We start from the raw sequence: 55,771 nt of genomic DNA on the forward strand, positions 1-55,771 counted from the left end.
AAGAGCACCACGTCGGCGTCCTGCTCGATGGAGCCGGATTCACGCAGGTCCGAGAGCTGCGGCCGCTTGTCGTCGCGGCTTTCGACGGCACGCGAGAGCTGGGAGAGCGCGATGATCGGAACATTCAGCTCCTTGCCGAGCGCCTTCAGGCCGGTGGTGATCTGGGTGATTTCCTGGACGCGGTTCTCGTTCGATTTGCCGGAGCCGGTCATGAGCTGAACGTAGTCCACCACCAGAACGTCGAGGCCGCGCTGGCGCTTCAGGCGCCGCGCACGCGCGGAAAGCTGAGCAATGGAGATGCCGCCGGTCTGGTCGATATAGAGCGGCACCTTCTGCATCATCATCGAGCAGGCAACCAGCTTTTCGAAATCGGCATCGTTGATGTCGCCGCGGCGGATCTTCGATGAGGAGACTTCCGTCTGCTCGGAAATGATACGGGTGGCGAGCTGTTCGGACGACATTTCCAGCGAATAGAAGCCGACGACGCCGCCGTTCTTCGCCTTTGTGGAGCCGTCCGACTGCACTTCGCCTTCATAGGCGGCGGCGATATTATAGGCGATATTGGTGGCGAGCGAGGTCTTGCCCATGCCGGGACGGCCGGCGAGGATGATCAAGTCCGAGCGCTGCAGGCCGCCCATCTTGCTGTCGAGCGAGTGAATGCCGGTGGAAATGCCGGATAGACCGCCGTCGCGCTCCTTTGCGACGGCCGCCATGTCGATCGCCAGCGCCACGGCGTCGTTGAAGGCCTGGAAGCCGCCGTCGTAGCGGCCGTTTTCCGCAAGTTCGAACAGCCGGCGCTCCGTATCCTCGATCTGCGTCTGCGGCGGCATGTCGAGCGGTGCGTCAAAGGCGATGTTGACCATGTCCTCGCCGATGGTGATCAGCGCGCGGCGCAGCGCCAGATCGTAGATGGCGCGGCCGTAGTCTTCGGCGTTGATGATCGAAACGGCTTCGGTCGCGAGACGGGCGAGATATTGCGCCACCGTCATGTCGCCGACTTTCTCTTCGGCCGGCAGGAAAGTCTTGATCGTCACCGGATTGGCTGTCTTGCCCATGCGAATGATATCGCCCGCCACCTCGAAGATTTTCCGGTGCAGCGGCTCGTAGAGATGAATGGGTTTCAGAAAATCGGAGACACGGTAGTAGGCGTCATTGTTGACGAGGATAGCGCCGAGCAGGGCCTGTTCGGCCTCGATATTATTGGGCGCTTCGCGGTAGTGCGCGTCGGCGGGAGCAATGGCGGCGATCTTTCGCGCAGCTTCGTTCATTTTCCGTCTCTTCGTATTCTTGAGTGCCGATTGGTTTGCGACGATCCCGTGTCACGGTCAATTGCCGAAGGGTCGTGGCGTGCCGCAGGGCGCTGGTTCGTTCGAGCTATTCACGTTGTTCCACTCGTCCACAGGGACAAACGCTCCGAAGGAAAAAAAGCCTTTGTCGCCACTTTGCAACGCAATGTCCGACACGCGAATCACATACAAAAACCTCTATGGATGATTTTAGCCCGATCTGTCCCGGTTGAAACCCGGCGGGGCGGCAATCGCGCTTGAAAAGATGTGAGAACCCCGCTATCTCCTTGAAATAGGGTAGGATACTAATAGTATAAAGCAGCAATAATGTCTGGTGCGCCATCACGCCGAGAACTGTTCGACGAGCTTTCCGCTTTTAATCGGAAGCTGAGGGCGGCGTTCGACGGTCTGGTGCGTGAGCACGGTATGACATTGGCCAGAGCCCGGGTTTTCCATAAGCTTTCCAAGCGCGATGGCATCAATCAGCGCGAACTCGCCGACGAGCTGGAGCTTGAGACTCCGACCCTGGTGCGTATCCTCGACGCCATGGAAGCACAGAGCTTCATCGAGCGCCGCGCGGTGCTGTCGGACCGGCGCGCCAAGCAGATATTCATGACCGAATCCGGAAAAGTGGTGGCGGCCGAAGTTGAGGCTCTTGCCACCGGCGTGCGTGCGGATATCCTGCAGGGGATTTCGGACGAGGATGTCGGCATGGCCCTCAAGGTCATCCGCGCCATGACCGCCAATCTACAGAACGTGGGCAAGTCATGAGGTAGCGTATGAGCGGCGAGCCGGCCCCGATCAATGCGGAAGCCAATGTCGCCGCGCCTGCCGCCCCGCCGCCCGTGCCGCGATGGAAGGTCCCGCTTTATATCGGCGCCTCCGTCATGTTCTTCTTGACACAGGGCCTTGGTCTTAATCTCGCCTTCGCCAATCTCACGCAGATCCAGGGAAGCATCGCCGCCACGACCACCGAATCCGTGTGGCTGTCGGCAGCCTATATGGCGCCGAATGTCAGCCTCGCCATTGCGCTGGTGAAGATCCGCCTGCAATACGGCGTGCGCAATTTTGCCGAAGTCAGCATTCTCGGCTTCGTCGTCGCCTCGCTGCTCAATCTCTTCGTCTCCGACCTGCATTCGGCCATCGTCGTCCGCTTTTTGAGCGGCATCGCGGCGGCACCGCTGTCGACGCTTGGTTTCCTCTACATGCTGGAAGCTTTCGAACCGGCCAAGAAGCTGACGATCGGCGTCAGCCTGGCGATGATGAATACGCTACTGGCCGCGCCCATCACTCGCCTCGTCTCGCCATCGCTTCTCGATTACGGCGAGTGGCGCGGGCTCTATACCTTGGAAATGGCACTGGCGCTGCTGGTGATGCCGATCATCTATCTGCTGCCTCTGACGCCGCCGCCGAGAGTGAAGGTGATCGTCTTCGGAGATATCATCAGCTACCTGCTGGTCGCCGTCGGTTTCGGCTGTCTTGCAATCGTTCTTTCCGTCGGGCGACTGTATTGGTGGCTGGAAGTGCCATGGCTCGGCGTGCTGCTGGCCGTCAGCATCGCCACTTTGACGCTTGCCGCCGTCATCGAACTGCGGCGGCCGACGCCACTGATCGATGTCCGCTGGCTGCTCAGCTCCGAGATATTGCACCTGACGGGCATTCTCCTGGTCTTCCGCATGATTGCCGGCGAGCAGACCTCGGTCATCATGACCTTCTATCAGAATGCCGTTGGTCTGCTCTACGATCAGCTCGCGATGCTCTACTGGATCATCCTTGCTTTCTCCATCATCGGCGGTCTGATCTGCACGGTGCTGATGAGCTACGGCTTGAGTTGGCAGATCCAGTTCGTCGCTCTCGTCATGATGGCGGCTGGCTCCTTCATGGATGCCCAGGTTACGACGCTGACCCGGCCCGAACAGATGTATCTTAGCCAGGCACTGGTGGCGGCCGGCGCAGCCCTTTTCCTGCCGCCGTCCATGTCCGCGGGCTTCAAGGCGGCCTTTGCGAGAGGTGCACCGTATCTGGTGACCTTCTTCGTGGTCTTCACCTTCACGCAAAGCATCGGCGGCCTGATCGGCTCTGCCTTCTACGGCACGCTGATCACCATCCGCGAAAAATTCCATTCCGCCGTGCTGACCGAACATGTGTTGCTGACTCACCCTGTCGTCGCCCAGCGCGTCAGCCAGCTTTCTGCGTCTTATGGCAAGGTGATCGGCGACAGCGCTTTGCTGAAGGGCGAGGGGTTGGCGCTACTCGGCGTGCAGGTCACCCGCGAGGCCAATACGCTCGCCTATAGCGATGCCTTCTTTGTTGCCGGTGTCATCGCGGTCGTGTCGCTTGCTGCTCTTTCGCTGCATGTATTCTACCGTTTCATCAAAGCGCGGCTCGCCGACGATCGGCCGCAGACCGCGGCTTCCAACCCGTGAGGATATGAAATAGCTCCATGTCGAGGCTCGTTCGCTCCCCCATCGAAGTTATCGCCGTCCTCGCCGGTGTCGGCGGCGTCATGCTGGTGCTCTATGCCTGGCACCTGCCACCTTTCCAAAGTTCCGTCGAGACGACCGATGATGCCTATGTCAGAGGCTACGTCACGACGATCAGCCCGCAGGTTAGCGGTTATATTACGGATGTTCCGATCAGGGATTACAAGCTCGTCAAACAGGGCGACGTGCTGACGAAGATCGACGATCGCATCTATCGGCAGAAGGTGGCGCAGGCGCGCGCGACGCTGGACGGCCAGAAGGCGGCGCTTGCCAATTCGCAGCAGCAGGAGCAGGCGGCACGCGCCGGCATCGCCTCCAGCCAGGCTCAGGTCGATAGTGCCAACGCGGCCATGAAGCGCGCCCAGCTTGCCTGGGATCGCGTGGCGACGCTGGTGGCCAAGGGCGTGTCGACGACCAGCGATTCGGAGCAGGCACAGGCGACGCTGGAACAGGCTAAGGCGGCCGTCAATCAGGCGAAGGCCGGCCTTGACGTATCGCAGCAGAATCTGACGACGATCATCGTCAACCGTGCCTCGCTGGAGGCCGGCGTCAGTGGCGCGGAGGCCGCCGTGCAGCTCGCGGAGATCGATCTTCAGAATGCGACGATCGTCGCGCCACGCGACGGCCGCGTCGGCGAAGTCGGCGTACGCCTCGGCCAATACGTGACGCCGGGCACGCAGCTTATGGGACTGGTTCCGAAAGATGTCTGGGTCATCGCCAATTTCAAGGAAACCCAGCTCGACGGCATGAAGGTCGGCCAACCCGTAACAATCTCGGTCGATGCGCTCGGTCATCGCGAGCTCAAGGGCCATATCCAGCGCTTTTCGCCGGCGGCGGGCTCGGAATTCGCCGTTATCAGACCCGACAACGCAACGGGCAATTTCACCAAAGTGGCGCAGCGCGTCGGCGTCCGCGTTAAGATCGACGAAAATCAGCCCGAGGCGCAAGATCTGGCGCCCGGCATGTCGGTGGTCGTCTCCGTCGACAAGAATTCGGCGCCGGTGCAGGATACGGCGGAGAATTGAGACGCGGACGGGCAAGCGTCGGTAAACCCTTGCAGTCAAACAAAAAGCCTGGGTCGCGAGACCCAGGCTTTCTCATGTTCGCAGCCGATGCGAAGGCTTGAATCAAGCTTCGTCTTCGGCGTTGCCGTCAGCTTCCGGATCGAAGAAGTCTTCCGGACGCAGGGCGTCTTCGTCAACGCCGTAGATGGCGTCAGCGGAGGTGAGCGTTTCGCCCTTGGCCTGACGCTCGGCTTCTTCAGCGGAACGGGCAACGTTCAGCTCGACGTGGATTTCGACTTCGGCGTGAAGCGCGATTACAACGTTGTGCAGGCCAATCGCCTTGATCGGCGTGTTCAGGTGAACCTGGTTGCGGCCGATGTTGAAGCCTTCCGCTGCGAGGATTTCAACGACGTCGCGAGCGGCGACCGAACCGTACAACTGGCCGGTTTCGCCAGCCGAGCGAACGACGATGAAGGACTTGCCACCGAGAACGTCGGCAACCTTCTGAGCTTCGCTGCGGCGCTCGAGGTTACGGGCTTCCAGCGTTGCACGTTCGGCTTCGAAGCGAGCCTTGTTAGCGGGGTTGGCGCGCAGTGCCTTGCCGAGCGGCAGCAGGTAGTTACGGGCAAAGCCGTCGCGAACCTTAACCACTTCGCCCATCTGGCCGAGCTTGGAGATGCGCTCGAGGAGAATGACTTCCATTTTGTTGTTCCTTTCTGATGTCAGATTTTCGTGTCTGGTTGTTTGGAATTATCGGTATTCTTGTTCGGGGTCAGGGCGATCGCTTTGCGTGTATCGGCAAGACCGAGAATGAGGACGATGAAGGCGGGCAACGTCAGTATGAGCGACGTCAGGTAGCAGAGGACCAGAACGGGCACCCGCCAGTCCTTGCCACGGGTGCGGTAGTGGAGCGCCGCAAAGCCGGAGACGAGAAAGCCTGCGCCGAACGCGCCAACGGCCGCCGCGCCGATCAATGCCGGGGTGCCCCCGAAAAAGAGGGCGACGATGGCGGCGAGAAAGACGAAGATTGCGTTCCGGTTCATGCGCAGCGCCGACGGAATATCTTCGCGCGGACGCAGATTGCGGCTCGATGCCGCAACGATGCGGGTGGCGATATAGTAGGCGGCCAGCAGCATCAGAACCCAGACGATACCCCAGACGACCGGCACGGCGTAGAGCATGAAGGATTTCGTCTTGGCGATCGCTACTGGATCGAGCGGCATCGTAGGCTGCTGATCCTGCATGACGGTGACATAGAGATCGACGACTTGGCCGATCAGGTCCGAGCCATATCCCATGACCGCGCCGGCGACGACGATGACGACGGCCGCCAGGCCGCAGAGATGCAGCATGATATCAGACAGCGGATACCAGGCCATCAGATGGTCGGGACCGCCGAGTTCGGAGGCTGGGCGCGCCAGATTGGCAAGATGGCTGAGCCAGGCCGGAATCAGCGCCAGCAGCACGACAAAAAGCCCGAATGGCAACGAATAGCCGACGGCGCCGACAAGGCCAGCCGTCACGACGGCGGTGACAACAGCGATATTGCCCCAGCCGAGGCCGACGATGAGGATCGGAAGAGCGGAAAGCGCGCCGAACAGGATGAACAGCCATGGCTGCACCGTCGCGCCATACACGAGTAGGGCGGCGGTTAGACCGGCGAGCGCGCCGATGCCAAGCTCTTTTGCGTTCAACTTTTTCACGTCGCTGTCCTGCTTCGTATCGAGCAGTTAGAGGATGCCTTCGCCACTCGGGCCTGAAAGCCGTCCCCAACATGGGGTTTCAAGGTTCCGATCCGCGCCCATCGCGAAAGGGAGAAGGGAAGGCATTGCTGCCTTCCCTCTAATTCATTCTGCGTCGGCCGCTATTAAGCGACGACGTAGGGCAGCAGGCCGAGGAAACGGGCGCGCTTGATCGCCTGAGCGAGCTCGCGCTGCTTCTTCTGGGAAACGGCCGTGATGCGGGACGGAACGATCTTGCCGCGCTCGGAAATGTAACGCTGCAGGAGACGGACGTCCTTGTAGTCGATGCGCGGCGCATTGGCGCCCGAGAACGGGCAGGTCTTGCGGCGGCGATGGAACGGACGGCGGACCGGTGCGGAGGAAACTTCAGACATTCTCAAATCTCCTTATACGCGGTCTTCGCGCGGACGGCGCGGACGATCTTCGCGGTCACCACGATCCGGGCGCGGACCACGATCGCCGAAGCTGCGCTCCGGACGGTCGCCATCACGGCGCGGACGGTCGTCACGGTCGCGCTTCTGCATCATGGCAGACGGGCCTTCTTCGTGCTTTTCAACAGCGATCGTCATGTAACGCAGGACGTCTTCGCTGATGCGCATCTGGCGTTCCATTTCCTGGATCGCAGCGGCCGGTGCATCAATGTCCATCAGGGCGTAATGAGCCTTGCGGTTCTTCTTGATGCGGTAGGTGAGGGACTTGAGGCCCCAGTTTTCGATACGCCCGACTTTACCGCCGTTAGCTTCGATAACACCCTTGTACTGTTCTACGAGGGCGTCGACCTGCTGAGCGGAAATATCCTGTCGGGCAAGGAATACATGTTCGTAAAGAGCCATGGATAGCTTTGCCTTTCTTGCGTTGGTCTGAACCCGATATTCGGCGGCTAAGCCTCAACGACTGCTCCTGAGAGGGGTGACCCTAAGCAAGAAAAGCGTTTCCGAGACGGTCGAGAGCGGAGACACGGGAGGCTGGAACGCTTCCGTTCCGAACGATTTTCTGAGAAGAAAACCGGCCCTCCGTTCAGCCACCAGCCAGAAGACCGGGTTGCGAACAGGGCGGCTTATACGGATTTTTGCGCGAAAGGCAAGGGGCGAATTGCGCAGTCCGACAGCGGACACTCCTGCCTGGACCAAGGCAGGCGGCCTCAATTCTCCGGCAAGGTGAAGACCGCGCAGGGGTCGGCGATGCCGCGCAACGGATGCTCGCCCAAGGGGATCAAGGGGGTTGTCGTCTGCGCCGCAACGGCGCCGGAGATGAGCACGCTGCGGCCAAGCGGCTTGCACAGGCCTTCGAGCCGGCTCACCAGATTGACCGCCGGGCCGATCGCGGTAAAGTCCAGCCGGTCGGCCGCGCCGATATTGCCCCACAACATCTCGCCGAAATGCAATGCCGCGCCAAAGGGCAGCGGCGGCAGCCCCTGCGCTTGCCGCACCGTATCGAGATGAACCATGCCGGCGCGGGCGGCGGCGACCGCGCGCAGCGCCGCCTCACAGGCTTCGCCCGGTGTGCTTGTGACCGGGAAAATCGCCAACGCGCCGTCGCCGATGAATTTCAGCACCTCGCCTCCGAAAGCGTGCACCGCTCCGGCAACGCGGTCGAACCAGGCGTCGAGGGAAGCGATCATCGCCGCCGGCTCCGTCGCCTCGGACAAAGCGGTGAAATCGCGCAGATCGGCGCAGAGCAATGCGGCTCGGATGGTTTCCCCCGTGCCGCGGCGCAGCGCGCCGGCTTGGACCCGCGCCGCACTGCGCCGGCCGAGATAGGCCTCGAGTAGCGCTGCCAACGCCGCCCGCGAAGCCAGGGCGCTCAAGGGGGCTGCGGCGAAGCGCGCCGTCTCCCGCAGCCGACCGGCCTCGCTAGGGTCGAATGGCCGGAGCCCCGCCCAACCCAGCACCGGGCTGTCCGCGGCCGAACCCACCGTGTCTTCATGCATGGGGCCAAGCCCGGCCAGCCAATCGTGGCCGGCTTGACTGGGTGGGCCGCCGACGAAACCCAGCGCCTCGATCACTGCCCCGGTTTCCGCCCGCCACAGCCAGATGCGCCGGGCGATGATCGGATGCGGCACCGCGAGCGACAGGGCTCCTCCGGCAAGTGGCAGGCCGTCGGCCAGCAGCCGGCGGCCGAGCTCGGCCAGGAACCGTTCAGGGCCAGGAGAGGCATCGGCCTCATCAACCAGCCAGGCAAGGGGGAGGGGCAAATCCATGTCTGATCATGCCATGGCAGCCGCAGGCTGTCATCCGCCGTTGCGATGGTGCTTCTGCGTGTGATGACAGTCCCCGGCAGTGCTCAGGACCGACGCATTCAGGAACGGAAGGCTGTCACATTCTGCCAGCCATAGGGTCGGGACCCGGATCACGCCCGGCTGCGGCTTCGGACAGCCGGCCGAGGTAGTGAGCCCAGCCTTCAGAATGGCCAGCGCATTGTTCGGCATTGGGCAGGCCGGTGTGGGTCAGACGTAGCAGCGTTCCGTCCGGCTGCTCGATGAGGTCTATCTCGACCAGGCTCGATCCCGGGGGGACCACCTCGCTGCCATCCCAGCCGAAGCTGTAGGCCAGGCGGTGTACCGGCACCACCTCGCGGAACGAACCGCGGGCGAAGCGAGCGCCAGTGACGTTGACGAGATAGAGTCCTTCGGGCTGAGGCTCGATCTGTGCCTCCGTACCCATCCAGCGCAGAATCTTTTCCGGATCGGTCAGGAGGGCGAACACGGCTGCGGGCGGTGCCGGGATGCGCCTTTCCTGGCGGACGACGAGGGGCTCTTGCATCGGTCTCTCCTTTGGTTGCATGGCCTGCCTCACCGGAGGCGGAGATTGAGCAGGCGCATCCTATCGCGGAACGTCCTCATGCAACAGCATGTAGGGGGCAGGCTCGCTCACAACAAGGGCGGTGCAGACGCTTGAAGACGAATGGATTTGCTAGTGATCCTTGGGAAATATCGGCATCGGCGCACCCTTCATCATGTCGGCATAGAGATGTTCGGTCTGCTGATCCGTCGGGAACATGCATTCGAGCCTGAGCTCCTGCGACGCGATGGTCATCGGGGTGCCGACTGTCGTTACCAATGAAAAGAAGTTGAGGCTCTGGCCATCCTTCACAAAGGTCAATGGAACGACGGGTGTGCTGCCGGGTGCGGTGAGCGCTTTCCGGTCGAAATCGACGTCGGGATAAGCGAGCAGCGTTTTCAGCAGTTCCCGAGTTTTGTCATCGACGACCCGGCCGATGGACTCACGATGAACGCGCGCCAGCAAGCTTCTCGATGTCTCCGCCCAGTTATCAATGAAGGGGCGCATCCCAGCGGGATCGAACATCAAATGCAGCAGGTTGCGTGGCGATTTGCGCGCCGCCATATCGACGAAGCAATTGAAGAAACGGAGCGTGGCCGTATTGGACATCAGAACGTTCCAATAGCGATCCATGACGATTGCGGGGAAAGGTTCGTGCTGACGCAGCATGCGCCGCAGAGCATCCGCGACGGGCTGCATTTCCGGCGCGTCCCAGGAATCCTCCGAATAGATCGGGGCGTAGCCAGCGGCGAGCAACAGAGTGTTGCGCTCGCGGAACGGCACATCGAGCGCTTCCGCAACGGTCAGCAGCCTCTGGCGGCTGGGAACGCTGCGGCCGCTTTCAACGAAGCTGATGTGACGTTGCGAAACACCCGTATCCATTGAAAGGTCGAGCTGGCTTTTGCCGCGCACCTCCCGCCAGTGGCGCAGCAACGGGCTGAGCTGTTTCGAGACCGATAGGGCTGTGTTGCTGTTCGTCATGGAGGGTCTCCGTGTGAACTGTGCCGTGGCGACTTCCTCTAAAAAGGCGGCCGCGCACGGCATCTTATGTCTGGCATGCGAAGGTTAGAATTGCACTGGCCCCACCGAACCGAACCAATGACGCACCTTGGTGTGATCAGCCTCGTCCATGTAGAAGAAGTGCGTCATGACGGGCTTGACGACGGGGTGGTTAGGATCGTTCGGTGTCATGGTAACGAAGCCACGGAAGATCTTGAGGAGCCCGCCGTCCCAATATTCCGTCACATCATGGAGGGCGGTAAATCCGGTGTCGATGAACGCGCGCAGGCTTTCGCGGATAGTCTCGCGGCCCTTCCATTCGGCGACGCCCAAATTTGCGGTGGCGTCTTCCGTAAAGCAGTCGAAGCCACTGCCGAAGGTCTTGTCGTCAATCTCCTTCCAGAAGGCCAGCAGCCAGCCTGGGGTTTCACGTTTGCTGAAAATCATCTCATTCATCGTCTGTCTCCGGACGTGTGCTTAGGGCAATAAGAGGCTGCAGCGCCCCGGGGTCAAACCGAAGGCGCTTGATGTCTATTCCTCTGCGGCACCGGTTCGGTGCCTATCTCTCGTGGAGATGCCCCAAAGTTACGCGCCGGTCGGACGTGTCTCAATTACATCAGAGGTCATATTTCGCCGGTCGTCGCGCCCTGCCACCGAGGCAAGGCGCTTTCACGAGGCATTACATCGGCATCGGATACAGCCGGTGTACCTTTTCAATCTCGGCAATTGCCTCTTCCGGCAGCGTGACATAGGCGGAAGCGATGTCGGTTTCGAGCTGGGCCATCGATGTCGCGCCGATGATGACGGAGGTCATGAAGGGCTTGGTCAGGCAATAGGCGAGCGCCAGCTTGGCAGGGTCGAGATTATATTTGGCGGCGATCTCCAGATAGGCCTTGACCGGCGGCTCCTGCAGCGGCTGCAGACGGCCGCCGATGTCGGGATTGATCGAGCCACGCGAGCCGGCAGGGCGTGCGCCGCCGACATATTTGCCGCTGAGAATACCACCGGCGAGCGGCGAATAGGCGAGCAGGCCAACATCTTCGTGGTGCGACAGTTCGGCGAGATCGAGATCGAAGTGGCGGTAGAGCAGATTATATTCGTTCTGCGTCGAGACGACGCGCGGCAGGCCCTTCTGTTCGGCGATCGTCAGGTATTTCTGGATGCCCCAGGTCGTCTCGTTGGAGAGGCCGATGGCGCGGATCTTGCCGGCCTTCACCAGCTCACCCATCGTCTCCAGGATTTCGGCGATATTGGCGACCGTTTTCTCGCGATCCTGGGTGAAGGGGTTGTAGCGCCAGTTCTGACGGAAGTGGAAATGACCGCGGTTCGGCCAATGCACCTGATAAAGATCGATATAGTCGGTTTTCAGCCGCTTCAGGCTGCTGTCGATTGCCGCGCGGATATTGGCGGCATCCGCGCCCTGGCCGCCGCGCAGATAGTCACGACCAGGCCCGGCGACCTTGGTGGCAAGCACGACGTCCCCGCGCTTGCCGGTCTTTTCGAACCAGGTGCCGATACATTCCTCGGTGCGGCCCTGAGTCTCCGGGCCGACCGGCGTCGTCGGATACATTTCAGCCGTGTCGAAGAAATTGACGCCCTTGTGAAGCGCATAATCCATCTGCTCGTGCGCCTCGGCTTCGCTGTTCTGTGTGCCCCAGGTCATCGTCCCCAGGCAAATCTGTGAAACGGAAATATCGGTGCGGCCTAAATTCTTATACTGCATGGGAAAACCTTGATGCTTGCGGAAAAGGTGGTGGGGGAAGGATGCTCCAAATCTAGGTCGGAAATGAGCAAGCGCAAGAAGAAAATCGAGATGTTTCGCACACGCAAAAGGCAGGGACTGCAGGGGCTGCGCTATTGACTCCACCGCAAACAATGTCATTGGGAAGCGAAACGACCCCCGAAGGAAGCTTGATATAATGACTGTTGCTTTCACATTTCCCGGTCAGGGTAGCCAGGCCGTCGGCATGGGCAAGGATCTGGCCGACAACTTCGCCGAAGCGCGCGCCGTCTTCGAGGAAGTCGACGAAGCGCTCGGTGAAAAGCTTTCCGACATCATCTTCAACGGCCCGGACGATAGGCTGACGCTGACGGCGAATGCGCAGCCGGCGTTGATGGCCGTGTCGATCGCCGTCATGCGCGTTCTCCAAGCGCGCGGCCTCGATCTGAAGAGCAAGGTTGCCTATGTCGCCGGTCATTCGCTCGGCGAATATTCGGCGCTTTGCGCTGCGGGCACTTTCTCGCTCGCCGATACGGCGCGGCTGCTGCGCATTCGCGGCAATGCCATGCAGGCGGCGGTTCCGGTGGGCGTTGGCGCCATGGCGGCCATCATCGGCCTGGAACATGCCGACGTCGTCGCGGTTTGCACCGAGGCTTCGGCGATCGGCGCATGTCAGATCGCCAATGACAATGGCGGCGGTCAGATCGTCATTTCCGGTGAAAAGGCCCCGGTCGAAAAGGCTGCCGAGCTTGCGACCGCCAAGGGTGCCAAGCGCGCCATCCTCCTGCCTGTTTCCGCACCCTTCCATTCGTCGCTGATGGCGCCCGCCGCCGAGGCGATGCGCGCGGCTCTGGCAGAGGTTGCAAAATCCGATCCCGTCGTGCCTGTCGTCGCCAATGTCCGCGCGGCGCCGGTGAAGGACGCCGGTGAGATCGCCGATCTGCTGGTTGCGCAGGTGACGGGCCAGGTCCGTTGGCGCGAGACCGTGGAATGGTTTGCCGCCAACAATGTGACAACATTGTATGAAATCGGCGCTGGCAAGGTGCTGACAGGCCTTGCCCGGCGCATCGACAAATCGGTGAACGGTATCGCCGTCAACACGGCGGCCGATATCGACACCACTCTCGCCGGCCTGCTTGGCTGATACAGAAATTAAGGAACGAGGGACATCAAATGCTCGATTTGACTGGCCGCAAGGCCCTGGTAACCGGCTCTTCCGGTGGTATCGGCGAAGAGATCGCAAGACTGCTGCATAAGCAGGGCGCCATCGTCGGCCTGCACGGCACGCGCGTTGAGAAGCTCGAGGCTCTGGCCGCCGAACTTGGCGACCGCGTCAAGATCTTTCCGGCTAACCTGTCCGATCGCGATGAGGTCAAGGCGCTCGGTGCCAAGGCCGAAGAAGAACTCGGCGGCGTCGACATCCTCGTCAACAATGCCGGCATCACCAAGGACGGTCTGTTTGTGCGCATGAGCGACGAGGACTGGGATGCGGTTCTGGAAGTCAATCTGACGGCGGTCTTCCGCCTGACGCGCGAGTTGACCCATCCGATGATGCGCCGCCGCTATGGCCGCATCATCAACATCACCTCCGTCGTCGGCATCACCGGCAATCCCGGCCAGGCCAATTACTGCGCCTCCAAGGCCGGCATGATCGGCTTCACCAAGTCGCTGGCGCAAGAGATCGCGACCCGCAACGTGACTGTCAACTGCGTCGCTCCCGGCTTCATCGAGAGCGCCATGACCGGCAAGCTGAACGACAAGCAGAAAGAGGCGATCATGGGCGCTATTCCCATGAAGCGCATGGGCAACGGTGCCGAAGTTGCATCCGCCGTCGCCTATCTCGCCTCCTCCGAAGCAAGCTACGTCACCGGCCAGACGATCCACGTCAACGGTGGCATGGCAATGATCTAAAAAAGGAAAAGTCTATTGGGGGGAACTTTCCCCTCCAATAGCATGTTGAGCAACCTGGAAGCGGCGATTTTCTGGCTTTGCGACAGACTTAAACCGTGTTAAGCGGGCCATGACTGTGATCAGTCGTCCCGAAAATGCAGACGGACCGGGCCGCGTGTATGGCGGCCGGACCAGATGTGAAGGCCGGGTTGAACGGGTTTGCCAGCCGCGCCATGCAGGCGTTGCAGGCTTGAACAGGGTAGGGATGTCACACGGCATTCTGATCAGGACATAAATAAGGTCGAGGAAACCGACATGAGCGATATCGCAGAACGCGTAAAGAAAATTGTTATTGATCATCTTGGCGTCGACGCCGACAAGGTTGTTGAAAGCGCAAGCTTCATCGACGACCTGGGCGCGGACTCGCTCGACACCGTCGAACTGGTCATGGCCTTCGAAGAAGAATTCGGCGTTGAAATTCCTGACGACGCTGCCGACTCGATCCTGACGGTCGGCGATGCGGTAAAGTTCATTGAGAAGGCTCAGGCCTAATCCTTTGCACTTTGTGACGGGCGGGCTCTCTGAGTCCGCCCTATTTCGTCCGGCCGGGTCGGACGGATCATATTCATACGCATGGCATTATAAAAAGACGGGGGTCTGCGGGCGATGAGACGTGTCGTTATCACGGGTACCGGCATGGTATCACCTTTGGGCTGTGGCACTGAGGTGTCCTGGTCGCGCTTGATCGCCGGGCACAACGGCGCTCGTCTTGTGACGGAATTCGAAGTCGAGGATCTCGCCGCGAAAATCGCGTGCCGCGTTCCGGTCGGCGATGGCAGCGACGGCACGTTCAATGCCGACGACTGGATGGAGCCGAAGGAACAGCGAAAGGTCGATCCTTTCATCATCTACGGCATGGCAGCAGCCGATATGGCGCTGAAGGATGCCGGTTGGCATCCGACCTCCGATGAAGACCAGATCGCAACCGGCGTCATGATCGGCTCCGGCATCGGCGGCCTCGAAGGCATCGTTGAAGCCGGTTATACGCTGCGTGATAAGGGTCCGCGCCGCATCTCGCCTTTCTTCATTCCCGGACGCCTCATCAATCTCGTTTCCGGCCAGGTCTCGATCCGCCACAAGCTGCGCGGTCCGAACCACGCCGTCGTCACGGCCTGCTCGACCGGCGCACATGCGATCGGCGATGCTGCCCGTTTGATCATGCTCGGCGATGCCGACGTCATGGTCGCCGGCGGCGCCGAGGCTCCGGTCTGCCGTATCTCGCTCGCCGGCTTTGCCGCCTGCAAGGCGCTGTCGACCGATTACAACGACAACCCGCAGAAGGCTTCGCGCCCCTACGATCGTGACCGTGACGGCTTCGTCATGGGCGAGGGCGCCGGCATCGTCGTTCTCGAAGAGCTGGAACATGCCAAGGCACGCGGCGCCAAGATTTACGCCGAAGTGGTCGGGTACGGCCTTTCCGGCGACGCCCATCACATTACTGCCCCGTCCGAGGATGGCGAGGGCGCGTTCCGCTGCATGACTTCGGCCCTGAAGCGTGCCGGTTTGACGCCGGCGGATGTGGACTACATCAATGCGCATGGCACCTCGACCATGGCCGATACGATCGAGCTTGGCGCTGTCGAGCGGCTGGTTGGCAATGCCGCTTCCAAGATTTCGATGTCGTCGACCAAGTCGGCGACCGGCCATCTCCTGGGGGCGGCTGGCGCGATTGAGGCTATCTTCTCGACGCTTGCCATTCGCGACAATATCGCGCCGCCGACGCTGAACCTCGATAATCCGGAGCGCGAGACAGCCATCGATCTCGTTCCGCATAAGGCCCGCAAGCGGGACATCAATGTTGCACTGTCGAACTCCTTTGGATTCGGCGGTACGAACGCATCACTTGTCCTGCGTCGCTATGAGGCATAATAAAAGCGCGTAATTCCGGAAAGCGGGAGTGCTTTCCGGCGAGACTATGCGCCATCCTTGAATGTTGCTGCGCGTCTTGCGTATCCCATGGATGCGCCGCAGCAATGTCTGATCGGTCGAAAGCGGATCTTCACAAGGCTCCGCTTTATCTTCTGAACCTGTTTTTTGCCGCATTGCTTGGTCAAAGAGCAGGCAATGACAAATGAAGGGACTGCCGGTGAGCGATACGAACCAGAACAATGGAACTCCGAACGGGCAGAAGGGGCCGATTATCCCGAAATCGGCCAATGAAGCTCTGCGTCCGGAGCGTGTTCCGGATCCGCCGAAGCGTTCCCGCAAAGCCCGCAGCCAGATGGTGATTTTCCTGAACTTTCTGATGACGCTGGTCGTCTTCGTGATCGTTCTCGCGCTCGTCGGCACCTATTACGCCATCTCCGCCTATCAGAGCCCCGGGCCGCTGGCGACCAACTCCAATTTCATCGTGCGCAACGGCGCGGGCCTGGCCGAGATTTCGAGCCGGCTGGAAGCCAGCAACATTATCTCCGATGCCCGTATCTTCCGCTATCTGACGGCAACCTATCTGCACAATGGCGAGACGTTGCGATCCGGCGAATATGAGATCAAGGCCGGCGCCTCCATGAAGGACATCATGGAGCTGTTGAAATCCGGCAAATCGATCCTCTATTCGGTTACCTTGCCGGAAGGCCTGACCGTGCGGCAAATATTCAACAAGCTGCAGGCGGACCCGGTGCTGGAAGGCGATCTGCCGTCGGCCTTGCCGCCAGAGGGCAGCTTGGAACCCAATACCTATAAATTCACGCGCGGCGCCAAGCGTACGGAAATCATCGATCAGATGAAGGCCGCGCAGGAAAAGCTGGTCGATGAGATTTGGGACAAGCGCGATCAGTCGCTGCCGCTGACGAACAAGCAGGAACTGATCACCCTGGCGTCGATCGTTGAAAAGGAGACCGGGCTTGCCGATGAGCGCGCTCATGTGGCGTCCGTCTTCCTCAACCGCCTCGGCAAGGGCATGCGCCTGCAATCCGATCCGACGGTCATCTATGGCCTCTTTGGTGGCGACGGCAAGCCGGCGGATCGCCCGATCTTCCAATCGGACCTCAAAAAAGAAACGGCCTACAATACCTACATCATCAAGGGCCTGCCGCCGACGCCGATCGCCAATCCGGGCAAGGATGCGCTCGATGCAGTTGCCAATCCTTGGAAGACACAGGATCTCTATTTCGTTGCTGATGGCTCGGGCGGCCACGTCTTCGCCGCGACGCTGGAAGATCACAACGCCAACGTCAAACGCTGGCGCAAGCTCGTCGCGGAAAAGGGCGAGGACCCCAGCGCGATCGCCGTTGACGGTCAGCCGGAAGATAGCGGCACCACGGCCGGTACGCCCCCCTCCGGCACACAGCAGAAAAAGAAGACGAACTGATCTCTGCTGCGCCGTGCTTCCTATGGGACGCGCGGCGTAGTCTCATTTGCATTGATGGTCCATGATCGTTGAGCGATTGTGGACGAGAACTATCGGAGGCTTGCATGGCATTGCAGTCCATGACCGGTTTCGCCCGGCGTGAGGGAACGAGTGGGCGCTCTCGCTGGGCATGGGAATTGCGATCGGTCAACGGCAAGGGCCTCGATTTCCGCCTGCGCCTGCCGCAGGGGTTGGAGCGTCTGGAAACCGATGTGCGCAAGCTCATCACTGACCGGTTTTCGCGCGGCAATCTGCAGGTCGGTCTTTCTCTATCCGTCGATGAAAGCCGCGTCGAGGCGGTGGTCAATCAGGACGCACTGGCAACGGTGCTGGCACTGCGCGGTCAGCTCTCCGGCGTCATCGATCCCGCGCCGTTGCGGCTGGACACGCTGCTGGCCATCCGCGGCATAGTCGAGTTCAAGGAAGCCGAGGAGAGCGAAGAAGCGCTTGCCGCGCGCGACGGAGAGGTCATGGCGGGTCTGGAAGCCGCGCTCGGCGATCTCAGCGACATGCGCCGTCGGGAAGGACAGGCGCTTGGGCAAATCCTGCTCGGTCATGTCGGCGTCATCGAGACGCTGACGGCGACGGTTGAGAGCGATCCATCGCGATCGCCGCAGGAAATCGCCGCCAGGCTGGCAGCACAGGTTGCCATGCTGCTGGACGGCACTTCCGGTCTGGATCGCGATCGGCTGCATGCCGAGGCCGCTCTCATCGCCACCAGAGCCGATCTGCGCGAAGAAATCGACCGGCTAAAGGCGCATGTAACGGCCGCCCGCGACCTTATCGCCAAGGGCGGACCGATCGGACGCAAGCTTGATTTCCTTGCACAGGAATTTAACCGGGAATCGAATACTATCTGTTCGAAGTCGAATGCCGCAGCGGTCACCGCCGCCGGCATCGAACTGAAGGTGGTCATTGACCAGTTCCGCGAACAGGTCCAGAATTTGGAGTAGGCCATGAAGCCGGCGACATCCACATCCATTCCGATTGCCCGCCGGGGGCTGATGCTCGCCATTTCCTCGCCGTCAGGCGCGGGGAAATCGACGATCGCGCGCACGCTGCTGGAAACCGATAAGCAGATCGGTCTTTCCGTCAGTGTGACGACGCGGCAACGGCGGCCGAGCGAGATTGCCGGCGTGCACTATCATTTTGTCTCGCTGCGGGAATTCGAGCGGCTACGCGATTCCGACTCCCTGCTGGAATGGGCTGAGGTGCACGGTAATTTCTACGGCACGCCGCGCGAGCCGGTGGAAACGGCGATGTCCGAGGGCCGCGATATGCTCTTCGATATCGACTGGCAGGGCGCGCAGCAACTGCAGGAAAAGATGCCCGCCGATGTCGTCTCGATCTTCGTGCTGCCGCCCACCATGACGGAGCTGCAATCGCGTCTGCACCGCCGCGCCGAGGATTCCGAAGAGGTGATCGCCACGCGGCTTGCCAATTCCAGGGCCGAGATCGCCCATTGGCGCGAGTATGACTATGTCATCATCAACGATGATCTGAACGCCGCTTTCGACGCGGTTCAGTCGATCGTCAAGGCAGAGCGCCTGCGCCGCGACCGCCGCCACGGCATGTTCGACTTCGTTCGCGGCCTGTTGGAAGAAACGCCGAAGCTGTAAATGGCAATCAGAGAGAGTTCGCCAGCCGGCAGAACTCTTCGACGGAGAGCGTTTCAGCGCGTCGCTGAGGGTCGATATCGGCTTTCAGCAGCAGTACTTCGCCCCCGAGCGGCTTAAGGCTTTGGCGCAGCATCTTGCGCCGTTGGCCGAAGGCGGCGTGCGTTATCTTTTCCAGCTTGTCGACGGAACAGGGGATCGGGTTTTCCTTGGGCGTTAGATGGACGACCGTCGAGGTGACTTTCGGCGGCGGCGTGAAGGCCTGCGGCGGTACGTCGAAAGCCATGTGTGCGTTCGTGCGCCAGCCGCAGAGAACGCCGAGACGGCCGTAGTGATCGTCATCCTCGTCGGCAACGATCCGCTGGCCGACCTCTTTCTGGAACATCAGCGTCAAGGACTGCCAGAAGGGTGGCCAATGGCCAGGGAGTAGCCAGTTCACCAGCAACTGTGTGCCGACATTGTAGGGCAGGTTTGCAATGATCTTGACCGGCCCTTCGGGCGCCAGCGCCGCAAAATCCGTCTTCAGCGCATCGCCCTCGATGACATCCAGCCGGCCGGGATAGTGATCGGCGATCTCGGCGAGCGCCGGCAGGCAGCGCGCGTCGCGCTCCACGGCGATGACCTTGGCGGCGCCGAGCGCAAGGATGGCACGCGTCAGCCCACCAGGTCCCGGGCCGACTTCGAAGACGGTGACGCCCTCCAGTGATCCGGCGGTGCGGGCAACCTTTTGTGTCAGATTAAGATCGAGCAGAAAGTTTTGGCCGAGCGCCTTGCGCGCGTCGAGGCCATGGCGCTGGATTACATCGCGAAGCGGCGGCAGACCATCGAGTGCGGCCATCAGTGACTGCTTCCCGTCGCGCGGCTGATCTGGCTCGCGAGCTTGAGCGCTGCCACGAGACTGTCTTCCTTGGCGATACCCTTGCCGGCAATGCCGAAGGCCGTGCCGTGGTCCGGCGAGGTGCGGACAAAGGGAAGGCCTAGCGTGACATTGACGGAATCGTCGAAGCCGAGCGCCTTGGCCGGAATCAAAGCCTGATCGTGATACATGCAGATGGCGACATCGTAGCGACGGCGCGCATCGTCGTGGAACATCGTGTCGGCGGGGAGGGGGCCAAAGGCATCGATGCCTTCATTGCGCAGCACGTCGATCGCCGGACGGATGATCTCCTCATCTTCCTTGCCGATCGCGCCGCTCTCGCCAGCATGGGGGTTGAGGCCGGCAACGGCCAGCCGCGGCTTCGCGATGCCGAAACGCGTCTTGAGGTCGTGGTTGGTGATCCGGCAGGTCTCGATGATGAGATCCGAGGTCAGCGCCTGCGGGACATCCTTCAGCGGAATGTGGATGGTGACGGGTATCGCCCGCAATTTGGGCCCGGCCAGCAGCATTACCGGCATCACCGGTTTGCCGGTCGCGTGTGTCGCGAGATCGGCGAGGAACTCGGTATGGCCGGGAAAGCCGAAGCCGGCGTCATAAAGGACCGACTTGGCGATTGGGTTGGTCACGACCGCGGCGGTCTCTCCCTTCATGCTGAGCGAAACCGCCATCTCAATGGCGGCAATCGTCGCCTTAGCTGTCGCGACATGCGGTTCACCGGCAACCACATCCATGCCGGCGGCGATCGGCAGCACCGGCAAGGCATCGGCAAAGGCATCGAGGGCAGTCGACGCATCAGTTTCCCGAAGCGGCACGGTCAGATTCAACTGAAGCGCTCGTGCCGAAAGAACGTTGGGATCGCCGAGAAACAGAAAGGGGGGCAAACCAAACTCGCCGCGGCGCAGCCAGGCGGCGAGCGTGATGTCGGGTCCGATACCTGCGGGATCCCCTTGCGTGAGTGCAAGGGGGTGGGAAGGGCGCGAGGGCATCGGGACGATCAGCGATAGAGGATCTGCGCCTTGGAGCGCAGTTCGTCGATGTACTTCTTGTCGTTGGCGCTAACGCCCTGGGCATTCGACTTGCCGAGATCTTCTGCGCGGAAAACGGCTGCTGCGGCAATGTCGTCGTTCACCTGGCGCTGCGAGCAGATGGCAACATATTCAACGCCACGATCGGTCACGATCGCATCGGTCGTGTTACCCTTTGCCTTCTCCAGCAGCGGCTTCCAAGCTTCCGGAAGGTCGGGGGCGAGCACGCGGCCGAGATCCTGAACGGAGACGTCATGCATGGTCGCGGCAAAGACCTTGGCTTGGTCGCAACCGGGGAACTTCGCTCGCGAGGCTTCCGCTTCGGCCTTGCGTTTGCCGAGAATGGCGTTGCGCTTTGCACTCGGAACGACGAAGACCATCTGCTTCAGGAAATATTCCGTCGTGACCGGCTTCGTCTTGTTTTCCGTCATGCGCGTCACGAGGTCGTCATTCGACATGCGGCCGCCGCTCGAGCCGAAGCGGGCATTGACGACGCGCGGCCAGCTCATGGAAATGGCGATATAGGATTTGAAGTGGTCGACGGTGACGCCCATCTTGTCCAGGATCTGTCCAAGCTGCTGCGGCGACATTTTGTTGCTGGCGGCAAAGCGGGCGAAGGCGTTGTCGACATCTGTCGTCGATACCGACATGCGGACGCGGGAGATTTCCGCGCGCTTGAGCGTCTCATCGACGAGCTGCTGCTGCGCCAGCTTGTTGAGGTCACCTTTCGCGTGCTGCAATTTCAGGAAGTTGACGCGCTTGGCGATATCGCCCGATGTGATCACCGTGTTGTTGACGACGACCTTCACCTCACTTGCCGCGAAGGCAACATCGCTGCTTGGTATTGCGAAAGAGGCCATAACCAACGCTACGGCGCCGAATAGCGCAGCGCGCATCGGTGTCTTTCCAGAGAACATCAATTACCCCTTCCCAAAGGTCTTTGTCCGCATCGCGTCACATTGGGACGCCCTTGGCGCAATACGGCAATTTCGCGCCAATATCTACAACAAGCACGACGAATTGCAAAATCCTTGCGGCGAAACAATGACGCGGAGGGAAATGCGATCCATTCAAAGCAAAAGGGCCGGCTTCAGAGCCGGCCCTTTTGGATTTGAGTGATCAGAACGTAGCGTCCTGAACGTTGCCAAGATTGACGTCGCCGAGCGTACGGAACGTTATGCGGGCGCCGATAGACCAGTCGCTGCCCGATTGGTTCGTCGAATCCTTCTTATCCAGGAAGGAGACGCTGAAGATCGTGCATTCATCCTCATAGGACAGACCGATGCCCTGGCGGGTGATCTCGCTGTCATTGAGATCATAGCTGACCGTACCGAAGACGGACCAATAGTTCTTGAACTTGATCTGTGCGCGGGTCTGGATTTCGTCCTGATCCGAGGTGAAGCCATATTGCGGCTGAGCGGCGATATGGGTGTAGGTCACCGACGTCTGGAAGGCGTCGTTCGCATAGCCGACCTGGGTATCGCCGCGACGGAATGCAAAATCCTTTTCGTCGAAGCGGTAGGACTGCGAAAGCGAGATGCCCTGCGGCGTGGTGAGGCCGAACATCGTCACATAGTCGGAGCGGGTGGTTTCAAGCCCCGAATCCGAACCGGCACCGACCAGATCGTCGGTTGCGAAGGAGTTTCGTCCGGCAAGCTGGTAAGATTGGCCGAAGATGTGCTGCAACTTATAGCCACTGTCGAAGCTGCCCGTATAGCGCCAGCCCACGTTGGCACGAGTGCCGCCTTCTACACGGTCGAAGCCGGAGAATTTGTCGCGATCGAACAGGTTGGTCGCATCGAAAACAAAGCTCTGCGCATCTTCGTTCGGCAGACGCCCCGCAAGTTGCTCATCAGGGCGCACATAGACTTGCGCGATCGGCTCGAACACATGCGTGCTGTTGCTCGTGGTGATGAGGAACGGGTACTTGGCTTCGAGGCCAGCCGTCACCATACCGCGTGTCGCATAGTCGCTGGTGTCGTAGTTGCCGGAATAGTCGCCGTTAGGCGGATCCATATCTAGGCCAAAAACGTCGCCACGAGCTGCGGCAAGCGGAGTCAAGACCAAACCCTGATCGGTCGTGAAGGTACGTTGCCACTGTAGCTCGGTCGTAAGACGCGTATAGCTTCCGGAAAGACCAAGGAAACGGTCGTTCAGGCTTGCGTCGCCGAGACTGGCGACGTTGTCGAGCGTTGACGCCTTGTCACGCGACAAATGCGTGAAGTTCATGGTCGCGGACAATTCGCCGCCATACACCGAGTTCGGATCGACATAGTGATAATCGAGGCTCGGATAGACCACGGCTTGCTGCTTTTCAGCAGTGCTGTTGTTATCGGCATCCTGAATGTCATAGTAGAAGGCGCGCATATCGAAATAATTGCGCTTGCCGAGACCCGTCAAATAGATGTCGTTCGTGTGCGTGCTCTGGCTGAGGCCTTGCAAGCCGTAGGTGCGCGAAAAGTTATTGTCGCTTTGCGCCATGACATCCCAGCCGAATGTCCAGCGAGGATTGATTTTGAAATCAGCCTTCGACGCGATCACGCCGCGAGTCTTGTGCTCAGCATCACTGGTATTGGCGGTGAACTGATCGGGGCTCATCTGGTTGATACCGGCAACGCGCAGAATATGCGTACCGTTTTCAAACCGTTGCCGGAATTCGCCTTCGAGCAGCAGGCCTTGGCTTGTATAGCCGGTAGCGCTGATCGTCGCGTCCATGCTCGGCGAGATGACGTAGTAGTAAGGAACCTTCAGGCCAAAGCCGAGGTTCTCCGAGATGCTCATCGACGGAAACAGGAAGCCCGACTTGCGCTTCACCGTATTGTCTGGAACTTCGATCCACGGAACGTAGGCGATCGGCTGGCCGAACAGTTCGAAGCGGGCATGCTCGAGACGGACGGTATGCGTCACGCCGTTCTGCACCACGCGCTGAGCCTTGACCTGCCACAGCGGCGCGCGGCCCTGCTCGGAGCACGGCAGACAGGCGGTGTAGACACCCTTCGTCAGGATCAACTGATTACCGCCGACACGTTCGCCCTTTTCGGCGGCCATGCGGGTATTGTCAGGCATTTCGATGCGCAGAGCGTTGACGAAACCGTCGGAGAAACTGTCGGTGACATCCATTTTGTCACCGTACATACGGTTGCCGTCCGGGCTGATCAGCTCGACATTGCCGATCGCCGTCATGCGCCCGCTTTTTTGATTATATTCAACCTTTTGCGCGACCATCTTGTAGCCGCCATAGTTGATCTGAACCGCACCGCTGGCGGTAACGATTTGCGTATCCTTATTATAGACCAATTCGTTCGACGAAAGGATCAGCTTGGAGCCTTCCGGTACTTTGACCTTGACGGGAGAGGTCGCAGCGCCGGCGCCGCCGTTATTATTGTTGTCCTGGGCGTAAGCTACGACCGGGCTCATGACAAATGCATACGCAGCCGCGCCCATGACGAGGGCAGCGACAAATTCCCTGATACTCTTGCGGTTGCCTGCCGCCACTTAGCCGTCCTCCTGATGAAGCAGGATCGTTGCTCCGAATGCCAAAGCGACGATCACGGGTATCCATGTCGCCACGAAAGGAGGAACCACTCCGCTGCTCCCGAATGCCTTTACCAGCACGGTGACAACATAAAGCACGAAGCCTGAGAGGATTCCACCCAGAATCACGGAGCGCGATTGGTTGAATCTACTGAATTTTAACGAGACGGTGGCTGCGATCAGAGTCATCGCCACCAAAAGGAATGGCTGCGACAGCAGGGAGTGAAATTGGGTCTCAAGAGCTTTGGTTGAGATGCCAAAAGACTTTGCTATCTGTATTCGATTAGAAAGATCATAAAAAGCAATGGTTTCAGGCTGCGCCAAACGCTCTGAAACGAAATCCTGTTTCAGATTCGTACGAACCTGTGTCGTGTTTTTATGAACGGGAATTTCGCCCGGGCTGCGCTCGACAACACCGTTAAGAAGCCAGTAACCATTTTCCAACTTTGCCGACTGGGCGTCCTGCCTGAGAACGATATTCCCCTGTGAATCAAAGTGGATAAAGACAACGTTCATCAGCGTCGTGCCGTTGTCGAGAACGGCCTTGGCGCCAATGATGATGTCGTCTTTGCCATTCGATTGGCGCAGCCACGGGATGGAAAGTGTGTTGTGATAGGACGGGTCGCCGCGCAGGTCGGCTTCCATCGTTTCCGCCTGCTTTTGTCCCCATGCCGCAACCGGATTGAGGGCAAACATGGTCAGGAGGCCGACAAAGAAGGCGCCGACCACGAAGGGCGTCATGAATTGCCAAACGGAGATGCCGGCGGCACGCGCAATCACGAGTTCACGACGCCGGTTGAGCGCGATCAGCACCGTCATGCCGACGAAGAGGGCAATGAACGGCACTGTCTGCTGCAGGATGAACGGCAGTCTGACGGCCGTCATCAGCAAACCTACCCTGACCGTGTATCCGGGAAGGCCCGCAAGCCTTCCGGCGGTCTCGCTGAAGTCGACGAGATAAACGATCGAGATCACGCCGAGGAAAAACCAGAAGGTCGTCACGACGTAACGCATGAAGAAGTAGCGGCCGAGCGTATTGAAGATCATGCGCTGCCCCCATTGGAGCCGCCGGGCGCCGGCATGCGATCTTGAATCTTCTGCCGCCAGCTACTGAAGCGGTTGCGGATCGACGTCGGCATCGACATCTTCCGGTTCCTGAACAGCAGGGCGATTGCAATCAGGGCCGCGCCGATGTTGGCCGCGTAGAGGACGCCGATGAAATAGGGGGCATTCTCAATCTGGTTTGCCGCATAGAAATCCGCCCAGCGCAAGGCAAAAGCAATCGTAAGCGCCGACACCATCGGATGCAGCCGGGCCTCGCGATGGGATCGCGCATCGCCGGCGATGACCAGGGATATCAGGGCAAAGATTGCGGGCAATGCCCAGTCGGTAAGACGCCGGTGTAGTTCCGAGCGATAGCCGCCTGGTTTTGCTTTATAATCCGCATCGTTCGGGTCCGGATTGAGCAGGAAGCCGAGACCACGGTCGCCGGCGCGCAGCGTTGCTTGGCCGCGGCTCTGCGTCATGTCGGAAAGATCGAAGGAATAGGAGTCGAATTTGATGACGGAGACGTTGCCGTCAGGCGTCTTGCGGTGAACTTCACCGTCCTTCATCAGCAGCGACGTGCCGCTCGCATCGACGGCGCCTTCCTTGGCGTAATAGATGAGATCGAAGCCAGGATCGCGCGAATCCACCACGAACAGGCCCTTCAGGATTCGTCCCGACATGCGCTGGGTGATCTGCACATAAAGCCCGTCTTCGATACGCCGGAAATTCTTCTCTTCGATAACGGTCGAGAGCAGGTCGGCATAGGCTTCGGCGACCATCTCGCGGGCGGCGACGCGCGCCTTCGGCTCGACCATATTGTCGACGACGAATGAGAAAACGCTGATAGCTATCGCGAGAATCATGATCGGGCGGATGATGATGCTGCGTCGTGCGCCTGCCGCCTCCATGACGGTCAGCTCCGAATCGCTGTTCATCGCCGTCAGCGTCTGCGTAATGCCGATCACCAGAGCAAAAGGCAGGACCACGGGGATGATCGTCGGCAGGATGAGCGTCGCGAGCTTGGCAAATGAGCCAATCGACTGGCCGCTATCGGTCACGAGATTGATGCGCTGCAACACCTGGGTCGTCCAGATGATGGCGAGCACCGGCAGCAGCGCTACCAGGAACATCATGCCGACACGCCGTACGATATATGTTTCGAATAACTTCATGCCGGCCCTTAAACGCAACACTCCGCGGTGTGAGCCGGCAGAGATTCATCCTCCTCTACGCCGTTTGCGTTTTTTTGGCGACAGCCCACTCGCAAAAAATTCGTTAATTTTCTGAATTTCTTCTGCTGTGTGTCGTTTGGGATAACGCCATGAGAGCGGAGAATATGACAAGCGAGGAAAGCCAGCCCAAAACGGCATCCGAGAGGTAGTGACCGCCGAAAGCCACTCTTAAAGCCGGAATAAGAATCGAGATGGCTGCGATCGGCAGGGCAAGGGCCGTCCGCGCAGGCTGCGGTATGATGAAGATCAGGCAAAACAGCCAGCCGGCAGCGGCCGCTTCGCCGGAAATGAAGGAGCAGTTGCTGGCGCATTTTCCGGCAAAGGAACCGGCGTGAACGAAATCGAGCAGGCCGCCGAAGAGGTCGGTCTGTCGTGGCCGAGGGCGGCCGGAAAAGGCCTTGAGCCAGAGATTGACGATCAGCACTGGGCCGAGAAGCAGTGAGCCAAGCGCGATTTTCAGATTGCGGGCACGCAGCGTCTTGAAGGTTGCGCCATGCTGCTGCCAGCACAGGACCAGCATCCAACAGAGAGCAATCGCGACGACATAGGGAACCTGAAAGAAAATCTCCCTGAGCAGGCGCATGTGCGGATCGTCATTATAAGGAAAAATACCACAGACCTGGCCGGGCCTGATGGGAAGGACGCATTGCTCCGGCAGGAAAAACACATTGGCGACGGCAAGATCGATCTGCGGAAGAATTGAAAACAGCCCAAGCAGTATCCACCAGAGGCAAAAGAGAAAGACGAAAGCATCGCCTGCCGTGCGCGGTCGCAGGATTTCGGGGAAACGATCCCGGCGATCGAAGCTGGTGAAGTCTATGATCAAGGCGATGTTCCGATAGATGATCGCGCCGCGCAGGCGGCGATACCCAATACATGCGTCGGCAAACTAGCGGCGATCGATGACAGGGATTTGAAGGCCTCAGAGGTGTTTCTTCGGGGAATGCTTCGCCAAAAGCTTGTATTTGATAGGGAAACCTTGAATGATCGGGAGTGTATAATTCTATTTTGCACTACGCGTTTATCGGAGCAGAAATGTCTGTGAAATTCGAGATTTCCTTTGCTAAATCGGTCCGGCTGAATGGCGGTTTGGCCATTCTCCTGAAAGACACGGATAGCGAGTTGCCGGCAGGGGCCGAAAGCGCCGATCCGGCGAATGTTTTCGCCAAGGCCGCACGGATCGCCCGGTTCACAGCCAAAGGCTTGAGCAGCCTCGATATCGTCGCGCCCGAAGGCGCGCCGGTCGACCGGATCATCGTTATCGGCACCGGTAAGGCGAAGGAACTGAGTGCGCATGACTGGCTGAAGCTCGGCGGCGGCGCGGCTGCGAAAATTCGCAATGTCGACAAGGCTGCGATCTTCATCGATGTGCCTGGCGCTGAGGCCAAGGCGGCCGCCGATTTCGCCCTCGGCATGCTATTGCGCGCCTACAGCTTCGATACCTACAAGACCAAGAAGAACGACGACGAGGACAAGAACGGCACGCCGAAGTCCGTCAAGGTGACCATCGTCACCTCGAATGCCGTTGCCGCCAAGAAGCTCTTCGCCGCATCGGAAGCGATTGCCGACGGCGTGATTCTGGCTCGCGATCTCGTCAACGAGCCGCCGAATGTTCTCGGCCCGGTCGAGTTTGCCGCCAAAGCCAAGGGGCTGGAAAAGCTCGGCGTCGAAGTGGAGATCCTGACGGAGCGGGAAATGCGCCGGCTCGGCATGGGTGCACTGCTTGGCGTAGCGCAGGGTTCCGTGCGTCCGCCGCGCCTGGTGATCATGCAGTGGAAGGGCGGCAAACCGAAGGACAAGCCGGTTGCCTTCATCGGCAAGGGCGTGGTGTTCGACACTGGCGGCATTTCCATCAAGCCGGCTGCCGGCATGGAGGATATGAAGGGCGATATGGGCGGGGCTGCCGCCGTGACAGGCCTGATGCATGCGCTCGCCGCGCGCGAAGCCAAGGTCAATGCCATCGGCGTCATCGGCCTAGTCGAAAACATGCCCGACGGCAATGCCCAGCGTCCTGGCGATATCGTCACCTCCATGTCCGGTCAGACGATCGAAGTGATCAATACGGATGCCGAAGGCCGGCTCGTACTCTGCGATGCGCTCTGGTACACCAATGACCGCTTCAAGCCGCAGTTCATGATCAACCTCGCGACGTTGACCGGAGCCATTCTCGTGGCGCTCGGCAATCTACATGCAGGCCTGTTCAGCAATGATGAAAAGTTGGCAAACGAACTGACCGCCGCCGGCCTTGCCACCAACGAGCGCCTGTGGCGCCTGCCGCTTGGCAAGGACTATGACAAGATGATCGACAGCAAGTTCGCCGACATGAAAAACACCGGCGGGCGCCATGCCGGCTCGATCACTGCCGCGCAGTTCCTCAAGCGTTTCGTTCAGGAAACGCCCTGGGCACATCTCGACATTGCTGGCACGGCCATGGGCTCGATCCAGGATGAGATCAATCAGTCCTGGGGCTCGGGTTTCGGCGTACGCCTGCTCGATGAGCTGGTTCGCCAGAACTACGAATCGTGACCTTCGAAAGCGTTTGAGATAGAAGGAACGGCATGACCGACGTTCTCTTCTATCACCTGACCGAATCGAAGCTGGAAGATGCCCTGCCGCCGCTGATCGACAAAAGCGTCGAGCGCGGGTGGCAGGTCGCCATCCAGGCGCGCGAAGCGGCGCGGCGGGATGCTCTCGACGCACATCTCTGGACCTATCGCGAAGACAGTTTTCTGCCGCATGGCACGGATGATGGAGAAATGCCGGATAAGCAGCCGGTGCTGCTGACTGTCTCGCCTGACAACGCCAACAACGCCACGGTCCGCTTCTTCGTCGATGGCGCCGAAGCCTCGGATATCGAGAATTACCAGCGCGTTGTTTTCATGTTCGACGGCTACGACCAGGAGCAGTTGGAAGGTGCCCGCGCGCAGTGGAAGAAGCTGAAGGGCGAGGGGCATAACCTCACCTATTGGCAGCAGACGCAGGATGGACGCTGGGAAAAGAAGGCGTGATGGAGTTTGATTACGGCTCTAGTGACGGAATCGTCTAGGGCGAGATTGTCGCTATCCGCCCTTGCCCCTTGAGGCTCGCCTGCAACCTCCGCACCTCGGGGCGAGGTGACCACGGAGCCAGTTGTGCGAAGAGGCGCGCTCACGGTAGGCGCGCCTCCTGCCTATCTCAATCGTGGAAAGCCTCGACGAACTTGCGCTTGCCGAGCATGAAGGCGTCGGCGACGTGGCGAAGCGGGGCCAGGTCGACATCCGACGTGCCGGCTTTGACGATCTCGGCGAAGCGGCGATAGAGCGAAGGATACTCAGCCTCGGGGGCGGTGAACGTCAAAGCGCCGTTCACGGAAAGCTTCGAGCCGCCCTCGGAGAGCACCATCTGGCCGGCTTCGGTTTCTGCGACGATATCCCAGCTCTGCTTACCGGTCTGGCGCCAGTCGAATTCCGCATGGACAGGAAGTCCCTGGCCACTCTTGAACTGCAGGTCGGCCGCAATTGGTGAATCGCGGTTTTCGGGGAATTCCAGCACTGCGCCCGTCAGGAACAGCGGCGGCAGGATGTGGGTGACGATCGACAGCGCATTGATGCCGGGATCGAAGACGCCGAGGCCGCCGGCCTGCCAGATCCATTCCTGATTCGGATGCCAATGGCGCACGTCTTCCTTCCAGATGACATGGGCGCTCTTGATCGTCGTGCCGGCGAGGAAAGCCTTTGCAGCCTCGACGGCCGGCGCATAACGCGAATGCCAGCTTGCGAAGAGAGAAACGCCCTTTGCCTTTGCGAGCGCTTCGAGATCGGCAACTTCGCTCAGCGTGGCGCCCGGCGGCTTTTCCAGGAAGACATGCTTGCCGGCTTCGAGAGCCTTATAGGCTGCCTCGTAGCGATATTGCGGCGGCATGCAGAGCGAGACGGCATCGATCCCCGGAACGGCATCCAGCATAGCCTCGATGCTGGTGAAGGCCGGGATGCCGTCCACCGTGCCGTGACGGCTCGCCGTGGCGATCAGTTTGAAATCTGAATTGTTCGCGATGGAAGGAAGATGCTGATCGCGGACAATTTTGCCGACGCCGACGATGGCGAGGTTGATGGGGGACATGGGGTGTCTCTCGATTAGTATGATTATTGCGTGATCTTTTATCAGAATGCAGCGGGTGGGCAAGACCGGCAAGCGTAAATGCGAGCGATCCACCGGATGCCTGAAGCGCTGAACTCAATTCTCGCGCGGCTTCATGATCGTCTCCCGAAGGAAACTGTAGCCCAGCGCGATGCGCGCCGCGAGCTGCGTCGACGCGCCGTCGCCCCCATGGCCGCCCGAGTGGAATTCGTGGAACAGCGGATGATGGCCGAGTTCCTCCATGCGTGCCGCAAAGCGCCGCGCATGCGAGGGATGAACCCGGTCGTCATTGCTGGAGCTCTCGATATAGATGGGCGGATAGGTGATCTCCGAAGCCGGCTTGAGATTGTGCAGCGGCGAATAGGAAAGCAGATAGTCCCGATCCGCCTGGTCGTCGGGATCGCCATATTCGTCGATCCAGGCCTTGCCGGCCGGGAAGACATGAAAGCGGCTCATGTCGAGCACCGGCACCTGACACCAGATCGCGCCGAAGTCTCGCGGATAGCGCGTTAGCATCACGCCGGTCAGCAGCCCGCCATTGCTGCCGCCATTGGCAGCTATGCGCGACGGCTTGGTATAACCGCGAGCGACGAGATCGCGGGCGACGGCAACAAAATCGGCAAAAGCCCGGTGGCGGCCATGGCCCTTGGCGGAACGATGCCAGTTGGGGCCGAGTTCGCCGCCGCCGCGGATATAGGCTTGCACATAGGCGCCGCCCTGTTCCAGCCAGCGGCCGGTGACGCCGGAATATTGCGGACGGACCGAGAAATAGAAGCCGCCATAGCCGTACATCAGCACCGGCAGTTCGCCTTGGGTCCATGTCTTCGGCAATACCAGACGGTACGGCACCTTCGTGCCGTCTTCGGAAGTCGCCTCGAGCAATTCCGAGGTCATGCCGTCGCTATCGAAATAGGCCGGGGAGCTCGCCGTGTGAATAAGTTCGAGCAGCTTTCTGCGGTCAGCCAGTTCCAGACGGTAGCAGGAGGGCGGCTGCAGGAAGCCTTCGCCATAGACCTGCAGCGTGTCGTCGCCGAGATGGAGATCGGAATAAAGCGGCCAGACCGTTACCGTCTGGACATCTGCCGGCAGCGCGATTTCCTGGATCTCGGCATCCGCCCTGGTCAAGTCGAAGACGAAAAGGCGGGGCTGCAAGTTGTCGGAGACGACGAAGACGCACCATTCGCGCATCAGCAGGAATTGCGACACCGACTGCCGCTCGCCGGGTGAAAACAATATGCGCATCGCCTCGGCGCCGGGATCGCCGGCCTGCCGCGGCAAGGGTTGCAGCGCAAGGCTGCCGGCGGGTATGCGCTCGTCGGTCTTGGCGAGCCAGAGACAATAGGAATAGCTGAGCTGGACGTCGATGTCCCTCGGCAGATCGATCCGCCGCAGCGAAAAATCCTCCTCCTTGATGAAGACGCTGGAGTTGCCGATTTCGTGGCCGGAGATGAACAGGCGGATCGGCTTGGCCGTACCTTTCTTTGCTGTGCCGGCGAGCACGGGATCGAAGACCAGGCAGGAGCCGTAGACGTCGGTGTCAGCGGTGGCGTAGAGCAGGGGGGCCTTTGCTGGTGGCTGGCCGCGTTTCAGACGACGGCCGACGCGAGGCCAGCCGGAGCGCGTCGAGGAGAGGCGGTCGATCGAGCCGAAATAGGCGATTTCGTCGCGGCTGAGCCAGGTGGCGTGGCAACGCGTCGGCGGCGTGTCGAAGCCGCCTTCGACGATGCTCTTGGTTTCGCAATCGAACTCTAGCAGGCGTCCAAGATCGGAGCCGCCGTCGGAGAGGCAAAGCAAGACCCGCGTCGGTTCCCAAGGACAGGTGATTGCGCCGCGCCAAAGCCAAAGCTTGTTTTCTGATGCGCAGAAAGCGTCGAGATCGAAGATCGGCTCCCAGGGCGCGTCGGGCGAAGGGGCGACATTGGCGGGCAATCGGAACCACATGCCGAGGGGATGATCCGCGCTGCGGTGGAAGTCGAACAGCCACTTGCCGCGGCGCACCACCTGGATCAGCCGGTCTTTCCGCTCGATCAGAGCCTTGATTGCCGCGCTATCCACCTCGAACTCAGGCGTCATCAGAGTCTGTTCAGACTGTGCATCCCTTTCAGCGACGAATTGCAGTGTCAGTGGATCGTCGTCATGCTCGAGATGGAGGTTCATAAGGGGCCTGATATGCGATTGATGATGTGACTCAAATATAATCAAATCAAAATACATTCGGGGAAGCAACAGTGCTTCCCCGAATGTGTTCCATTATGCAGTTTTCTGGCGTTTATCCCGCCTCAGCGCACAACCCTGGCGCTGGCCTGGGCGATCAGGTTAGTTGCAGGCGCGGAGGTGCCCTTGTACTTCAGCGTCACGACCTTGTAGCCCTCTCTTTCGAGGCGCGTCAGAAGGGTCGGCAGCATGGTGGCCGTGCGCTGATGGATGTCGTGCATCAGGATGATGCCGCGGCCGCGCTGGTGCAACTGGTTCATGGTGCGGGTTACAACGGCTGACGGCGACGAGTTGAAATAGTCCTTGCTGTCGATATCCACATCCATGATGACGAGATCACGCATGGCGACGGCGGTACGCAGGCGCTTGGAATCGGCGAGGTAGGGGAAGCGGAAGAAGGAAACATCCGTACCGATGACCTTGGCGACAGCATGTTCGCCGCGGGTGATCTCGGCCATCGCCATGTCGAAGCTCATCTTGTCGAGATCGGGATGGCGGAAGGTATGGCTGCCGATCGTGTCTCCGTCGGCTAAGACCTTGCGGGCGGTGGCCGGGTGCGCTTCCGCCATCTCGCCAACCATCATGAACGTCGCCTTGACGCCGAATTTGTCGAGCGTGGAGAGGATGCGCTCCGTCTTGCCCGGCGCCGGACCGTCGTCGAAGCTAAGAATGACTTCCCTGTCATCCAGCTTGAGATCGTGCAGCGAGGACACTTCCAAGGTCCGCCCGACCAGGTGATGCGGGCCGCCGGTATCGCCCGTTTCTCGAGTTTCAAGCTCGGCGCCAGCCCATTTCGTTGGCTCCATGTCGACGGGGTCGCTTGCCTTCAACGGCTTACGGTGCGGCTCTTCCGCAGCAAAACTCGTCTTCAGCGACGCGTCGCCGCCCGGTTTGGTTGCGCAGCCGGCAAGAGATAAGGACACGGCAAAGCCGGCCAGGAGAAGACGGAAGGTCATCGGAATCGCTCAACAATACATTAATGAATGTTGGGCGCATTTTTTCCGATTATGGTTAATGATCGGTTAGTTTTGACGCACGGATGCCACAGGAATTAACCGTTTTTAGAGCGCCACGCGTTCATTCGAACGAGCAAGGATTTCTATAACGCTTTGAAATATAGGCATATTATCCGTTTTCGGGTGCTTTCACTCGAAAACGGGATGTTTTAACCAGCCATCCCGGTTTCATATTCAGACGAAAGCTCCAGCCATTGCTCTTCGGCGACGGCTAGCTTTTCCGCCGCGTCGGAGCGCTGTTTGGCTTTCTCGGCGGCCTTGGCGGGTGCCTTCTCATAGAGGGCAGGATCTGCAAGTTCCGCATCAAGCGCCTGAATCAGTTTCTCCAGCTTGCCGGTCAAGGATTCGATTTCGTTGATCTTTTTCTTGAGCGGCGCGAGCGAGGCGCGGCGGTCGGCATTGAGTTTTCGTTGATCCGCCTTGGAGACGGAATCGTCGGCGCCGTTGATCTTGCCCTTGTCGTCCCTCGGCTTCGGGCTGGCGACGACGAGGCTGCGATAATCTTCCAGGTCGCCGTCGAAGGTGGAAACCGTGCCGTCGCCCACCAGCCACAGCCGGTCGACCGTCGCCTCGATGAGATGGCGGTCGTGCGAGATCAGGATGACCGCGCCGGAATAGTCATTCAGCGCCTGGATCAGCGCATTGCGACTGTCGATGTCGAGATGGTTGGTCGGTTCGTCGAGGATCAGAAGGTTCGGTGCATCGAAAGCGGCAAGCCCCATCAGCAGCCGCGCCTTTTCGCCACCGGAGAGGTCCTTCACCTGCGTGTCCATCTTCTCGGTCGCAAGGCCCATCTGGGCGACACGGGCGCGTACCTTTGCCTCCGGCGCGTCGGGCATGCGGCGGCGCACATGCTCGACGGCGGTCTGGTTGGGCACGAGGTCGTCGAGCTGATGCTGGGCAAAGAAGCCGATCTTCAGGTTCGGCGCCAGCTTCACATCGCCGCTTTCGGCATCGAGGCGGCCGGAGACGAATTTCGCGAAGGTGGATTTGCCGTTGCCGTTGGAGCCGAGCAGGGCGATGCGGTCATCGGCGTCGATGCGCAGATTGAGGCGCTTCAGGATCGGCTTGCTGGGCTCGTAGCCGACCGCGCCGCCGGTGACGGCGATGATCGGCGATGCCGCCTGCTTTTCCGGCTCGGGAAAGCTGAAGCCCATCACATGATCTTCGATGACGGCGGCAACCGTGCCCATGCGCTCCAGCGCCTTGACGCGCGATTGTGCCTGACGGGCCTTCGTCGCCTTGGCCTTGAAGCGGTCGATGAAACTCTGCAGGTGCTTGCGCGCCGCCTCGTTCTTCGCCTTCGCCTTCATCTGCAACTCGTTGGCCTCCGCCTTCTGCCGCTCGAACTGGTCGTAGGAGCCGCGATAGAAGGTGAGCTTCTTCTGGTCGAGATGGACGATCGAATTGACAGCCGTGTTCAACAGGTCGCGGTCATGCGAGATGATGATGACCGTGTGCGGATAGCGGCGGATATAATCTTCCAGCCAGAGCGTGCCTTCGAGGTCGAGATAGTTGGTCGGCTCGTCGAGCAGCAGCAGGTCCGGCTCGGAGAACAGCACTGCCGCGAGCGCCACGCGCATACGCCAGCCGCCGGAAAAGGAGGAGGCGGGGCGATGCTGGGCTTCATGGTCGAAACCGAGGCCGGCGAGAATACTGGCGGCGCGCGCTTCGGCCGAATGGGCGCCGATATCGGCAAGGCGCGTCTGGATGTCGGCGATGCGATGTGGATCGGTCGCCGTTTCGGCTTCCGCAAGCAGAGCGGAGCGTTCCTTATCGGCCTTCAGAACGATCTCGATCAGCGGCTCCTCGGTCCCTGGCGCTTCCTGCGCCACCTGGCCGATGCGAGCATTGCGCGGAATGGAGACCGAGCCGCTTTCGGCGGCGAGATCGCCGGTGATCACGCGGAATAGCGTCGACTTGCCGGCGCCGTTCTTGCCAACAAGCCCCGCTTTGGTGCCCGCCGGAAGCGTCACGCTGGCATGGTCGATGAGGAGGCGGCCGGCAATGCGGGCGGAAAGTTCGGAAATCGAAATCATGGCGCGGTTTTGGCCGAACTCCGCGCCGAAGGCAAGAGCCGGAGAGCTTAGACGCGGGTGCCGCGCGCTTGCGGCGGCAGGCCCGCGCAGTCCCTCAGCCTCTCCGTCAGTTCTGTTTCGTAGAGCAGCAGATTGCTCAGCGACGCATTGAGGCTGTCCATGGCGGCGGCGACATGCGGCGTCGTTTCGATCTCGCGGGCAAAGCTCTGTTTCCTCATCAGCCCCTCGGCCAGTTGCTCGGCCACTTCGCGCAGCATCTCGGCCGCATCGGCCTCGGATTTCCGGGCGACCAGGCTGCAATGGCTGACGAGGCGATGTTTCAAGCCGATATCGTCGAGACTGGCTTGCGAAGGGGAGGGGCCGAGCGCTGCGATCTCGTTGGCGATCCGGCGATCCGAGCCGTGGAGCGCTTCATGGAAGAGCTGGTAGTTGCGCGGCAGCGCCTTCACCTTCAGCTTGGCCATATGGCGACCGATCATCTCGAGGTCGGTGGCCGCCTCGCTGTCGTCATTGCCGATGGGATATGCCGAAACACGTGCCTGCGAACTCTTCATGCCTACTCTCTGCTCACCCGCGAACTGATATATTTGCTGAATTTGCAGGGGCGCAGGTTAAGGCAACATGAACGGACCGTTCATACCGACGTTATCTTGCAACAAAATTAGACAGTCGAACAACGCCAAACTGTATTGGGGAAAGGTCGGCTCGCGCCACGCTTCACATCCAACGCGTCCCATCCGTGCGCAGGAAATAAATCAGATCGAGACCCAGCGATGGTTTGCCCATCACTGTCAGTATCATATGGCATTGGCCACGATGGTGGGTCTGGTGGTTGAAGAAGTGCGCGACGGCTGGCCCCAACGGATGGGTAATGGTGGTCCCCGGCTGGATGATAGGGGTGTAGATGATGTCTGCAGCAAGTACGTCACTATCGAGCGTATCTCCCCAATCGATGATGCGCTGGTCTTCAACCACCCGAGCGGCACGAAGATCCTCGAGAGTGTCGTGCAATATGATGTCCAAGGCCGTCGGCATGTCTCCTGTGCCGGTGAAACGATGCATCCAAGCGCGATCGCCGACCAGGATATGATTGAGCGTGCCATGCAGCGAGCCGAAAAATGCGCCGCGGTTCTCGCGATATTCGGCGTCGCTGAGTTGGGCGGCGGCATCGTAAAGCAGGGCGTTGGCCCAGCGGTTGTAGTCGGCGAGCATTCTGTAATGCCTCTGCATCCTCATCTTCCTCCAGGAACAATGAAGCAAGCCTAGAATAGAAAGGCGTAAATGGGGCTGATGGCGCCCACAAAATTTGCTGATGGGATTGCCCAACTGGCCTTCGGCCTCGCTCCGAATCGGGCATCCGGACTGTGACAGCCGCGTGAAATTGGCGCGTCCCCCTTGTTTTCAGGCTGTGGGGCGGGTAAAGACCGCCCACTTTTCTCTGACGACAAGGAATTGACCCATGGCGATTGAACGCACTTTTTCGATGATCAAGCCGGACGCAACCAAGCGTAACCTGACCGGCGCCATCACCAAGATTTTTGAGGACAATGGCCTGCGCGTCATCGCTTCCAAGCGCGTTTGGATGAGCAAGCGCGAAGCCGAAGGCTTCTACGCTGTTCACAAGGACCGTCCCTTCTTCGGCGAACTCGTCGAAGGCATGATCTCCGGCCCGACCGTCGTTCAGGTTCTGGAAGGCGAAGGCGCCATCCTGAAGAACCGCGAAATCATGGGGGCGACCAACCCGGCCAACGCTGCCGAAGGCACGATCCGCAAGATCCACGCTCTGTCGATCGGCGAAAACTCCGTTCACGGCTCGGACGCTCCGGAAACCGCTGCGATTGAAATCGCCTACTGGTTCTCCGAAACCGAAATCGTCGGCTGAATCAATCACCCAGCCTTCGCGCTGAAGAGATTGAATTGATAGAAGAAAGCCGGGGTCTTGTGCCTCGGCTTTTTTCATGCCGGACAGGCTTCGTCGTGCCCATAGTCGATGCTGCCGTCGGCTTTGAAGACATCCGGGTTCTTCGTGTAACTCGGGCCGACCACAAGCGGCCTCGTCGGCAGCACGGTCTGGTCGAGATCGGATTTCACCTCGGTCTTGATGCTCTGGATGGTCTTGTCGCTGGCATCGACCAGCTTGATCGAGACGGAATAGGGGCGGTCCTTGCGCACGCAGTGCAGATCCGGGCTTTCGAGCGTGATCTTGTCCCAGAACGTGTAGATCTTCTCCCGCACCACCAGGGGATCGCCACCCATCGGATTTTCGAACTCCGCGACTGCCGTCGTGCCTTCCGGGATCGGCGCGATCTTCTTCAGCGTGATCATGTAGCTCGCAGTCGCGACGCGATAGTTGAAGACGAAGAGCCGGCCGCTGAGTTCGGTCGGACCGTTTTCCGCCTGCCGCTGGCAGCCGGCAAGTGCAAGGCCCGCAAGTGCGGCCATCAAAACGATCGCCTGGGTTCTCATGGTGCACTCTCCTCCTTCTTGCGGCGATAGTGCCGGTTTGCCTTGGCGCGGTTGCCGCAGACCGCCATGTCGCACCAGGCCCGGCTTTTGTTCTTGCTGCGGTCGATAAACAGCCAGCCGCAGTTGCGGCAGATTTTCATGCGGTCCGGATCGGGCATGGCAAGGAGCCGCAGCGTCGAATGCACCGTTGCGGCATCGAGCCCATCGGGCGAGGCGGCCCGCCGCAGCACCTTCGACTGCGCCTCCAATAGATCGGCGAGCAGCGCGTCAGCATCACGGTCGAGAACGCGGGCGCGAAAATAGCCGTCGATCGCCTCACGCAGATCGATGAAGCCGGACTTATTCTCTTGCTGCACCGGCAAGATATCGCCGAACAAAGTACGTTCGGCGCAGAAGTTGACCGCCGCTTTCGGAAAACTTTCCATCTGCCCCAGCGCCTCGAAACGATCGATGCGCCGCTCGTCGTCGTGGCGCATTATAACGCTGTTGGCGACGTCCAGCGCCAGTGCGCCGCCGGAAAACCGATGTGGGGTCCAGGAAAAACTCATGCTCAAAATTATAACTGGTAAAATGGATTTTACTAGTTACTATTCATCGACATCCGGAGGTTCTATGGCCTATCTCCTGCAGCAATTGGCGAATGCCGTTCCGCTCGCAGCACTCTATGCGGCGCTGGCTTTCGGCTATGCCGTTGCCTTCGGTGTGATGAAGCGGGCGGATATCACCTATGGCGCGCTTTTCGCCTTCTCCGGTCAGATGCTGGTCCTGTTCACGGACGTCGGCTACACGAGGATGTTTCTCATTCTGCCGGCCGCACTCGCCTTCGGTGGTGCCGTCGCGCTTGTCTATACGTTGGGGACGAGCCTTCTCATCGGCCGCTCGGTCATGCTGCCGCTGTCGCGCAAATCGCCCAATACGATCATCGTCGCAGCGCTTGGCATGATGATCATATTGATGGAGACGGCGCGGCTGGCCTCCAATACGCGCGGCATCTGGCTGCCGCCTTTCCTGAATGACATGATCGTCTTCTGGGATAGCGGCGATTTCCGCGTCACGTTGACCGAGATCCAACTCCTCAATACGGCGCTGATGGTTCTGGTCATCCTCGGAGGAACCTATGTGCTGAGATATACCGGATGGGGCCGCATCTGGCGGGCGGTGACGGATGATGCACTGGCTGCCGAGCTCTGCGGCACAAGCGCCAATCGGGTCTTCCTCCTGGCCTATGTCGCCTCGGCATTGGTCGCAACGGCCTGCGGCCTGCTGGCGACCTGCTATTACGGCACGATGGATTTCGGTGCCGGTCTGATGTTCGGCCTGAAAGTGCTGATGATTGCCGCTGTCGGCGGCTATTCCGATCCGCTGAAATCAGCCGGCGGAGCGGCGTTGCTCGGCCTGTTCGAAACCATGTGGGGCGCCTACGGGCCATTCCTGTGGCGCGATTTCGTGATCTTCTCGCTGCTCGTCCTGCTGCTGGTGTTGAGCCGGCGAGAGCGCGTGGTTCCGTAAGGATCAGTTTTCGTCGGTCCATTTGGCCCACGCGGCATCGTCCGCATCCTTGGCCGAAACCCAATCGCCTTCCTTGCCGTCTTTCGCATGTTCCTTCTTCCAGAACGGCGCCGAAGTCTTCAGGAAATCCATGAGGAAATTGGCGCCGTCGAAGGCGGCTTGCCGATGCGAGGCGGCGGCGATGACGAGAACGATGTTCTCTCCAGGCGCAATTTTGCCGTAGCGATGAATGGCGGTCAGGCCGCGAAGCTCGAAGCGTTCGATGGCGACCGTCGCGATGCGGGTGATCTCCGCTTCCGCCATGCCGGGATAATGTTCGAGTTCCAGTGCACCGAGCGCTCCGCCCTCGTCGCGGCAGAGGCCGGAAAAGGTGACGACCGCGCCGATATCATGACGCCCTCCTGTCAGGCGGTCGATTTCGGCCTGAAGGTCGAAATCCTCCCGCTGGACTTTGACGAATGGTGCAATCATTGGCAATTTCCTATCGCCCTCTGAAAGAGTTTGCCGAGACTCCCAGCCCTTCGCTAGGGCGTCCTGAGCCTGCCGAAGGAGCGTTCGTCGCTGCAATCGATTCACTGGATGGATCGATTGCTCGGGCTTTGCCCGACCGCTCCTCACCCACCCGTCATCGGCGGAAAGAGCCCGATCTCGCGGGCTCCAGCGATCGGCTCGTCATGGTCGGCATGCTCCATATTGATGGCGACGCGGATCGTCTCCGGAAACTGAAGTGCCGTCTCGTATTCCTCGCCCAAGCTCTTCAAATGATTCAGGAGATCGCCGACGGTGATCACTTCGGCGGGGAGCGAAATCTCTTCCTCACCCTTGCCGATCCGTTCGCGTACCCAGGCGAAATAAACGAGCTTCGTCATCATTCCTCATCCACGACATGCTTCAAACCGGCGCGGAAATAGTCGTAGCCGGTGTAGATGGTCAGCAGCGCTGCGACCCAGAGCAGGACGATGCCGATCTCCGTTGTATAGGGTAACACCTTGTCGCCTGCCGGCCCAGCCAGCAGGAAGGCGATGGCGACGAGCTGCGCGGTCGTCTTCCATTTGGCGATGCGCGTTACCGGCACGCTGACCTTCAGTGCCGCCAGATACTCACGCAGGCCCGAGACGAGGATTTCGCGGCAAAGGATGATGATGGCCGCCCAGAGCGACCAGCCGGCGATCGTGCCGTCGGCGGCGACCAGCAGCAGGATCGCGGAGACCAGCAGCTTGTCGGCGATCGGGTCCAGCATGCGGCCGATATTCGAGGTCTGATTCCAGATGCGCGCGAGATAGCCATCCAGAAAGTCGGTGATCGAGGCGATGATGAAGATCCAGAGCGCGACCCAGCGCGCGAAATCGGACCCTTCCAGTTTGCCTTCGATGAAGAAGCACAGGACGATCAATGGCACGCAGAGAATGCGGCCATAGGTGAGCAGATTGGGAATGCTATATGCGCGCGAAGCCATGGAAATCGTTTCGTTTCAGTTGTTTCGCTGGACCAAAATGGCCTTCCCCAAGGCGTCATCTCGTTCCAGCTATTTGATTTAGCATGATCTTATCCAAAAACCGTCCCGCACCTCTTGGGATCATGCCTTAGATGGCGGTTTGAGGAGCTTGCCGTCAATATTGTTTCTGTTTTTTCACCGCCATTACGTGGAATTTGCGACCAGCTTTTCCTATTTCGCGGCGTCCTCGTGAAAATGGTTATAGACCTGCCGCGCCACGGCTTCGGAAATGCCTTCGACGGCCATCAGGTCGGACAGCGCCGCGCGCGACACGGCCTTGGCGGTGCCGAAATGCTGTAGCAGCGCCCGCTTGCGCGAAGGGCCGATGCCGCCGATTTCGTCCAGCGGGTTTTTCACCATCTCCTTCTTGCGTCGTGCCCGGTGCGAGCCGATGGCGAAACGATGCGCCTCGTCGCGCATGCGCTGAATAAAGTAGAGCACGGGATCGCGCGGCGGCAGGGTGAAGCTCTCGCGGGCGGGCGGAAAGAAGCGCTCGCGCCCGGCGTCGCGGTCGACACCCTTGGCGACACCGATGGCGATGACGCTGTCGGTAATTCCGAGCTCTTCGAGAATGGCGCGCACCGCCGTCATTTGCCCCTGACCGCCATCGATAAGGATCACATCCGGCCAGGCGGGAAAGGGCTGATCCGCAGCATCGACGGCCGTGGTTTCCGCAGTGGGGCTGCGATCGGGTTTGCCCTCTTCCTTCAGTAGGCGAGAGAAACGCCGGGTCATGACTTCGCGCATCATGCCGAAGTCATCGCCAGGCGTGATATCGGTCGATTTGATGTTGAACTTCCGGTACTGGCCTTTAACGAACCCTTCCGGCCCGGCCACGACCATGCCGCCGACTGCATTCGTGCCCATGATGTGCGAGTTATCATAGATCTCGATGCGTTGCGGCACGTAGGAAAGCTGGAATGTTTCCCTGAAGCCTTCGAGCAGCCGCGATTGCGAGGCGGTCTCGGCAAGCTTGCGGCCATGCGCCTCGCGGGCATTGGCGACGACATGATCGACCAGATCGCGCTTCTCGCCACGCTGCGGAACAAGGATCGTCACCTTGTGACCTGCTTTTTCGCCAAGCGCGGCCGCCAGCAGCTCGATCTCCTCGACCGTCTCCGACAACAGGATCTGCCTCGGCACGGGCTTGTCGTCGTAGAATTGCGCCAGAAACGCATTCAGCACCTCGGCACCGGAAAGCGATGGGTCGGCTTTCGGGAAATAGGCGCGGTTACCCCAGTTCTGGCCGGTACGGAAGAAGAAGACCTGGATGCAGGAGATGCCGCCTTCGTGATGGATGGCGAAGACATCGGCCTCCTCGACGCCGGCGGGATTGATACCCTGATGGCTCTGCACATGCGACAGCGCCGCCAGCCGGTCGCGATAGACGGCGGCACGTTCGAAATCGAGGTCTTCGGCAGCAGCATTCATCGCTTCCGCCATGTGCGCCTTGACGTTCTGACTCTTGCCGGAGAGGAAGTCCTTCGCCTCCTGAACCAGCTCCGCATAGCCTTGATCGCTGATCTCGTAGGTGCAGGGGCCAGAACAGCGCTTGATCTGATAGAGCAGGCAGGGCCTCGTGCGTGTCTCGAAAACGCTATCGGTGCAGGTGCGGATCAGGAAGGCGCGTTGCAGCGAATTGATAGTGCGGCCAACGGCGCCCGCCGAGGCGAAGGGGCCGAAATATTCTCCCTTGCGGGCACGCGCGCCGCGATGCTTGAAGATCGCCGGTGCCCGATGATCGCCGGTGATGAGAATATAAGGAAAGGACTTGTCGTCCCGCAGCAATACATTGAAACGTGGCCGTAAGCGCTTGATCAGATTCGCTTCCAGCAGCAGCGCTTCGGTCTCGGTGCGGGTGGTGACGAACTCCATATTGGCGGTTTCGCGCACCATGCGGGCGATGCGATTGGAATGCACCCGGCCCATCGCATAATTGGCGACACGCTTCTTCAGGCTACGCGCCTTGCCGACATAGAGCACGTCGCCATTTTCATTGAACATGCGATAGACGCCGGGATTGTTCGGCAGCCGCTTGACGAATTCGGCAATCAGCTCCGCGCCCCGAAGGCCGGTCTCGTTCTTGCCGCCTTCGTTCCAGTCGACCGGCACAGCGGGGGAGGGGCCAGCATCGCCTTCCACCTCGACGTCGTCTTCAATGTCCTCTGATTCGTCATAGAGAATGCCGCCGTCGGGCAGCTTTCGTCCGTTCATTCCATGCTCTCCGACACGTCAGGCGTTTCCCAGGCAAGATGCTGGCCGCCATCGAGCGCTATCATTTGGCCCGTGATCGAAGGCGTGTCAAAAAGAAAGCGGACGGTGCGACCGAATTCGTCGAGCCCGGGCGCTGCCTTCAATATGAGACCATCGATCTGCGCCTGGAAGTCCTCTTCCGTCTGGCGGACGCTGCGCACCGTCGGACCCGGGCCGATGGCATTGACGCGGATATCAGGCGCAAAGCTCTGCGCCATCGTCTGGGTCGCCGTCCACAGGGCGGCCTTCGACAGCGTATAGGAATAGAAGCGCGGGTTCAGCGCCCAGACGCGCTGGTCGATAATATTGACGACCAGCCCCGGGATACCCTTCGGAAGCTGCCGTGCGAAATCCGCAGCAAGGATCGAGGGCGCACGGACATGCACGGCAAAATGCGCGTCGAAAGCCTCGGCGTCGAAACGATCGGCAGAATCACCCCGGAAAACCGAGGCGTTGTTGACGAGAAGATCCAGCGGTCCAAGCTCTGCAACAGCCCTTTCGATCAGCGTCGATGTCTCCGCCGAATTTTGCAGGTCGGCCTTGATCGCAATCGCCTTTCTGCCCCGTTGCCGCAATTTCGCCACGACTTCGGCTGCCTCGTCCAGCGATTGATTGGCATGCAGCGCGACTGCAAAGCCGTTAGCCGACAAATCCTCAGCGATCGCCCGGCCTATTCTTTTTGATGCACCCGTTATCAGCGCGGTGCGTAGTTTTTCCTGGCTCAAGATGTTGCCTTTTCGTCGCCATTACCCAACTCGCACTCATATAGGGCGCCGATACACCATATGAAAAGGTGTGTCCTGCACGACAGTCGGTAGCAATGACTTATGTAAAGCTTCAGTTATATTTCGATAAAAATAAGTATACATGCTTTAACCACTCATTATGGTTAACAATTCCTCTGTTGCGCTGAAGCAACATCGAAATTCAGCCACCTCTGTGCCACAATGATATCATATTTTAGCTCTTCGAATTCCTCAATTGCATTCCAATTTCAGTCCCGATCCGGGAGGGACATCTTGTAATTGCTCGTGGTGCTTCGAGGTCATCAGTAGACGAAGAACACGGGACTGAAAGGAGAAAAGTATGCGTACTCTCATCACGACCCTCATGGTCTCTGGTTTTGCTCTCGGCGGCTTCACGGCGGCTCATGCAGCCGACGCTGTGGAGCAGGTTCCGCAGCCGCCCGTCGCTCAGGAAGCTCCGCCGGTTGTCAACAACTGGTCCGGTTTCTACATCGGTGGCGCTGGCGACTGGAATGCCGGTCACTTCAACCACAACGGCAACTCCTACGCCTTTGGCGGTGACGCTTTCACCGGCTACAACTGGCAGCAGGGTCAGATCGTATACGGCGTTGAAGGTGACCTCGGCTATGCCGACTCCGACTCGACCCGCAATGGTCTCACTGCCAAAAACGGCGTAAACGGCTCCGTTCGCGGCCGTATCGGTTACGACTTCAACCCGTTCATGCTGTACGGCACGGCCGGTCTGGCAATCGGCCAGAACAAGCTTGAAGACGCTACCTCGTCTGAAAGCAAGACGGCTGTTGGCTACACGGTCGGTGCAGGTGCTGAAACCTTCATCACCAACAACATCACGGCTCGTCTCGAATACCGTTACACCGACTACGGCAAGAAGGACTTCAACCTCGACTCCGGCAGCTTCTCGCGCGGCTACGACGAGCAGAGCGTTAAGGTCGGTATCGGCGTCAAGTTCTAATAATTTGATGGCATAATCTGACGAAAGCCGGGGTTCGCGCCCCGGCTTTTTCCGTTTCATGGTTCTGAATATTTAGGCAGCGTCCTTCGGGAAGTCCGTCGAGGCGGCCAGTTCACGCCAGCCGGCCAGTTCCTTGGCGACATACTCATTCTTCGTCTCGATCGCGCCGATCGTGTCGGTGCCGAATGGCATGCGCAGCGGCGGGTTGGCCGAATGTGCAAGCGTGATCATCGACTTTGCAAGCCGTGCGGGATCGCCGGGCTGGCCGTGATTGTGACCGGCTGCGAAATCGCGCATCGCGCCGACTGGCGTGTCCTTATAGTCGGCAATCGAGCTCGGGCTGACGGCGAGTGAGCTTTCGTCGAGGAAGTCGGTCCGGAAGAAACCGGGTTCGACGACGGTGACCTTGATGCCGAGCGGCTGCAATTCCGCCGCCATTGCCTCGGAGAGCCCTTCGACCGCGAACTTCGTCGAGCAATAGATACCCCAACCCGCAAAGCTCTGATAGCCGCCGACCGAGGACATGTTGATCACTTGACCCGAACGCTGCCGGCGCATATGCGGCAGCACGGCGCGCGTGACCTTCAAGAGACCGAAGACGTTCGTGGCATAGAGCTTCTCGATCTCTTCGGCGGTTGCCTCTTCCACCGCACCCAGCAGCCCGTAGCCGGCATTGTTGAGAAGGATGTCGATCCTGCCGAAGCGCTTGACGGCTTCCGCTGCAGCCTCATGGGCCTGGGCTTCATTCGAAACGTCGAGGGCGACGGGCAGCAGGTTCGGATGATTGCCGAACTTCTCGGCCAGGCCGGCGGGGTTGCGGGCCGTGGCAACGACGGCGTCGCCAGCGGTGAGGGCTTCCTGAGCAATGAGGGCGCCGAAGCCGCGGGATGCGCCCGTAATGAACCAAACGCGCATGACTTTCTCCTTTGTGGGTTTGCAATTCCGTGGGTGGAATTGGCTTGCAGGAGAAAGGTAGCTTGATGGCGTCGTTGAGATAATCTACTTTCTCCTCCATGAAGTGCTGAGAAAATCTCATCAATGCGACGTGTCCGTTCGACCGATCTGGCAATCTTCCTGGCGATCGCCCAACATCGCAGCTTTCGCAAAGCCGCGGTGGAACTCGGCGTGACGCCTTCCGCGCTCAGCCATTCGCTGCGGTCGATCGAGGAGCGGCTGGATGTGCGGCTGGTCAATCGCACCACCCGCGGCGTCGGGTTGACGGAGGCCGGCGAGCGCCTGTTCGACCGCATTCGCCCGGCTTTCCTCGATATCGACGATGCACTGGAGGATCTCGATAAATTCCGCGGGCAGCCCTACGGCAAGCTGCGCATCAACACGCCGCGCCCCGCCGCCAAGATGGTGCTGTTGCCGATCGTGTCACGATTCTTGAGGGCCTATCCGGCCGTCGAAATGGAGATCGTGGTGGACGATGCGCTCGTGGACACGGTCTCCGGCGGTTTCGACGCCGGCATACGGTTCGGCGAAAGCGTTGCCGCCGACATGATCGCCATCGCTATTGGCCCGCGCCAGCGAACGGCGATCGTCGGCTCGCCGGAACATTTTCAGCGTTTCCCCAAACCGGTCACGCCGCATGATCTGAAAGATCACCCCTGCATCCGCTACCGTTTCCCGAGCGGCACCTATTATCGCTGGGAGTTCGAACGTGGCGGCATCGAGCTGGAGATCGAGGTGCAGGGACCGCTGACACTCGGCGATCTCGACATAATGTTAGACGCCGCCGTCAACGGCTCCGGACTTGCGTTCTTGTTTGAAGATCACGCGCTGCCGGCTTTGCAGGATGGCCGGCTGATCCGCGTGCTGGAGGACTGGTGCCCGTATTATCCCGGCTTCTTCCTCTATTATCCGAGTCGCCGGCAGTCGCCGACGGCCCTCCGCGCTTTCGTCGATTTCGTGAAGACCGACGCTGTCCGTCAGAGCTAAAGCATGTCGCGCAAAAGTGCGCAGCGGTTTTGCGATAACGACATGCGCAAAATCAAAGACCTAAAGCGCAAGGAGCGAATCCTAGAGATTGCGATGCGCTTTAGGCCTGCCGAGGCTTCATCGTCTGATAGGCCGGAAAATGCTTTTCGAATTTGCGCGCCCAATCGATCAGGTCGGCGTGGTCCGCTTCCCACTGTCCCTCAAAGCGCAGTTGCAGATAGCCGAGCAGGGACGCGAGTGCGAAATGCCCGCCATGCAGCTTCTTACCGATCTTCGGCGGTTCGGCGTTGAGATGGGCGAGCGTGCGGCTCGCCTTCGTCCACTGCCGGTCGATCCAAGGTTGGTGCTGCTTGTCCTGATCGCGCAGGCGCCGCTCGTAAACGATCGACAAGAGGCATTCGTTGGTGCCGTCGCAAAGCGCTTCCAGCACCTCGGCCTCCGTGCGCTTGCCATCCTTGGCGGGATAAAGCCTCTTGCCCTTCTGCCGATCGAAATGATGCATGATCGCGCGGCTGTCGAAGATCGATACGCCGTCTTTCGTCAGCAGCGTCGGGATCTTACCGAGCGGATTATTGTCGACCAGCACTGCCGGGCCGGCATTGGTGTCGACGTGGATTTCGGTGAGTTCAATGCCGAGATAGCGGGCTGCCATCCGCACCTTGCTGGAAAAGGGGGAAGGGGGCGAGCAGAGAAGCTTCATGGGATCACCTGTGCGATGTGCGAAAGAAAGATCAATGTTCGCCCCGCAGCCAGAAGGCACGTTGCGAGGCGAAGCGGTCCTGCGCCAGCATATCCTTCAGAGCGGGCAGCAATGCATGCAGCTCGTCCTTCAGCGTAAATGGCGGGTTGACGATAATGAGACCGGAGCCCGTCAGTCCGGTGAAGCCGCGATCGCTTTTGACCGTCAGTTCGGCGCAGAGCATCTTGGGGATCTCCAATGCCTGCAGCGCCTCGTGAAAAGCCTTGATCGGCGCATCCTTCTTGAGCGGATACCAGAGGCAATAGGTGCCGCCGGGAAAGCGGCGCCAGGCCTTCGCAAGGCCATCCACCAGCCGCTCATATTCGCCGTCCTCTTCGAAAGGCGGATCGACGAGCACGATGCCGCGCTTCTCCTTCGGCGGCAGATGCGCACCCAGCGCCAGCCAGCCGTCGAGTTCGGTGATGCGTGCGTGGTGATCGCCCTCGAACAAACGATGCAGCCGCTGGAAATCTTCCGGATGCAGCTCCATCGCCGACAGCCGGTCCTGTGGACGGAAGAGCATGCGGGCAAGCTTCGGCGAGCCGGGATAGAGCCGGATGCCGCCTTCGGGATTGAGTTCTCGGACCGCGGTCAGATAGGGCTCCAGCAGATCGGCCACTTGCGGCACGAGCTCGGCCTCCAGCAGCCGGCCGATCCCGTCTAGCCATTCGCCGGTTTTCTGCGCTTCTTCCGAGGAGAGGTCGTAGAGGCCGATGCCGGCGTGAGTATCGAGGACGCGGAAGGCCTTGTCCTTGTTCTGCAGATAGCGGACGAGACGGGCAAGCACCGCGTGCTTCAGCACATCGGCGAAATTGCCCGCGTGATAGATATGCCGATAGTTCATTGTCGGTGAAGTCCGCATGAATTGTTGCGATGGGCCAGATTATGCCTTTTGGCCGGACAAGGCATGAAATATACAAACGCTATGAACATTGCGACCCCTATTCACGCCAAATCGCGGATCGGACACACAGCCTGTCCGCATGACTGTCCCTCCACCTGCGCGCTGGAGATCGATCTGACGGAGGATGGCCGGATCGGCCGCGTGCGCGGCGCGGGTGACCATTCCTACACGTCGGGCGTCATCTGCGCCAAGGTCGCCCGCTACGCCGAGCGGCTTTACCATCCGGATCGCCTGATGAAGCCGCTGCGCCGCGCCGGCGCCAAGGGAGAGGGCCGCTGGCAGGAAATCTCCTGGGACGACGCGCTGGATGAAATCGCCAATGCTTTCGTCAAGGCTGAGGCAAAAGATGGTAGCGAGTCGGTCTGGCCCTATTACTACGCCGGCACCATGGGCTGGGTTCAGCGCGATTCCATCAATCGCCTGCGCCATGCCAAGCGCTATTCCGGCTTCTTTTCCTCGATCTGCACGAACCCCGCCTGGACGGGCTTCACCATGGCGACGGGTACGCTGCGCGGTCCCGATCCGCGCGAGATGGGCCGTACCGATTGCGTGGTCATATGGGGCACCAACGCGGTCGCGACCCAGGTCAACGTGATGACCCATGCGGTGAAGTCGCGCAAAGAGCGCGGCGCCAAGATCGTCGTCATCGATATCTACGACAATCCGACGATGAAGCAGGCCGATATGGCGCTGATCGTCAAGCCGGGTACGGATGCCGCGCTCGCCTGCGCCGTCATGCATATCGCCTTCCGCGACGGTTATGCCGATCGCGCCTATATGGCGAAATATGCCGATGACCCGGCCGGTCTTGAAGCGCATCTCAAGGCCAAGACGCCGGAATGGGCGGCTGTAATCACCGGCCTGTCCGTCGATGAGATCGAAGCCTTCGCCAAACTCGTCGGGACGACAAAGAAGACCTATTTCCGTCTCGGCTACGGCTTCACCCGTCAGCGCAACGGTGCGGTGGCGATGCACGCGGCAGCTTCCATCGCCACCGTGCTCGGCTCCTGGCAATATGAAGGCGGCGGCGCTTTCCATTCTAACAGCGATATCTTCCGCATGGATTCGAGCGAGCTGACAGGCCGCTCGATGCTGGACGCTGATATCCGCATGATCGACCAGTCGCAGATCGGCCGGGCGCTGACCGGCGACGCCGTCGCTTTGCGCCATCGTGGGCCTGTGACGGCCATGCTGATCCAGAACACCAATCCGGTAAACATCGCGCCGGAACAGCGGCTGGTGAAGCGCGGCTTTGCCCGTAACGATCTCTTCGTCGCCGTGCACGAACAGTTCATGACCGATACCGCTGAAATGGCCGATATCGTCATCCCCGCCACCATGTTCGTCGAGCATAACGACATCTACCGCGCCGGCGGGCAGAACCACATCCTGCTTGGCCCCAAGCTGGTCGAGCCGCCATCGACGGTCCGCAGCAATCTCTTCGTCATCGAGGAACTGGCCAAGCGCCTCGGCGTCGCCGATCGTCCCGGCTTCGGATTTTCGGCCCGCGAGATGATCGATCGTATTCTGGAGCGAAGCGCCCTGCCGGATTACGATCATTTTCTCGAGTATAAATGGTTCGATCGGCAGCCAGCTTTCGAGGACGCGCATTTCCTCAACGGTTTTGCCCATCCCGACGGCAAGTTCCGCTTCCGTCCCGACTGGAGCAACCAGCCGGCCCCGAACCGGCCGCCGGAGGCCGTCGGCCTGCTTGGGCCGCATGTCGAGCTGCCGCAATTTCCGGATCAGGTCGACGTCATCGAAGTTGCCGATTCCGATCATCCGTTCCGGCTTGCCACATCGCCCTCGCGCAATTTCTTGAATTCGAGCTTTGCGGAAACGAAGACCTCCCGCCAGAAGGAAGGCCGCCCGGAAGTGATGATCAATCCGGCGGATGCGGCGGCGTTGGACATCGCCCATGGCGACCTCGTTCAGCTCGGCAATCTCAGAGGCGATATCCGCATTCATGCGCGCATCACGACCGAAGTGAAGCCCGGCGTGCTGATCGCCGAAGGTCTGTGGCCGAACAAGGCGCATGTCGATGGCGAAGGGATCAATGTTCTGACCGGCGCCGATCCCGTCGCCCCCTATGGCGGCGCTGCCGTCCACGATAACAAGGTTTGGTTGCGCAGGGATAGAGCATGAACAAGTTCGACAAGGCGAAGGTCGAGATCGTCAGCGAGAAGACGCTTTCCGACCAATGGACGCGGCTCAGCACCTTCGACATCGACTACACGGATTCGGCGGGCGAGACGCATCGGGTGAAGCGGGAAATCTATCACCGCACGCCGGCCGCCTGCATCCTGCTCTACGACCCCAAGCGCGAAAAGGTCATCCTTGTGCGGCAGTTCCGTCTGCCTGCCCATCTCACCGGCTTTCCCGCCTGGATGATCGAAGTACCGGCCGGCTTGCTCGATGGCGATCACCCGGAAGAGGCGATCCGCCGCGAGGCAATGGAGGAAACCGGCTTCCGTGTTCGTGAGGTCCGTTTTCTGTTCAAGGCATTCACCTCGCCGGGCGCTGTCACCGAGATCATCCATTTCTTTGCCGCTGTGGTCGATACGGCGGACCGCATCGGTGACGGCGGCGGGCTTGCCCATGAACATGAGGATATCGAGGTTCTCGAAGTACCGCTCACCGAAACCATGGCGATGATCGAAGCCGGCGAGATCTACGACGCCAAGACGATCATGCTGTTGCAGTGGGCGATCTTGAACAGGGCAAGCCTGAAATAGGCCGTTCGGAAGCGCGCAAGCGCTGCCAAAATCAATGCCGTAGCTTTCATTATGATGTCACGAATCGCGACTACCGAGGAGCGCTTGCCGGAATAGGTCCGGACTACCATACCTCCAAAACGATTGACGCTATTTGAGGAGAAAGCCGATGTGGCTCAGCAATTTCACGCTTGTTCTTCCCGATGAAGTCGTCGATCAAGGCTCTGTTCGTATTGAGGATGGCGTGATCGCCGAGATCCGGCCCGAGTTGGTGGAGGCTCCGACATTCGATGGCGGCGGACGGCTGATGATGCCGGGCTTCGTCGATCTGCACGGCGACATGATCGAGCGCGAAATCGCGCCGCGGCCGAATGCGACGATGCCGATCGATTTCGGTATTCATGAACTCGACAAGAAGCTCGCCGCAGCCGGTGTCACCACCGCCTATGCCGCCGTTTCCTTCGCCACCGAAAGTGTCTATGGCCACGTGCGCTCGCTGGAAACCACCTCGGCGGTGATCAAGGGCATCAACAGCCTGCGCGACCATCTGCTGATCGACCACCGCGTTCACGCGCGCTACGAGATCACCAACATCGGCGCGGCACCGACGCTGGAGCGGCTGCTGGAAGATGGTTTCGTCGATATGGTGTCGCTGACGGACCATACGCCGGGGCAGGGGCAATACAACGATATCGAAAGTTATATCCTCAGCATGTCCGAGCGTCGCGGCATCACCCGCGAAGCTGCCGAGGAAGTGCTGGCGCGACGCATCGCGATGCGGCAGGACCCGGATATCGAACACAAGCTCCGCGATATCGTCGGCCTGTCCTTGAAGCACAAGCTGTCGCTCGCCTCTCATGACGATGACAGCGCGGAAAAAGTAGCCGAAATGTTCGATCTCGGTGTCACGATCAGCGAGTTCCCGGTGACGCTGCCGGCTGCCGAAGAGGCCCGCCGTCGCGGCCTCTGGACGCTGATGGGCGCGCCGAATGCCTTGCGCGGCCAGTCCATGTCCGGAAATTTGAGCGCGCTCGAAGCCGCCGGCGCCAGCCTGCTTGGCATCATCGCCGCCGATTATCACCCGGCCGCCTTCGTGCCGGCGATCTTCAAGATCGCTGACGTAGCCAGTGGCGGTCTCCCGGCAGCCGTGGCCATGGCGACCGCTGGTGCCGCGCGTGCTGCGGGTCTCACGGATCGCGGCGAGATCGCCGTCGGCCAGAAGGCCGATCTGGTGGCCGTCGAGCATGGCGCCGTTCACCGCATCCGCGCAACCTTCCGCAACGGACGCGTCGTCTACAGCGACGGCACGCTTCATCCCTTGATGGCGATGGCTGCGTAAAGGAAACGCGGTTAGATCTGGCTGATATCACCGAGTAGTGACATGATCTGGGCCCCGCGGGCGACGGGTGTCTTGGCGGCAGCAATTGCCTTGCCACCCTCCATGCGCACCTTGCCTTGCGCCAGCAATCGGAGCGACTGCGGATAGAGCTGATGCTCGATCGTCAGCACGCGGGCGGCAAGCGTTTCGGCCGTATCGTCGGTCAGCACCGGCACGGCAGCCTGGCCGATCGCTGGGCCTTCGTCCATGCCTTCGGTGACGAAATGCACGGTGCAGCCGGCGATCCGCTGGCCTGCATCGATGGCACGCTGGTGTGTATGCAGGCCGGGAAAAAGCGGCAGCAGCGAGGGGTGGATATTGATGATCCGGCCTTCGTAGCGCTGGATGAAGCGGCCGGAGAGCAGGCGCATATAGCCGGCAAGGCAGATGATGTCGGGCGATAGTGCATTGAGCTGCGCGAGGATCGCCTCCTCATGTGCGTCCTTGCTGGCAAAATCCTTGCGCACGAAGGCGAAGGTGGCGATGCCCTCTGCAGCGGCTTTCGCCAAACCGCCGGCATCCGCTTTGTCGGAGATCACACCGACGATCTCGGCCGGATAATCCGACGCCGCAGCAGCCTTGACCAGCGCCATCATGTTGGAGCCGCTGCCCGAGATGAAGACGACGACGCGTTTGCGGGCCGAACTCATATCGCCAGCGTGCCCTTGTAGACGGTGCCGGCAGCGCCTTCGTCGCGGGCGATCATACGGCCCAGCGTAACGATGCTTTCGCCTTCTGCCTCAAGCGCTGCCTTGACGGCCTCGACATTCTCGGCCGCGACGACGGCGATCATGCCGATGCCGCAGTTGAAGGTGCGCAGCATTTCCTTGGCCTCGACGCCGCCCGTTTTGGCAAGCCAGGAGAAGACCGGCGGAACCTTGACGGCCGCCAAGTCGATCTCTGCCGCAAGATGCTTCGGCAGTACCCGCGGAATATTCTCCGGGAAGCCGCCGCCGGTGATGTGGGCGAGTGCCTTGATGGCCCGGGTCTCGCGGATCGCCTTCAAAAGCGGCTTCACATAGATGCGCGTCGGCGTCAGCAGGGCTTCGCCGAGCGCCTTGCCATCGGCGAAGGGGGCTGGCGCATCCCAACCAAGGCCGGAGAGGCTGACGATCTTGCGCACCAGTGAGAAACCGTTGGAATGCACGCCGGAGGAGGCGAGGCCGAGAATGACGTCACCCTCGGCAATGTCGCCGGAGGGCAGAAGCTGCCCGCGCTCGGCCGCGCCCACGGCGAAGCCGGCCAAATCGTAGTCACCATCGGAATACATGCCCGGCATTTCCGCCGTCTCGCCGCCGATCAGCGCGCAGCCCGCCTCGCGGCAGCCGGCCGCAATGCCGCCGACGATCGCAGCACCCTGATCGGGATCGAGCTTGCCGGTCGCAAAGTAGTCGAGGAAGAACAGTGGCTCGGCGCCTTGTACCACGAGATCGTTGACGCACATGGCAACGAGATCGATGCCGACGGTGTCGTGATAATTCGCGTCGATGGCGATCTTCAGCTTCGTGCCGACGCCGTCATTGGCGGCCACCAGCACCGGATCGGTGAAGCCCGCCGCCTTCAGGTCGAAGAGGCCGCCGAAGCCGCCGATTTCGCCGTCGGCGCCGGGGCGGCGGGTCGAACGAACCGCCGGCTTGATCTTTTCGACCAGCAGATTGCCGGCATCGATATCGACGCCCGCGTCGCTATAGGTCAGACCGTTTTTTCCAGACTGGCTCATGCTTTCGCCTCCGGTGGCCATCGTTCCAATTGGAACAATTTTAATCGGGTCGCCATTGCATGACAGGAACCTTTATGCAAGGCGCTAGCGCAGGCAAACCCTCGATTTTCCCCGCTTCACAGCGCTCCAAGGCCGATTTCCGGCCGTAGGCTTGACCATAATTGCGGCGTCATCCTATGTCCTAAGCGGGCGGCAACAGGCGGCGAAGAATGGGGAAGTCGATGGAGCAACAAGTCAGCGGAGCGAGCCTCAAGCGCCAGGTCATCTTCTGGGTGCTCGTGCTCGTCGCCTTCATCGTTTTTCTCTATCTCTTCAGCTCGATTCTCTTGCCCTTCATCGCCGGCATGTCGGTTGCCTATTTCCTTGATCCGGTCGCCGATCGGCTGGAAAGGATCGGTCTCAGCCGCTTCATGGCGACGGTGGTGATCCTCGTTGCCTTCGTGCTGGTCTTTGCATTGGCGCTGACGATCTTCATTCCGATCATCATCAACCAGTTCAATGATTTCATTCAACATATACCGGGCTATGTGCAGCAATTCCAGAAGTTCATCGCCCATACCCAGACGACGATGCTGCCGGTTTGGATTCGCGATCAGCTCGGCGCCATCAAGGATAATTTCTCCAACATTTTGTCTGACGGCCTGAGCTTCGTCGGCGGCCTGTTTGCGCAGATCTGGAGTTCCGGCAAGACGCTGGTCAACATCATTTCGCTGATGATCGTCACTCCCGTCGTCGCCTTCTATATATTGCTCGACTGGGACCGCATGATCGCCAAGGTCGATGCCTGGATTCCGCGCGATCATGTCTCGACCGTGCGCCAGATCGCCCGGGAGGTGGATCAGGCGATCGCCGGCTTCATCCGCGGCCAGGGCTCGCTCTGCATCATCTTGGGCGTCTATTACGG

Annotated in this window: 55 protein-coding genes (2 of these 55 cut by a window edge); 20 read left to right on the forward strand and 35 right to left on the reverse strand. The window is 60.2% G+C overall.

What is annotated here, in order from left to right; all coding sequences use genetic code 11:
- Positions 1 to 1,268, reverse strand: the 5' portion of a protein-coding gene (locus C9E91_RS06825; protein WP_028753385.1) for a replicative DNA helicase. Its footprint begins 229 nt before the window's first position; only the first 1,268 of its 1,497 coding nucleotides appear in the window; the start codon lies at positions 1,266 to 1,268; the stop codon falls past the left edge of the window.
- 345 nt (positions 1,269 to 1,613) lie between these two features.
- On the opposite strand from C9E91_RS06825, the gene C9E91_RS06830 reads away from it, so the two are divergent.
- From C9E91_RS06830 to C9E91_RS06840, 3 genes are read left to right on the forward strand one after another with little or no spacing between them, the layout of a single operon-like run.
- Positions 1,614 to 2,057 (forward strand): MarR family winged helix-turn-helix transcriptional regulator, encoded by a 444-nt coding sequence (locus tag C9E91_RS06830; RefSeq protein ID WP_107107609.1) that lies wholly within the window; start codon positions 1,614 to 1,616, stop codon positions 2,055 to 2,057.
- Between the two features lie 8 nt (positions 2,058 to 2,065).
- The gene (locus C9E91_RS06835) at positions 2,066 to 3,712 is read left to right on the forward strand and encodes an MFS transporter (protein ID WP_107107610.1); all 1,647 of its coding nucleotides are present in this window, start codon (positions 2,066 to 2,068) and stop codon (positions 3,710 to 3,712) included.
- 17 nt (positions 3,713 to 3,729) lie between these two features.
- Positions 3,730 to 4,794, forward strand: a complete 1,065-nt coding sequence (locus tag C9E91_RS06840; protein ID WP_107107611.1) for an HlyD family secretion protein — start codon at positions 3,730 to 3,732, stop codon at positions 4,792 to 4,794.
- A 102-nt stretch (positions 4,795 to 4,896) separates the two neighbouring features.
- Here the strand turns inward: C9E91_RS06840 and rplI are convergent, their stop codons facing one another.
- The 9 genes from rplI to C9E91_RS06885 form a co-directional block, all read right to left on the reverse strand.
- Entirely contained in the window at positions 4,897 to 5,475 is a 579-nt protein-coding gene (gene rplI / locus C9E91_RS06845) for a 50S ribosomal protein L9 (RefSeq protein ID WP_107107612.1), read from the reverse strand.
- A 20-nt stretch (positions 5,476 to 5,495) separates the two neighbouring features.
- Positions 5,496 to 6,476, reverse strand: coding sequence for a DUF2232 domain-containing protein (locus C9E91_RS06850; RefSeq protein WP_107107613.1), 981 nt, complete (start codon positions 6,474 to 6,476; stop codon positions 5,496 to 5,498).
- Between the two features lie 164 nt (positions 6,477 to 6,640).
- Entirely contained in the window at positions 6,641 to 6,889 is a 249-nt protein-coding gene (gene rpsR, locus C9E91_RS06855; protein WP_004122103.1) for a 30S ribosomal protein S18, read from the reverse strand.
- A 12-nt stretch (positions 6,890 to 6,901) separates the two neighbouring features.
- Positions 6,902 to 7,348: a 30S ribosomal protein S6 gene (gene rpsF, locus C9E91_RS06860; RefSeq protein WP_028753379.1), complete on the reverse strand. Its 447-nt coding sequence runs from the start codon at positions 7,346 to 7,348 to the stop codon at positions 6,902 to 6,904.
- Between the two features lie 308 nt (positions 7,349 to 7,656).
- Positions 7,657 to 8,715, reverse strand: a complete 1,059-nt coding sequence (locus tag C9E91_RS06865; protein ID WP_107107614.1) for an adenylate/guanylate cyclase domain-containing protein — start codon at positions 8,713 to 8,715, stop codon at positions 7,657 to 7,659.
- Between the two features lie 115 nt (positions 8,716 to 8,830).
- On the reverse strand, positions 8,831 to 9,277 hold the full coding sequence (locus C9E91_RS06870; RefSeq protein ID WP_107107615.1) for an SRPBCC family protein: 447 nt from the start codon (positions 9,275 to 9,277) through the stop codon (positions 8,831 to 8,833).
- A 150-nt stretch (positions 9,278 to 9,427) separates the two neighbouring features.
- The gene (locus C9E91_RS06875; protein ID WP_107107616.1) at positions 9,428 to 10,276 is read right to left on the reverse strand and encodes a helix-turn-helix domain-containing protein; all 849 of its coding nucleotides are present in this window, start codon (positions 10,274 to 10,276) and stop codon (positions 9,428 to 9,430) included.
- Between the two features lie 84 nt (positions 10,277 to 10,360).
- Positions 10,361 to 10,750 (reverse strand): hypothetical protein, encoded by a 390-nt coding sequence (locus C9E91_RS06880; RefSeq protein WP_107107617.1) that lies wholly within the window; start codon positions 10,748 to 10,750, stop codon positions 10,361 to 10,363.
- A 223-nt stretch (positions 10,751 to 10,973) separates the two neighbouring features.
- Positions 10,974 to 12,017 carry an aldo/keto reductase gene (locus C9E91_RS06885; RefSeq protein WP_107107618.1) on the reverse strand — a complete coding sequence of 348 codons (1,044 nt, stop codon included), beginning with the start codon at positions 12,015 to 12,017 and terminating at the stop codon, positions 10,974 to 10,976.
- Positions 12,018 to 12,213: 196 nt separating this feature from the next.
- Between C9E91_RS06885 and fabD the strand changes: the two genes are divergently transcribed.
- The 7 genes from fabD to gmk all read left to right on the forward strand — a co-directional run bounded on the left by fabD (position 12,214) and on the right by gmk (position 18,932).
- Positions 12,214 to 13,158 (forward strand): ACP S-malonyltransferase, encoded by a 945-nt coding sequence (fabD, locus tag C9E91_RS06890; protein ID WP_107107619.1) that lies wholly within the window; start codon positions 12,214 to 12,216, stop codon positions 13,156 to 13,158.
- 29 nt (positions 13,159 to 13,187) lie between these two features.
- A complete protein-coding gene (gene fabG / locus C9E91_RS06895; RefSeq protein WP_107107620.1) occupies positions 13,188 to 13,925 on the forward strand; it encodes a 3-oxoacyl-[acyl-carrier-protein] reductase in 738 nt (245 codons plus the stop codon).
- 294 nt (positions 13,926 to 14,219) lie between these two features.
- Positions 14,220 to 14,456: an acyl carrier protein gene (locus C9E91_RS06900; protein ID WP_003547058.1), complete on the forward strand. Its 237-nt coding sequence runs from the start codon at positions 14,220 to 14,222 to the stop codon at positions 14,454 to 14,456.
- Between the two features lie 114 nt (positions 14,457 to 14,570).
- On the forward strand, positions 14,571 to 15,833 hold the full coding sequence (gene fabF / locus C9E91_RS06905) for a beta-ketoacyl-ACP synthase II (protein WP_107107621.1): 1,263 nt from the start codon (positions 14,571 to 14,573) through the stop codon (positions 15,831 to 15,833).
- Positions 15,834 to 16,050: 217 nt separating this feature from the next.
- Positions 16,051 to 17,274 (forward strand): endolytic transglycosylase MltG, encoded by a 1,224-nt coding sequence (mltG, locus tag C9E91_RS06910; RefSeq protein ID WP_107108106.1) that lies wholly within the window; start codon positions 16,051 to 16,053, stop codon positions 17,272 to 17,274.
- 104 nt (positions 17,275 to 17,378) lie between these two features.
- On the forward strand, positions 17,379 to 18,266 hold the full coding sequence (locus C9E91_RS06915; RefSeq protein ID WP_107107622.1) for a YicC/YloC family endoribonuclease: 888 nt from the start codon (positions 17,379 to 17,381) through the stop codon (positions 18,264 to 18,266).
- A 3-nt stretch (positions 18,267 to 18,269) separates the two neighbouring features.
- Positions 18,270 to 18,932: a guanylate kinase gene (gmk, locus tag C9E91_RS06920; protein WP_107107623.1), complete on the forward strand. Its 663-nt coding sequence runs from the start codon at positions 18,270 to 18,272 to the stop codon at positions 18,930 to 18,932.
- 7 nt (positions 18,933 to 18,939) lie between these two features.
- Here gmk and rsmA read toward each other — a convergent pair whose 3' ends face one another.
- The 7 genes from rsmA to C9E91_RS06955 form a co-directional block, all read right to left on the reverse strand.
- Complete coding sequence (gene rsmA, locus C9E91_RS06925) at positions 18,940 to 19,767, reverse strand: 16S rRNA (adenine(1518)-N(6)/adenine(1519)-N(6))-dimethyltransferase RsmA (protein ID WP_107107624.1); 828 nt, start codon at positions 19,765 to 19,767, stop codon at positions 18,940 to 18,942.
- Positions 19,767 to 20,792: a 4-hydroxythreonine-4-phosphate dehydrogenase PdxA gene (pdxA, locus tag C9E91_RS06930; protein WP_107107625.1), complete on the reverse strand. Its 1,026-nt coding sequence runs from the start codon at positions 20,790 to 20,792 to the stop codon at positions 19,767 to 19,769. The genes rsmA and pdxA overlap by 1 nt, the downstream gene beginning before the upstream one ends.
- Positions 20,793 to 20,800: 8 nt before the next feature.
- Entirely contained in the window at positions 20,801 to 21,691 is an 891-nt protein-coding gene (locus C9E91_RS06935) for a SurA N-terminal domain-containing protein (protein ID WP_245407463.1), read from the reverse strand.
- A 259-nt stretch (positions 21,692 to 21,950) separates the two neighbouring features.
- The gene (locus C9E91_RS06940) at positions 21,951 to 24,326 is read right to left on the reverse strand and encodes an LPS-assembly protein LptD (protein WP_107107627.1); all 2,376 of its coding nucleotides are present in this window, start codon (positions 24,324 to 24,326) and stop codon (positions 21,951 to 21,953) included.
- Complete coding sequence (lptG, locus tag C9E91_RS06945; protein ID WP_107107628.1) at positions 24,327 to 25,412, reverse strand: LPS export ABC transporter permease LptG; 1,086 nt, start codon at positions 25,410 to 25,412, stop codon at positions 24,327 to 24,329.
- Positions 25,409 to 26,584, reverse strand: coding sequence for an LptF/LptG family permease (locus C9E91_RS06950; RefSeq protein ID WP_107107629.1), 1,176 nt, complete (start codon positions 26,582 to 26,584; stop codon positions 25,409 to 25,411). The genes lptG and C9E91_RS06950 overlap by 4 nt, the downstream gene beginning before the upstream one ends.
- A gap of 103 nt (positions 26,585 to 26,687) precedes the next feature.
- Positions 26,688 to 27,470 carry a phosphatase PAP2 family protein gene (locus C9E91_RS06955; RefSeq protein ID WP_107107630.1) on the reverse strand — a complete coding sequence of 261 codons (783 nt, stop codon included), beginning with the start codon at positions 27,468 to 27,470 and terminating at the stop codon, positions 26,688 to 26,690.
- 209 nt (positions 27,471 to 27,679) lie between these two features.
- Between C9E91_RS06955 and C9E91_RS06960 the strand changes: the two genes are divergently transcribed.
- Positions 27,680 to 29,170, forward strand: coding sequence for a leucyl aminopeptidase (locus tag C9E91_RS06960; RefSeq protein WP_107107631.1), 1,491 nt, complete (start codon positions 27,680 to 27,682; stop codon positions 29,168 to 29,170).
- Between the two features lie 32 nt (positions 29,171 to 29,202).
- The gene (locus C9E91_RS06965) at positions 29,203 to 29,652 is read left to right on the forward strand and encodes a DNA polymerase III subunit chi (RefSeq protein ID WP_107107632.1); all 450 of its coding nucleotides are present in this window, start codon (positions 29,203 to 29,205) and stop codon (positions 29,650 to 29,652) included.
- Between the two features lie 166 nt (positions 29,653 to 29,818).
- Here C9E91_RS06965 and C9E91_RS06970 read toward each other — a convergent pair whose 3' ends face one another.
- From C9E91_RS06970 to C9E91_RS06995, 6 genes are all read right to left on the reverse strand, one after another.
- Positions 29,819 to 30,742, reverse strand: a complete 924-nt coding sequence (locus C9E91_RS06970; RefSeq protein WP_107107633.1) for a Gfo/Idh/MocA family protein — start codon at positions 30,740 to 30,742, stop codon at positions 29,819 to 29,821.
- Positions 30,743 to 30,856: 114 nt separating this feature from the next.
- Positions 30,857 to 32,917 carry a prolyl oligopeptidase family serine peptidase gene (locus tag C9E91_RS06975; RefSeq protein WP_107107634.1) on the reverse strand — a complete coding sequence of 687 codons (2,061 nt, stop codon included), beginning with the start codon at positions 32,915 to 32,917 and terminating at the stop codon, positions 30,857 to 30,859.
- A 122-nt stretch (positions 32,918 to 33,039) separates the two neighbouring features.
- Positions 33,040 to 33,930, reverse strand: a complete 891-nt coding sequence (locus C9E91_RS06980) for a polysaccharide deacetylase family protein (protein ID WP_107107635.1) — start codon at positions 33,928 to 33,930, stop codon at positions 33,040 to 33,042.
- A gap of 209 nt (positions 33,931 to 34,139) precedes the next feature.
- The gene (locus tag C9E91_RS06985) at positions 34,140 to 36,029 is read right to left on the reverse strand and encodes an ABC-F family ATP-binding cassette domain-containing protein (RefSeq protein WP_107107636.1); all 1,890 of its coding nucleotides are present in this window, start codon (positions 36,027 to 36,029) and stop codon (positions 34,140 to 34,142) included.
- A gap of 47 nt (positions 36,030 to 36,076) precedes the next feature.
- Positions 36,077 to 36,583: a hypothetical protein gene (locus C9E91_RS06990; protein WP_107107637.1), complete on the reverse strand. Its 507-nt coding sequence runs from the start codon at positions 36,581 to 36,583 to the stop codon at positions 36,077 to 36,079.
- Between the two features lie 163 nt (positions 36,584 to 36,746).
- Positions 36,747 to 37,259, reverse strand: a complete 513-nt coding sequence (locus C9E91_RS06995) for a DinB family protein (protein ID WP_107107638.1) — start codon at positions 37,257 to 37,259, stop codon at positions 36,747 to 36,749.
- Positions 37,260 to 37,488: 229 nt separating this feature from the next.
- On the opposite strand from C9E91_RS06995, the gene ndk reads away from it, so the two are divergent.
- Positions 37,489 to 37,911, forward strand: coding sequence for a nucleoside-diphosphate kinase (ndk, locus tag C9E91_RS07000; RefSeq protein ID WP_107107639.1), 423 nt, complete (start codon positions 37,489 to 37,491; stop codon positions 37,909 to 37,911).
- 74 nt (positions 37,912 to 37,985) lie between these two features.
- On the opposite strand, the gene C9E91_RS07005 is transcribed toward ndk, so the two are convergent.
- Together C9E91_RS07005 and C9E91_RS07010 are read right to left on the reverse strand one after the other, a co-directional pair.
- A complete protein-coding gene (locus C9E91_RS07005; RefSeq protein ID WP_107107640.1) occupies positions 37,986 to 38,495 on the reverse strand; it encodes a hypothetical protein in 510 nt (169 codons plus the stop codon).
- A complete protein-coding gene (locus C9E91_RS07010) occupies positions 38,492 to 39,043 on the reverse strand; it encodes a CGNR zinc finger domain-containing protein (protein ID WP_107107641.1) in 552 nt (183 codons plus the stop codon). The genes C9E91_RS07005 and C9E91_RS07010 overlap by 4 nt, the downstream gene beginning before the upstream one ends.
- A gap of 64 nt (positions 39,044 to 39,107) precedes the next feature.
- On the opposite strand from C9E91_RS07010, the gene C9E91_RS07015 reads away from it, so the two are divergent.
- Positions 39,108 to 40,004 carry a branched-chain amino acid ABC transporter permease gene (locus C9E91_RS07015; protein ID WP_107107642.1) on the forward strand — a complete coding sequence of 299 codons (897 nt, stop codon included), beginning with the start codon at positions 39,108 to 39,110 and terminating at the stop codon, positions 40,002 to 40,004.
- Between the two features lie 3 nt (positions 40,005 to 40,007).
- On the opposite strand, the gene C9E91_RS07020 is transcribed toward C9E91_RS07015, so the two are convergent.
- The 5 genes from C9E91_RS07020 to C9E91_RS07040 form a co-directional block, all read right to left on the reverse strand.
- Positions 40,008 to 40,475, reverse strand: a complete 468-nt coding sequence (locus C9E91_RS07020) for a molybdenum cofactor biosynthesis protein MoaE (protein WP_107107643.1) — start codon at positions 40,473 to 40,475, stop codon at positions 40,008 to 40,010.
- Between the two features lie 143 nt (positions 40,476 to 40,618).
- Positions 40,619 to 40,873, reverse strand: a complete 255-nt coding sequence (gene moaD, locus C9E91_RS07025) for a molybdopterin converting factor subunit 1 (RefSeq protein ID WP_107108107.1) — start codon at positions 40,871 to 40,873, stop codon at positions 40,619 to 40,621.
- Positions 40,873 to 41,460: a CDP-diacylglycerol--glycerol-3-phosphate 3-phosphatidyltransferase gene (gene pgsA, locus C9E91_RS07030; RefSeq protein WP_107107644.1), complete on the reverse strand. Its 588-nt coding sequence runs from the start codon at positions 41,458 to 41,460 to the stop codon at positions 40,873 to 40,875. Before pgsA ends, moaD begins: the two co-directional genes overlap by 1 nt.
- Positions 41,461 to 41,670: 210 nt before the next feature.
- Positions 41,671 to 43,713, reverse strand: a complete 2,043-nt coding sequence (gene uvrC / locus C9E91_RS07035) for an excinuclease ABC subunit UvrC (protein ID WP_107107645.1) — start codon at positions 43,711 to 43,713, stop codon at positions 41,671 to 41,673.
- Positions 43,710 to 44,477 (reverse strand): SDR family oxidoreductase, encoded by a 768-nt coding sequence (locus tag C9E91_RS07040; RefSeq protein ID WP_107107646.1) that lies wholly within the window; start codon positions 44,475 to 44,477, stop codon positions 43,710 to 43,712. The genes uvrC and C9E91_RS07040 overlap by 4 nt, the downstream gene beginning before the upstream one ends.
- Before the next feature lie 361 nt (positions 44,478 to 44,838).
- Between C9E91_RS07040 and C9E91_RS07045 the strand changes: the two genes are divergently transcribed.
- On the forward strand, positions 44,839 to 45,471 hold the full coding sequence (locus C9E91_RS07045; RefSeq protein WP_107107647.1) for an outer membrane protein: 633 nt from the start codon (positions 44,839 to 44,841) through the stop codon (positions 45,469 to 45,471).
- Between the two features lie 72 nt (positions 45,472 to 45,543).
- Here C9E91_RS07045 and C9E91_RS07050 read toward each other — a convergent pair whose 3' ends face one another.
- Positions 45,544 to 46,386, reverse strand: coding sequence for an oxidoreductase (locus C9E91_RS07050; RefSeq protein ID WP_107107648.1), 843 nt, complete (start codon positions 46,384 to 46,386; stop codon positions 45,544 to 45,546).
- Positions 46,387 to 46,509: 123 nt separating this feature from the next.
- Here C9E91_RS07050 and C9E91_RS07055 point away from each other — a divergent pair, with 123 nt between their 5' ends.
- On the forward strand, positions 46,510 to 47,412 hold the full coding sequence (locus C9E91_RS07055) for a LysR family transcriptional regulator (RefSeq protein WP_107107649.1): 903 nt from the start codon (positions 46,510 to 46,512) through the stop codon (positions 47,410 to 47,412).
- A 100-nt stretch (positions 47,413 to 47,512) separates the two neighbouring features.
- On the opposite strand, the gene C9E91_RS07060 is transcribed toward C9E91_RS07055, so the two are convergent.
- A complete protein-coding gene (locus C9E91_RS07060) occupies positions 47,513 to 48,112 on the reverse strand; it encodes a glutathione S-transferase (RefSeq protein WP_107107650.1) in 600 nt (199 codons plus the stop codon).
- Positions 48,113 to 48,143: 31 nt separating this feature from the next.
- Positions 48,144 to 48,995, reverse strand: coding sequence for a 23S rRNA (adenine(2030)-N(6))-methyltransferase RlmJ (locus C9E91_RS07065; protein ID WP_107107651.1), 852 nt, complete (start codon positions 48,993 to 48,995; stop codon positions 48,144 to 48,146).
- 63 nt (positions 48,996 to 49,058) lie between these two features.
- Between C9E91_RS07065 and C9E91_RS07070 the strand changes: the two genes are divergently transcribed.
- The 3 genes from C9E91_RS07070 to C9E91_RS07080 all read left to right on the forward strand — a co-directional run bounded on the left by C9E91_RS07070 (position 49,059) and on the right by C9E91_RS07080 (position 53,108).
- Positions 49,059 to 51,200: a molybdopterin-containing oxidoreductase family protein gene (locus C9E91_RS07070; protein ID WP_107107652.1), complete on the forward strand. Its 2,142-nt coding sequence runs from the start codon at positions 49,059 to 49,061 to the stop codon at positions 51,198 to 51,200.
- Positions 51,197 to 51,790, forward strand: coding sequence for an NUDIX domain-containing protein (locus C9E91_RS07075; protein ID WP_107107653.1), 594 nt, complete (start codon positions 51,197 to 51,199; stop codon positions 51,788 to 51,790). The genes C9E91_RS07070 and C9E91_RS07075 overlap by 4 nt, the downstream gene beginning before the upstream one ends.
- A 148-nt stretch (positions 51,791 to 51,938) precedes the next feature.
- Positions 51,939 to 53,108, forward strand: coding sequence for an alpha-D-ribose 1-methylphosphonate 5-triphosphate diphosphatase (locus tag C9E91_RS07080; protein WP_107107654.1), 1,170 nt, complete (start codon positions 51,939 to 51,941; stop codon positions 53,106 to 53,108).
- Positions 53,109 to 53,119: 11 nt separating this feature from the next.
- On the opposite strand, the gene purN is transcribed toward C9E91_RS07080, so the two are convergent.
- Positions 53,120 to 53,797, reverse strand: coding sequence for a phosphoribosylglycinamide formyltransferase (purN, locus tag C9E91_RS07085; protein ID WP_107107655.1), 678 nt, complete (start codon positions 53,795 to 53,797; stop codon positions 53,120 to 53,122).
- Complete coding sequence (gene purM, locus C9E91_RS07090) at positions 53,794 to 54,867, reverse strand: phosphoribosylformylglycinamidine cyclo-ligase (protein ID WP_107108108.1); 1,074 nt, start codon at positions 54,865 to 54,867, stop codon at positions 53,794 to 53,796. Before purM ends, purN begins: the two co-directional genes overlap by 4 nt.
- 221 nt (positions 54,868 to 55,088) lie before the next feature.
- On the opposite strand from purM, the gene C9E91_RS07095 reads away from it, so the two are divergent.
- A protein-coding gene (locus tag C9E91_RS07095; protein ID WP_107107656.1) for an AI-2E family transporter crosses the window boundary here: on the forward strand, positions 55,089 to 55,771 show its 5' portion. 448 nt of this gene lie beyond the right edge of the window; the window shows 683 of its 1,131 coding nt (coding positions 1-683); the start codon lies at positions 55,089 to 55,091; its stop codon lies off the right edge, out of view.

The sequence above is a fragment of the Rhizobium sp. SEMIA4064 genome (assembly GCF_003025035.1).
GTDB classification, from domain to species: domain Bacteria; phylum Pseudomonadota; class Alphaproteobacteria; order Rhizobiales; family Rhizobiaceae; genus Rhizobium; species Rhizobium paranaense.

What these genes read in the sequence shown, in the direction of transcription:
- rpsF (WP_028753379.1), bottom strand. Translation starts at nt 7,348, where the DNA reads ATGGCTCTTTACGAACATGTATTCCTTGCCCGACAGGATATTTCCGCT.
- C9E91_RS07005 (WP_107107640.1), bottom strand. Translation starts at nt 38,495, where the DNA reads ATGAGAACCCAGGCGATCGTTTTGATGGCCGCACTTGCGGGCCTTGCA.
- C9E91_RS06865 (WP_107107614.1), bottom strand. Translation starts at nt 8,715, where the DNA reads ATGGATTTGCCCCTCCCCCTTGCCTGGCTGGTTGATGAGGCCGATGCC.
- purM (WP_107108108.1), bottom strand. Translation starts at nt 54,867, where the DNA reads ATGAGCCAGTCTGGAAAAAACGGTCTGACCTATAGCGACGCGGGCGTC.
- C9E91_RS07080 (WP_107107654.1), top strand. Translation starts at nt 51,939, where the DNA reads ATGTGGCTCAGCAATTTCACGCTTGTTCTTCCCGATGAAGTCGTCGAT.
- C9E91_RS06950 (WP_107107629.1), bottom strand. Translation starts at nt 26,584, where the DNA reads ATGAAGTTATTCGAAACATATATCGTACGGCGTGTCGGCATGATGTTC.
- C9E91_RS07060 (WP_107107650.1), bottom strand. Translation starts at nt 48,112, where the DNA reads ATGAAGCTTCTCTGCTCGCCCCCTTCCCCCTTTTCCAGCAAGGTGCGG.
- C9E91_RS06985 (WP_107107636.1), bottom strand. Translation starts at nt 36,029, where the DNA reads ATGATTTCGATTTCCGAACTTTCCGCCCGCATTGCCGGCCGCCTCCTC.
- C9E91_RS06995 (WP_107107638.1), bottom strand. Translation starts at nt 37,259, where the DNA reads ATGCAGAGGCATTACAGAATGCTCGCCGACTACAACCGCTGGGCCAAC.
- purN (WP_107107655.1), bottom strand. Translation starts at nt 53,797, where the DNA reads ATGAGTTCGGCCCGCAAACGCGTCGTCGTCTTCATCTCGGGCAGCGGC.
- ndk (WP_107107639.1), top strand. Translation starts at nt 37,489, where the DNA reads ATGGCGATTGAACGCACTTTTTCGATGATCAAGCCGGACGCAACCAAG.
- C9E91_RS06980 (WP_107107635.1), bottom strand. Translation starts at nt 33,930, where the DNA reads ATGACCTTCCGTCTTCTCCTGGCCGGCTTTGCCGTGTCCTTATCTCTT.
- C9E91_RS07015 (WP_107107642.1), top strand. Translation starts at nt 39,108, where the DNA reads ATGGCCTATCTCCTGCAGCAATTGGCGAATGCCGTTCCGCTCGCAGCA.
- C9E91_RS06915 (WP_107107622.1), top strand. Translation starts at nt 17,379, where the DNA reads ATGGCATTGCAGTCCATGACCGGTTTCGCCCGGCGTGAGGGAACGAGT.
- C9E91_RS07050 (WP_107107648.1), bottom strand. Translation starts at nt 46,386, where the DNA reads ATGCGCGTTTGGTTCATTACGGGCGCATCCCGCGGCTTCGGCGCCCTC.
- C9E91_RS06870 (WP_107107615.1), bottom strand. Translation starts at nt 9,277, where the DNA reads ATGCAAGAGCCCCTCGTCGTCCGCCAGGAAAGGCGCATCCCGGCACCG.
- C9E91_RS07065 (WP_107107651.1), bottom strand. Translation starts at nt 48,995, where the DNA reads ATGAACTATCGGCATATCTATCACGCGGGCAATTTCGCCGATGTGCTG.
- uvrC (WP_107107645.1), bottom strand. Translation starts at nt 43,713, where the DNA reads ATGAACGGACGAAAGCTGCCCGACGGCGGCATTCTCTATGACGAATCA.
- rsmA (WP_107107624.1), bottom strand. Translation starts at nt 19,767, where the DNA reads ATGGCCGCACTCGATGGTCTGCCGCCGCTTCGCGATGTAATCCAGCGC.
- moaD (WP_107108107.1), bottom strand. Translation starts at nt 40,873, where the DNA reads ATGACGAAGCTCGTTTATTTCGCCTGGGTACGCGAACGGATCGGCAAG.
- C9E91_RS07055 (WP_107107649.1), top strand. Translation starts at nt 46,510, where the DNA reads ATGCGACGTGTCCGTTCGACCGATCTGGCAATCTTCCTGGCGATCGCC.
- rpsR (WP_004122103.1), bottom strand. Translation starts at nt 6,889, where the DNA reads ATGTCTGAAGTTTCCTCCGCACCGGTCCGCCGTCCGTTCCATCGCCGC.
- C9E91_RS07045 (WP_107107647.1), top strand. Translation starts at nt 44,839, where the DNA reads ATGCGTACTCTCATCACGACCCTCATGGTCTCTGGTTTTGCTCTCGGC.
- C9E91_RS06830 (WP_107107609.1), top strand. Translation starts at nt 1,614, where the DNA reads ATGTCTGGTGCGCCATCACGCCGAGAACTGTTCGACGAGCTTTCCGCT.
- C9E91_RS07075 (WP_107107653.1), top strand. Translation starts at nt 51,197, where the DNA reads ATGAACAAGTTCGACAAGGCGAAGGTCGAGATCGTCAGCGAGAAGACG.
- C9E91_RS06880 (WP_107107617.1), bottom strand. Translation starts at nt 10,750, where the DNA reads ATGAATGAGATGATTTTCAGCAAACGTGAAACCCCAGGCTGGCTGCTG.
- fabF (WP_107107621.1), top strand. Translation starts at nt 14,571, where the DNA reads ATGAGACGTGTCGTTATCACGGGTACCGGCATGGTATCACCTTTGGGC.
- fabG (WP_107107620.1), top strand. Translation starts at nt 13,188, where the DNA reads ATGCTCGATTTGACTGGCCGCAAGGCCCTGGTAACCGGCTCTTCCGGT.
- C9E91_RS06875 (WP_107107616.1), bottom strand. Translation starts at nt 10,276, where the DNA reads ATGACGAACAGCAACACAGCCCTATCGGTCTCGAAACAGCTCAGCCCG.
- pdxA (WP_107107625.1), bottom strand. Translation starts at nt 20,792, where the DNA reads ATGCCCTCGCGCCCTTCCCACCCCCTTGCACTCACGCAAGGGGATCCC.
- pgsA (WP_107107644.1), bottom strand. Translation starts at nt 41,460, where the DNA reads ATGGCTTCGCGCGCATATAGCATTCCCAATCTGCTCACCTATGGCCGC.
- C9E91_RS06960 (WP_107107631.1), top strand. Translation starts at nt 27,680, where the DNA reads ATGTCTGTGAAATTCGAGATTTCCTTTGCTAAATCGGTCCGGCTGAAT.
- C9E91_RS06840 (WP_107107611.1), top strand. Translation starts at nt 3,730, where the DNA reads ATGTCGAGGCTCGTTCGCTCCCCCATCGAAGTTATCGCCGTCCTCGCC.
- lptG (WP_107107628.1), bottom strand. Translation starts at nt 25,412, where the DNA reads ATGATCTTCAATACGCTCGGCCGCTACTTCTTCATGCGTTACGTCGTG.
- C9E91_RS06990 (WP_107107637.1), bottom strand. Translation starts at nt 36,583, where the DNA reads ATGAAGAGTTCGCAGGCACGTGTTTCGGCATATCCCATCGGCAATGAC.
- C9E91_RS06900 (WP_003547058.1), top strand. Translation starts at nt 14,220, where the DNA reads ATGAGCGATATCGCAGAACGCGTAAAGAAAATTGTTATTGATCATCTT.
- C9E91_RS07010 (WP_107107641.1), bottom strand. Translation starts at nt 39,043, where the DNA reads ATGAGTTTTTCCTGGACCCCACATCGGTTTTCCGGCGGCGCACTGGCG.
- C9E91_RS07020 (WP_107107643.1), bottom strand. Translation starts at nt 40,475, where the DNA reads ATGATTGCACCATTCGTCAAAGTCCAGCGGGAGGATTTCGACCTTCAG.
- C9E91_RS06835 (WP_107107610.1), top strand. Translation starts at nt 2,066, where the DNA reads ATGAGCGGCGAGCCGGCCCCGATCAATGCGGAAGCCAATGTCGCCGCG.
- C9E91_RS06975 (WP_107107634.1), bottom strand. Translation starts at nt 32,917, where the DNA reads ATGAACCTCCATCTCGAGCATGACGACGATCCACTGACACTGCAATTC.
- C9E91_RS07070 (WP_107107652.1), top strand. Translation starts at nt 49,059, where the DNA reads ATGAAATATACAAACGCTATGAACATTGCGACCCCTATTCACGCCAAA.
- C9E91_RS06885 (WP_107107618.1), bottom strand. Translation starts at nt 12,017, where the DNA reads ATGCAGTATAAGAATTTAGGCCGCACCGATATTTCCGTTTCACAGATT.
- fabD (WP_107107619.1), top strand. Translation starts at nt 12,214, where the DNA reads ATGACTGTTGCTTTCACATTTCCCGGTCAGGGTAGCCAGGCCGTCGGC.
- C9E91_RS06970 (WP_107107633.1), bottom strand. Translation starts at nt 30,742, where the DNA reads ATGTCCCCCATCAACCTCGCCATCGTCGGCGTCGGCAAAATTGTCCGC.
- C9E91_RS06935 (WP_245407463.1), bottom strand. Translation starts at nt 21,691, where the DNA reads ATGGCCTCTTTCGCAATACCAAGCAGCGATGTTGCCTTCGCGGCAAGT.
- rplI (WP_107107612.1), bottom strand. Translation starts at nt 5,475, where the DNA reads ATGGAAGTCATTCTCCTCGAGCGCATCTCCAAGCTCGGCCAGATGGGC.
- C9E91_RS06965 (WP_107107632.1), top strand. Translation starts at nt 29,203, where the DNA reads ATGACCGACGTTCTCTTCTATCACCTGACCGAATCGAAGCTGGAAGAT.
- gmk (WP_107107623.1), top strand. Translation starts at nt 18,270, where the DNA reads ATGAAGCCGGCGACATCCACATCCATTCCGATTGCCCGCCGGGGGCTG.